The sequence below is a fragment of the Hydrogenobaculum sp. Y04AAS1 genome (assembly GCF_000020785.1).
GTDB lineage: Bacteria > Aquificota > Aquificia > Aquificales > Aquificaceae > Hydrogenobaculum.
Genome location: NC_011126.1, coordinates 337,338 through 392,673, shown reverse-complemented (window position 1 = coordinate 392,673; position 55,336 = coordinate 337,338). Strand labels below are relative to the sequence as shown.

Below are 55,336 nucleotides of genomic sequence, written 5' to 3'. Positions count from 1 at the left end.
TAGAAGACGATGATGACGTACCATTTTAAAAACTTTGAAAAAGGAGTGTGAAGTATGATGGAAACCAAGATGAAAAAAGCTAAAGTTTGCAAGTTTTGCATGGAAAAAAGAGACCCAAACTACAAAAACTATAACGAACTAAGAGAGTTTATGTCTGAGCATGGCAAAATTCTTCCAAGAAGAATGACTTTCGTATGTGCCAAACATCAAAGAAAGTTAGCCAATGAAATAAAAAGGGCTAGACAGCTAGCTTTACTGCCTTACGTAGTAGTATAAGGAGGATATCATGAAGGTAATTCTTTTAGAAGAATTGGAAGGACGTGGAAGTTTTGGAGATATTATAACGGTAAAAGATGGTTTTGCCAACAACTATCTAATACCAAGGAAATTGGCATTACCAGCCACAGAAGGTAATATAAAACATATTCAAAGCATACTTTCCCAAAAAGCCAGAAAACTTGAGAAAATAAGAACTCAAGCTCAAGAACTTGCCAAAAAGCTTGACGGTGCAGAAATCACCATTAAAAAACCTGTGGGTCAAAATGGTAAACTCTTTGGTGCTATAACCACTTCAGACATCGCCAAAGCTCTCAACGAAAAAGGCTTCAACGTAGACAAAAAACAAATAATAATAAGTTCACCCATTAAAAACTTAGGTTTATATACCATCAAAGTTAGACTACACAACGACATATACGCTAGTATAAAAGTAAATGTAGAAGAACAAAAGTAAACATCTTATATAGCTGGCTTTACGCCAGCTTCTTACAATATACAATATCATAGATTTTCACAAATACATAAGTTATCATTTACTTATGAATATATTGGTGCTCTTCATACATATAACATCCGCTTGCTTATGGGTAGGTGGTATGCTATTTATGGTGTTTGTATCTTCTCCTTATATAAGAAGAACACCCTTTAAAGATGAAGCTTTTCAAAACATAGGAAAAAGATTTAGCAACATAGGTACTCTAATAGGTCTTCCGACGCTTTTTATAACGGGACTTCTAAACATGCATTTTTTATCAATACCTTATAATTCATTACTCCATCCGGAGTCACTGTATCAGAAAACGCTTCAAATTAAAATTCATACTTTCTTCTTGGTAGTATTTATATCAGTTCTTCATGATTTTTATTTTAGTCCAAAAGCCAAAAACTCTAAAAAATATGCAAAAATAACAAGAATACTAGGTATATTAAACTTAATTTTAAGTCTTGGTATAGTTTTTCTAGCAAGCGCTTTGAGATATAACATGTGATAAAATTGTTTTATGGAAAAAAATCATTCAATAGTATCTTTGGCCTTTGGCATACTTTTAGTATATTGGCTTTTAGTAACAACAATAAACGCCATAAAAGTAAAAGTAGGAAACAAAGAAAAGCTTATCCAAAAATACCTAACCGAGGATGAACATATAATAGTAGAAGGAGAGATGGTATACATAAAGGAAATCATCACAGCCACGTTGACAGGTATAATCGGTCTCATAATAAGCGTATTGGTATTACTGGCCAAAAAAGATATAAGCCTATTCTTCTTGGTATTTTTATACGCAGCAAGCTTTAGCTTATCTATATTGGTAAAGCCTTATGTTTTAAAGAAAACCACAAAACTTTTTATTACAAACAAAAGGCTTATCTTAGCTTATGGGACTTGGAGTAACAACGTAATTGATTATAGCCTTGACAAAATATCAAACATAGTGTTAAAACAAAGCCCTTTAGGTAGAATCTTTGGTTTTTCAAAAATTGCTATAATAAGTACATCGGGAGCAGAATTAAAAATCTGGAATAGAGAACTCGAATTAAAAAACGCTGAAGAGTTTATAAAAGCTTTTGTATCAATGAGAACGTAGTTTTATAAGATAAAAACTTTTTTATAGCACCCCTAACCTATTTTATTTGTAAATTATATTCTAACATGAACGTTATTTTCTTTCAAATAAGCTTTTAACGCTGGTATAGATATCTTTTTAAAGTGAAATATAGAAGCCGCTAAACAAGCGCTTGCTTCTGTTAGCTTAAAAGCTTCTAAAAAATGCTCTTTTCTACCAGCCCCACCAGAGGCTATAACTGGTATATTTACAGCTTTCGATATAAGATCTGTTAGTTTTATATCGTAACCTGATTTTGTACCATCTTTATCTATAGATGTTAGAAGAATCTCACCAGCTCCAAGAGATTCCACTTGTTTAGCCCATTCTACAGCATCTAGGTTTGTATTTAATCTTCCGCCGTTTATATAAACATGCCAAGTATCATCTTCCACGTGTTTTGCATCTATTGCCACAACTATACACTGAGAACCAAATTTCCTTGCACTCTCATAGATAAGTTGAGGATTTTTAACAGCAGCTGAGTTTATAGATACTTTATCAGCTCCAGCTTCTAGAAGTTTTCTTATATCATCTAAGGTTCTTATGCCGCCCCCTATGGTAAAAGGGGTGAAGATATTTTGAGCTACTCTTTTTGCCAAATCTATCACCGTATTTCTTTTTTCATAAGAAGCTGTTATATCTAGAAACACTATTTCATCAGCTTTTTGCTCTTCATAAACAATTGCATTTTCCACTGGGTCCCCAGCGTCTTTCAAATCTACAAAGTTTATACCTTTTACTACCCTACCATCTTTTATATCAAGACATGGTATAATCCTCTTAGCGAGCATTGTTTAACTCCTTATTTATATTTTTCGTTTCATTATCTATTTGATAAGTTTCTTTGTTTATCTCTTGTATTATTTTAGGTAATACGCCATTTGGATTTTTTGAATTAGGGTTTGCGGGAGGCTTGGTAGGTGATATAGTGCCTTGAGACGACTGTTGTTGAGATGATGAGGGAGTGTTGTTTAAAGGCTGCAAAGGACTTCCGGGGCTTTGCGGTTGATTTGGGTTTAAACTTTGAAGAACCGGCAAGGAAACGTTTTGACAAGTTGTTTTTGGTGCTGTACCTTTTACAAAAAGTATAGGTTCTCCAGGACAAGAAGGGGTAGCCCTTAAGTAGGTTTTTGGGTCTATATCCACATACTCTACCCCATCTGGCAAAGGAAACGGCTTTTCCGGATATATGCTTAGTGCTTCTTTCATATAGTTTATCCAAGTAGGAAGCGATGCTGCAGCACCAGCCATATTGTAGCCTATTCTTTTTCTTATATCAAACCCAGTCCAAACACCAGTCACCACATCAGAGGAAAAGCCCTCAAACCAAGCATCGTCGTAATGGTTTGTAGTACCTGTCTTACCAGCTATATAAGGTCCCAACACATGGGCAGCATAGCCAGTCCCAACTTTTACCACATATTCTAACATAGATATCAAGACTCTATCGTAAGGAGCTGGGAATACGTTGTAGCAAACTGGATGACCTGTATATACCACTTGGTTTTGAGAGTTTACTATCTTTGTTATAAAATACGGTTCACAGTAAGTCCCTAAGTTGGCGAAAGCTTGAAACATGTTTGTAAGTTGAAGCGGAGTAACGCTTGTACTACCAAGCACCATAGAATAATATGGAGGAAGTTTTATACCCACCCTTGCTGCTAAAGATATTGGTAGATCAAAACCCACCTGAGCCAAAAGATTTACGCTCGCAGTATTAACGCTGTAAGCCAAAGCTTTTCTTAAGGTAATTGTAGTAAAACTCTCTCCCTCATAATTTCTAGGTGTCCAAAATCCACCCGGGGCAGATGGATCTTTATAAGCATGAGGCGTAGCGTCTATCTCGGTTATCTGAGTATAGCCTTTCATCAAGGCTGATAGGTAAACTATAGGTTTTATAGCAGAACCAGTCTGTCTTAAAGCATAAACTGCTCTATTGTAAGAAGAAAGCTGATAAGAGTATCCACCCACCAAAGCCAATATAGCACCATTATGTACGTTCATGCTAACCAAAGCCGATTGAAGCTGCGGTATTATCTTTGCATTAAATCCGTTATTGGGGCGTGGCATACTTGTAGATCGTGGCATACTTGTAGATCGTGGCATACTTGTAGATCGTGGCATACTTGTAGATCGTGGCATACTTGTAGATCGTGGCATACTTGTAGATCGTGGCATACTTGTGGGGCGTGAAAGTTCTACCATTACGTACTCGCCAGCGTTTATACCGGGGAAAATTTTAGCGGTGACCTCTGTGCCGTTTATATCTATATTTGCCTGATTATTTTTTATGCTTTTAACAAAACCTATATAATACCTGGATTTCTTAAGATCTATTTTTTGAGCCTTAAATTTTGCTATAGTATCGGTAATAGACCAAGGTAGAACTGGATAATGTTCTAGTTTAGATATATACAATATTTGGTTTCTAACAGCATTTTCCGCTGCTTGCTGAAGCGTTTCATTTAAAGTGGTATAAATTTTTAATCCACCTTGATAAATAAGATCGGGAAAATTTCTATACATATAATCTTTTAAAAAACTAACGAAATAATCGCTATTGGTGATGGGGTTTGTATGTTTGTTTAAAACAATAGGTTTCTGAGAGGCTTTAAGGTACTCTTCTTTCGTAATATAGCCATCTTTATACATTCTATACAAAACGTAGTTTCTTCTCTGAAGAGCCAAGTTTGGATTTATATATGGATCATACTTTGTAGGAGCCCTAGGAAGCCCAGCCAAAAGAGCAGCTTCGTCAAGGCCCAGTTGCCAAACGTGTTTACCAAAGTAAGTTTCCGATGCAGCTTCTACACCAAAGGCACCATGCCCCAAATATATCTGGTTGAGATACATTTCAAGTATTTTGCTTTTGGGAAAAGTATGGGTTATCTCTATGGCAAGGATTGCTTCTTTTATCTTCCTAGATATTGTCTTCTTAGGGGTAAGGAAAAGGTTTTTCGCCAGTTGCTGGGTTATAGTGCTTCCGCCTTCTACAGCCTTTCCCTTTTCTAAATCTACTATTAAAGCCCTTATTATACTTGTTGGGTCTATTCCTATGTTGTGATAAAAAGTCTTATCTTCAGCAGAAACAAAAGCATCTTGAACTATTTTAGGTATTTTGTCTATTGTTACATAAATCCTATTCTGAGCTCCTATCGTACCTATAAGTTTACCGTTTGAGTCGTACACCATTGACGCTTCTGGTGGATGCCAATTCTCTAAGGCTCTCACGTCCGGAAGCCCAATACTTACGCTATAAACATATACTCCTAAAAGCACAAATACAACAACTATAAAAAAACCTAAAAAAGAAAGTATGTTTTTCATTTTGTCTTATTATAATCCTTTAATATGAAATAAGTAAAAAATTCTTCGTTTCCTTTGGTACCTTTTGGTCTTGCTTTTGTATATGCTAAAAGCTCAAAACCTATAGATTCAAAATGAGATATGACACTTTCTAAAGCAAGCATTTTAGCACTATCATCTTTTACTATTCCTTTTTTTAGATATTTTGGAGAAAGCTCAAATTGAGGTTTTACAAGCATAAGAAGTTTTGTATAATAAGAGCAAAGATTTTTAATATACTCTCCTATCTTCTTAAGAGAGATAAAAGACACATCTACAGTAACAATATCAAAATCGATATCATCTGGCTTTTTAAAAACTCTTATGTCTGTATCTTCAAACAACATTACCCTTGGATCTTTTCTTAGCTTTTCATGCATTTGAAGATGCCCTACGTCTACAGCATAAACCAATTTTGCACCGTATTGAAGAAGACAATCCGTAAACCCACCCGTAGAAGATCCTATATCAAGGCATATTTTCTCAGACACATCCACATCAAACTCTTTTATGGCGTTTTCAAGCTTATAACCTGCTCTTGATACAAATTTTTCTTCTCCTAAAAGCTCAATACCATCTTCTTCTTGCACAAGGGTGCCAGCTTTTAAAACAGCTTTACCATTTACAAAAACCCTTCCCTCCATTATAAAAGCTTGAGCTTTCTCACGAGAAGAAACCAAGCCCTTTTCCACCAACAATAGATCTAGTCTTTTTTTCACAAAAGCTCAAATAATTTAAACACAGAATAAAATTTAAAACCTTCCTTTTCTATATTTTCTTTGGCGCCTTCTTCTCTATCTACGATGGTAAATATACCTACCACGTTCAAAGAAGCGTTTTTGCAAACGTTTGCAGCTTTTAAAGAAGACCCACCTGTAGTAGATACATCTTCTAATATAGCCACATTTTTAACGTTTTCTAGCTTACCTTCTATTTGCTTACCCATGCCGTGATCTTTTGGCTCTTTTCTTACTACAAAAGGTTTTATAGGGTTACCTTTTTCAAAGGATATAATTGAAACCGCATATGCCATAGGATCGGCTCCTAGCGTAAGCCCACCTGCAGCATCAACGTCAAAAGGTTTTAACATATCATACAAAACGTTGCCAAGTATGTATATGCCTTCTGGATCAAAGGTAACTTGTTTTAAATCTATATAGTACCTGCTAAGTTTACCAGAAACTAGTTTAAACTTAGGTTCATCTGCTACCAAAAGAGAATATTTTTTTATAAGTTCTTTTAACTTAAGAAGATAATCTTGATTTTGCATATTCCATCAACCCACCAGCTCTTAGTATAGCCATAAGCTCTTCTGGAAATTTAGTAGAAGAATAGGTTTTGTTTTTTGTAACATTTTTTACTATACCATTTTCAAGGTCTATTTCAAAAATATCTCCATCTTCAGCTTCATCCACAGCTTCTTTGCACTCTACTATCGGAAGACCTATGTTTATTGCATTTCTAAAAAATATCCTTGCAAAGCTTTTAGCCACCACCACTGGTACACCAGCATACTTTATAGCTATAGGAGCATGTTCCCTAGAAGAGCCAGAACCAAAATTTTTACCAGCTACTATGATATCACCTTCTTGATGCTCTTTCGCAAAGTTTGGTTTTTCAGAGTCTTCCATTACGTGAGAAGCAAGTTCCAAAGGGTCTGACGTGTTTAAATATCTTGCAGGTATAATCTGATCTGTATCTATATTATCTTTAAACTTCCATATTTTACCTTTTATAATCATGCTACTTCTCCATGCTTTTTCATATATTCTACAACAATTAACTCCATTTCGTCTTTTAACTTAAGCCTTTCTTTTTTGATAGCCTCTATCTGAAGTTCCAAATCAGAAGTCATAGGACGGTGCTTTTCCATTTTCATTATTTCTTTGTCCAATTCATCATGTTTGTCCTTCAAATGCCTATAATGGCGATCTTCTTTGTATAACTTTTCTTCAACAGCTTTTCTATCCATATTAAAAACCTCCAGCTTGATGTTAGTATATTATATCACCTTTTTTGGGCTTTTGATAAAAAATAAGAAAAAAGCTTATAAAAAACCCTACGCTTAAACTTATTAAATCAGCCACCAAAAGATAAAATATCCCAGCGAACAAAAAAGGAGCAGAAGCTATCGCATAAGGCCAAAAATAACCTTTTATAGCTTTATAACTCCAATAAGGCTCATGAATCGATACAGGTATGTATTGCTTTTTAACAAAATAAGATAAGAAAAACACTATGATACCCAAAAATACCTCCCCTCCAATCAAATAAAACCTAATTTCAAAAGGAAGTTTTATAGGCAGTCTTATTATAAAGTAAGACAACAAAAGCGCTATATAAGATATTATTATTAAACCTAAAAAACTTTTCCAAAACATTATAGCTCTCTTATAAAAAATATCCACAAGTTCCATAAAAACATTGTAAACTATTTTCTATGAAAATACTAGTGGATTTAGATGGTGTATTGGTAAAAGATAAAGAGTTCAACCTTTTTGAAGATTCAAAAGCATTTTTAAGCTTTTTAAAAACCAAAAACTTCAAAATATTATCAAACAACTCCACAAAACCACCAGAAGAACTAGTGAAAATATTAAACGAAAAAGGATTAAACGTTGAAGATAAAGATATTCTAACACCTTTAAAAATACTACCAGATTATCTTAAAGAAAAAGGCATATCTTCTTGTTTTGTAATAGGTACAGACCACTTAAAAGCTTATTTATCAAAATTTGTAGAGGTAAAAAACGATATAGATGTAGAAAGTGTAATCATAGGTCAAGACAAACAGCTAAGCTTTGAAAAGTTAAAAAAAGCAATATCAGCAGTATTTTTAAACAAAGCAAAAATAATACCTATAAATCATAGCAAAATCGTAAAGGACTCTGACGGGCTTTATTTTCAAGGTTCTGGTTCTTTGGCTTTTATGATAGCAAATGCCACAGATTACAAGGAAGATATACCAAACTTAGGAAAACCGTCAGAACTATTTTTATCAAAAGCTTTAAACAACGATGAATACAAAGATAGTGTAATAATAAGCGATGATTTTTATACAGACTTGATAGGAGCTAAAGCTCTTGGCATAAAAACTATATTTATTACCACTGGTAAATATAAAAAAGAAGATTTAGAAAAAACCGATTTTAGACCAGACTTCATAGTAAGCTCTCTAAAAGAAACGGAGGAGATATTATTAAGTTTAGAATCTTAGTTTTTTTGTTTTTAATAGTAGCTTTATCATACGGAACTGAGCCTGTAAAGATACTATCGGATATTTTGATAAAAGAACCAAACAACCAAGTGATAGCAAAAAAAGATGTGGTGATATACTACGAAGATTATACGATATACTGTGATAAAGCCATATACGATAAAAACTCAAAAACTATAACTTTGATTGGGCATGTGCATCTTATCAACGTTGTAAATCAGGAAAACGTTTACGGTAAAATGGGAGAACTAAACCTGTCAACAAAGCAAGGATACTTTTTAGACGCTTACGGAAAATTTCACAACATATACTTTGTAGCTGATAAAATAATAAAAGATGATAAAGTATATTTTATAAAAAAAGGAGTGGTAAGCACTTGTAAAATAGATAAAAAATTAAAGGATAAAAAGTTGCGTCTTTGCGTTTTCAGTGCAAAAGTAACCAACAAATACGTATATGCAAATTCAAACATTTTAGCTTACAAAAAACTACCTATTCTTTATATACCTTACGCCATATTCCCTGTGGGTAAAAGAAGGAGCGGCTTGCTTCCACCTCTTATAGGCTCAAACACCTACAATGCATTTATATATCAACAGCCCATATATTTTGCACTATCCCAAGATAAAGACATGACAATAACCCCGGAATACAGAAACAACGAAGGTGAAGGACTCTCTTTCCAATATCGACAGGCTTTTACAAAAAAAGATTATATAAATTTCAACACATACTACTTTAAAGAGCCTTCTACACCGGGAGAATGGTGGTATGGTAGAAATTTATCAACATTTAGGTCCAACAGATACAGGTTAGACATCTTTGGAAGATACGACGGTATTGATTTCAAGCTAGATACTATATCAGATCCTTACTTTATGCAGGACATGTATTTTAGAACCAATCAAAGGACCATACCATACCTTAGTTCTTATGTAAACTACAGCAAAAATACGAAAGACTTTTTTGCAGATGTAAGTTTTCACTTTTTTTACGATACTACATCAAACACAAATGCCTATACACTCCAAAGGCTTCCAGAAATAGATTTTTTATGGAAAAACCATCCTCTTTTTGATAACATCTACTACAACATAAGTGCTCAAAACACGTATTTTTACAGAGAAGATGGACTAAAAGGAGATAGGCTTATTGTAAATCCAAACCTAACAAAAACCCTTAGCTTTGGACCTTTTACCAACAGTACCAATATAAACTTCTTAGGTACAAAGTATATAGCCTTAAATCAAAGTGGCTACAAATCCTCAGCATATCAAGTTCTATTTCAAAACAAAACGTTTTTTAGCAAAAATTTTCATATTAAAAGCCTAAATATAAACAACTTTTACGAGTTATCTTACAACTATCAACCCTTCAACAATACCAACAACCCAATATTTGATTACAAAGATTACCAGTCAAACCAAAATTATTTAGATTTTAAAATAAACAACGCTTTTACTTACAACGGTTATAACTTTGCAAACGTATATTTAGAAGATGGCTATACATTTTTAAAAGAGTATGCTTTTCCCACATATCTTAGTTCACTTAACTCCTTTGTTACATCCGCTAGTTATCAAACTTCAAACCTCATAGTGCATAAACCGCTATTACCTCTTAGGACCACAATAACATTTAGACCTTTTCAAAATTTGTCTTATACCATAGATAGTTTTTATGATTTTAACAAAAATGAATTTCCAGAAGAAAACCAATATATAAACATAAATTTTAAAAAGTTCAACTTTTACCTTGGTGACAGCACGGCAAAAGATATAAACAGAAAATATACACTAAATCAGCAAAGCTACGGCGCATCTTATACTTACAAAACTTTTAACGTAAACGGTGGCATAATCCATGATGATATAAGTGGACACGATGTATCTAGGTATCTAAACCTAACCTACAACGGAGAATGTTATTCTTTATCGTTATCTTTTCAAGAGTACTTTGATGGTACAAGAAATCAATATATAAATTATGTTCTTTTGACTTTTAACGTATTTAACTTAGAGCATCTAACCGTACCAATATCTAGGTAATTATATTTTCTCCAATATGGAAGAAAGATATATAGCACCACCGCAAGCTTTTATGTCTAAATTATAAACGTTTTTTAAAATCTGATATTCACCACCAGAGGCTATTGCAAAAGGATGGTTTGGCGAATAGAAAGAAAACGTTATACCATCGTAGTAAGGGATAGATTTTAACTCTGATATATCAAGCCTTACGTTTAAAGACTTATTTTTTAAAATATAAAAAACATTCCGGAGCCTAACACCATCAATGTTCAAAGCATTGAGTTTTTCAAAAAGTACATTTTCATCTTCCAAAAGCATCCAATCAAGGTCATATTTATAAAGTGTATTTAGATTTTTTGATGTAAGAGCGTATTTTACATCTTCTTTATGTTTATCATCAAACTTTGACAGAAGCTCCTTTAGTATAGCTTCATCGTTTATATAAATGAAAATATCGTTGTTAAAAAATGCTAAAAGCTTATATATAATATCAATTACTTCAAATATCCCATCGTCTTTATCGTATCCTATGTATTCTAAACCAAGCTGATAATCGGATTTTATTTCATTTTCCCAAGAAAACACTTCACCTTCATAATATATCCTTATAGGTAAAGCTCTTTCTTTCAAAGAGGCTATATAGCTTGCCACTTGATAAGTCATGTCTTTTCTTAAAACAAACACCTCTTTTGAAGACCTTATGGTGATAAGTTCATTGTAGTTGGTGGTGGTTCTCATTTGATTATAAAAGCTATCAAACATTGGAAGCTTTATAAAACTATATCCTTTTTCACTTAATATCTCTTCTGCAAACACTATAAATTGTTTAAACACTTTTGAAGCTTTTAAATCTAAAAAACCATTCACAGCAACTATTTTATCATAAAATATTAACATGAAAGTAAACGTCATAGGAGCAGGGCTTGCTGGTTCAGAAGCGGCTTATTTTTTAGCAAACAAAGGTATAAAAGTTAGAATGTTTGAAATGAGACCAATAACATCGCATTTTACTTCTCGGCAAGATGAAAAAACAGGAACACACGATGTAAGAAATGCTACGCAAACTAGACCAATAACTACTACAGAGGCTCACAAAACGGATAAATTTGGAGAGCTTGTTTGTAGCAACACCCTTGGAAGTTTTGAAATAACCACTGGGGCAGGCCTTCTAAAAAAAGAGATGGAACTTTTAAACTCCCTTGTTATAAAAGCTGCAAAACACTCTTATGTCAAAGCCGGAAGCGCTTTGGCGGTAGATAGAAACGAGTTTTCAGATTTTATAACAAAAACGATATTGTCTCATCCAAATATAGAAGTTGTAAGAGAAGAAGTAGAAAGCCTAAATGAAAACGAGCTAAACATAGTAGCCACAGGGCCTCTTACTTCAGAAAAGTTTTCAAAATACTTAAAGAATCTTATAACAGATGATTATCTTTACTTTTACGATGCGATAGCTCCAATCGTAGAAGCTTCAAGCGTTGACTTTTCAAAGGGATTTTGGGGTTCTAGATATGACAAAGGAGATGATTATTTTAACTGTACGATGACCAAAGAAGAGTACGATATATTTTATAATGAGCTTTTAAAAGCAGAAAAAGTACCAACCAAAGATTTTGAAAGAGTGGTGCACTTTGAAGGATGTCTTCCCATAGAAGAGATAGCATCAAGGGGTTATGAAACACTTGTTTTTGGACCAATGAGCCCAAAAGGTCTAAAACACCACATATCAAAAGACGTATATGCAATAGTACAGCTAAGAAAAGAAACAAAAGAAGGAGAAGCCCTTTCTTTGGTGGGATTTCAAACAAAACTTACCTATAAAGAACAAGTAAGAGTGTTCAGGCTTATACCTTGCCTTAGAAATGCTGTTTTCTCAAGGCTTGGCTCGATGCATAGAAACACATTCTTACAATCCAACAAACTTTTAAAACCAACTCTTGAATTAAGAAAAAATCCAAACATACTTTTTGCAGGACAAATAACCGGTGTTGAAGGCTACTCAGCTTCCGCTGCCACTGGTATTATAGCAGGTATAAACGCATGGTTAAAATTAGAAGGCAAAGAACCTACAACACCACCAAAAACCACCATGTTAGGAGCACTCTTAGACTACATAAGCTCCAAAGAAGGAGAGCTTCAACCTATGAATCCAGTTTTTGGGCTTTTACCAGATATAGAGGTTCACAAAAAGCATAAAAAATTATTAAAAGCTTACAGAGCACTTTTTGATATGAAAAAGTTTATAGAGCATCACAAGATATATGATTGACTTTTGGTCAGTTTTTTCTTTTATAAACTTGGTTGGTATAGTAGCCTTTTCGATATCTGGTGCTTTAAAAGCCATAAAAGAGGATTTAGATCTTCTTGGTATAACGGTTTTAGCTATAACCACAGCCCTTGGGGGTGGTATACTAAGAGATGTCATAATAAATACTATTCCAATAGCTTTTAAATCTAAAGAAAATATGATATTTGCCATTTTAGGGCTTTTGATAGGGATATCTCTTTACAAGTTCGAAGGTATTGAAAGCTCGATGCTCATACTGATACCAGATGCTGTAGGATTATCGGCTTTCAGCACTACAGGCGCCATGATAGCTTATAAGGCAGGCGTAAACGTATTTGGAATTGTCATACTGGCTACTCTGACGGGAGTAGGTGGTGGAGTCATAAGCGATATACTTCTTGGAAAGATACCATCTGTTTTAAAAGATGACTTTTACGCTAGTTGTAGCATCATAGGTGCCGTTATTTTTTATATTACAACGATGTTTTTCAAAAACATAACGCTTGCGGCATCTTTTTGTGTAATATCGGTTTTTTCAATAAGGATGTTGGCTATAATGTTAAAATGGAAACTTCCTAAATTCAAGTAGGTTTATTGTAGGCAAGTTCTTTGATGTGCTCCATTATGGTGTTTGCCACAAGTTTGTAGCTTTGAATGTTATCTTCTAAATCTCCAAAATGAATGGGCTTTCCAAAGTATACGTTTATAGGCTCTTTTGGCACTGGATACTTTGCTCCTATAGGAAAATTTACATCCGTATTTTCAATGTATATTGGTATCACTGGTTTTTTGGTTTTTACAACCATTATACCAACACCAGTTTTTGGTTTTAAAAACTCCCCAGCTGGCGCTCTTCTTCCCTCTGGAAATATGCAAACATTACAACCGATATTTAAAAGCTCTATAGCCTTTTCAATAGCTCCAAAATCTCCAGAACCTCTTTGGACTGGTATAGCCCTCATATGGTTGTATAAAAATCCTATGACAGGTGCTTCAAAAAGCTCCTTCTTGGCGATAAAATAAAGAGGTTCTTTTACCAAAGCGTTTAACACTGGTGGATCTAAATGAGATCTGTGGTTTGATGCAAAAATAACCCCTTCAAGCCCTTCTATATTTTCTATGTTAAAAGCCCTAATCTTAAATACACTTCTAAAAATACCTCTTATACCAAACCAAAGAGGTTTTATCACATATTTCCCAAGCGTTGTATCTGGGCATTCCATCTTAGAGTATTATAGCATAGTAATGATATTTTTATATTTCCCGCAAAAATAAGATTTGGAATAAGATTGTGAAAACAAAAAGGCATTTTGAGATAAGCCATCTCTTAAATTCTTATCTTGGTAAATTTTTATAAGGGCTTTTGAAAGAGCTTCTTCATCTTCTTTTGGCACCACCAAAGCGTTAAAACCATCTTTGGCAAAGGGCACCACATCTGTACATATAACTGCTTTACCAAGACCCATTGCTTCTAACACCACCATGGAAAAAGACTCTCTTTTTGAAGAACTAACAAACACATCACAAGCTCTTACATATGGAAATGGGTTTTTCTTAAAACCCAAAAACTTAACCTTATCTTCTATTTTTAAGCTTTTAGAAAGATTTAAAAGCTCTTGTTTTTTAGAACCCTCTCCTATTATAAAAAGATGTGCATCTACATTTGCTATTTTAAAAGCCTTTAAAAGTGTGGAATAATCTTTATCCTCGCTTAGCCTACCAACGCTTAAAAAACTAAATTTATCAAAGGTTATATCTTCTTCTAAAGATAGCGTTTTTATCTTATCGTGATCTATCGCGTTTTCTATAAGAACTGTCTTTTTAACTCCGTATTCTTCCAAATCCTTAACAACCTTTTCTGATACACCCACTCCTATATCTGCATATTTATAAAGACTTTTTATATACTTTATCTCTTTTTTAGAGTAAAGCTCTTTTGGTACATGCTCTACTATTATAAGCTTTGCTTTTATAAGATTTTTACTCTTAAGAAGGCAAAGCCTTGTATTCATATCCCTTAGATGGGATATTATCACATCAAAATCTTTTAAAGCCTTGGATAGCTTATTAAGAAGGATTTTCTCATATATAAAAGCTGGTATATAAAAGGGCTTCTTTTTAATATTAAACAATATCTTAGGTCTAAAATCTATTTCATAATCTATGATGTTTTTAGCCACTATAAACTCTTGATCATATCCTTTTAAACAATCAAAAACATCTAAAGCGACCCTTTCAGCGCCTGCACCTGCTAAAGTATTTATAACATGAGCTATTTTCATCATATATATGATTATATATCATAAGCTATTGTTTTTGAATTATTATATTTATGATATGCTAAATGTTTTGGAAGGTTTAGGCAAGTTAATAAGCAAAATAGATATACCAATTCCAAAAACACCAGAAGATACAACGCAAAACAATACAGTGCGCTGTAAGCTGTTATCAGATCTAATAAGTGCCTCTAGCTCTTCCTTAACTCAGAAACAAGCTAATAGCGTTCTGCCTCAGTCTTCAGATTTTAAAGATATATTGGATAGCCTTGCCAACAAAAAGCATTTGAACAAAGATAATCTTGACAAAGATAAAGTCTTAAAAGATTTAAGTGACATATTCCAAGATATTTTTAATTTCTTTAAAAATATAACCAATACATTATCTAACAATACATCTCTAAACAAAAACCAAGGTACCGAAGATATTCTAATAAAATTATATGATAATGCCGAAAATTTTGCAGTAAATTTGTTAAAAGACATAGAAAAACTCTCAAAAGATATAAACCCAAATTTTGATACAAACTCGATAGAAAATATCATAAAAAATATACAAAATCATAAATCAAACGAAACATTTCTCCTATCCATATCAATACGCGAAGAAATTATCACAACTTCAAAAAACGCCTCAAACTTCTTAGATTCTATATTATCAAACCTTGACAAACACATACTCTCACAAAAAGATATATCATCTCATATATCCTCTTTATCTTTTAGCTTAATACTAGAAAAAGAAAACACATCAGAAACGTTAATCTCTCTAAAAGCCCAAAAACCAAACTTAAATAACCTATCGCTCCAAACCAAACCACTTGAAGATATCAAAATAAATGTATATGTACCCAACAATATAAAAACTTTAGAAGAAAGCGATATACCATCAGATAAAATCATATCCAAAGACACACAGGTAAACACTGACAAACAATTAGAAAATCAACAAACCAAAACAGAACAATTAGATGATACTAAAAATATAACTTACAAATTTGAAAATGTTGAGATAAATATAGAAATAAATAACAATACAAACCAACCCCACCAAGCCATAAAAGAATATGAACAATTAGAAACTTATGCTGAAAATACAAAAAACCAGGTGCAAGAAATTAATACCAACCAAACAAACAATGAGTTTTCTACAATTAATAAGTCTACCACGCCATACAGCTCTGATATAGCTAACGAGTCTACCACTATTAAAAACGATATCACATCTTATAAGGATACCACAGACAACAACAAAAACACCCCAACTGATAAAGATATGTCGGTTAGCAAAGACGATCTATTAAAAAACAACCAAATAGACATAGCTTCTATTAAAGACAACAACCTTACTACACTTAACGAAGAAACTAAGACTTCCGATAATAAAAGCTATTATAAAAACGTAGAAGAACAAGAACTCTTTACAAAAAAAGATGAAATTCAACCACCTAAAGAAACCAACGTAGCATATTATAAAGAAAATGAAAAAAACATAAAAGATTACATAGCAAAAAATGTCAGCGCTTTAAATTTAGATAAAGAGCTACTTCCGAAAACAAGCTTAAACAATCTTCACGATTTTACAAGCCCTATAAAAGATATTATGAAAGAAAGTCTTGATTTTCAGGCTTTTAATACAAACGATAAACAAAAAGACAACAAAGACAACAATGAAGGGTTTAGCACGAACTACCAGCAAAATATACAAACAAATCAACAGAATACAACAAACAGTATAAACACTGAGAAAATTTTCAAAGAAGTAGAAAAAACTGTATTGAAAGAAACCAAAAATCCAGTTTTGATGAAAAATGTATCTATCCAACTTGACGATGGGACGGATCTTCAGATAAAATTTAACGCCAACAATTTATCTATAGCAATAAATACAAACACAGAGCTTGTATACAAAGATTCTCAAATAAAAGATTTGCTTAAAAATCTACAAAACCTTGGTTTTAGCGTAGAAAATATAACCATCAATGGCACCACCATAGAATCTCAAATGGGATTTTCGCAAGACAAAGAACAAGGCAAAGACGATAAAGAAGATTACAAAAAACAAAGCTCTGAAGAAAGCGACTTTGAATTTATAAATGCAATTTGACCTCAAAGAGTGCATAGTCTTAGAAAGACTAAACAGGTTTGTAGCAAAAGTTATCGTTGACAACAAAGAAATTCTTGTTCATATTAGAAACACTGGAAGACTTCCAGAGCTTTTGGTAAAAGGAGCAAAGGGTCTTTTGGAGAAAAAAGAAGGTGGCAAATACAACTGGCATTTAAAGGCTGTGAACAAACACGGACATTGGGTTTATATCGACTCTTTGCTGGCTCCTAAATTGTTTTTGGATTTTATAAAAAAAGAGAATTTGTTTGATATTAAAAGCCTAAAACTAGAACCAAAATATGGTGATAATCATAAGTTTGATATACTAATAAACAACGAGGTTCTCATAGAAACAAAGTCTGTAAACCTTGTAAAAGATGAAATAGCCATGTTTCCAGATGCGCCATCAGAGCGTGGCACAAAACATATTGAGCTTTTAAAAAATATACACATCACAAAAGAATATAAACCTATGATAGTGTTTGTGGTACAAAGACCAGATGCAAAAGCCTTCAAACCAAACGAAGAAACAGATCCAAACTTCTCAGAAGCTCTAAAACAAGCCAAAGAAATGGGTTTAGACATACTTTGTTTTGATTGTTATACCTCAGAGAATGAAATTTTTATAAAAGGCCAGATGCCAAAGGTTTTTTGATTTATAATATTTCTATGCTTGCAGATAGAGTTGAAACATTAAAACCGTCGCCCACTTTGGCAGTTAGCGCTAAAGCTAACGAGCTAAAAGCAAAAGGTATAGATATAATAAGCTTTGGAGCAGGTGAACCAGATATAGATACACCTGATTTTGTCAAAGAAGCTTGCATAAAAGCTCTAAAAGAAGGTAAAACCAAATATACACCATCCTCTGGTATTCCGCTTTTAAGAGAAGCACTATCACAAAAACTAAAAAACGAAAACAACGTGGCGTATAGCCCTTCTGAGATAGTGGTATCCACTGGAGCTAAGATGGTTTTATTTCTTATATTTATGGCTATATTAAACGAAGGAGATGAGGTTATCGTACCTTCACCTTATTGGGTAACATATCCAGAACAGATAAGGCTATTCGGTGGAATACCTGTGTTTGCAGAGCTTCAAGAGGATAACAATTTTGAACTAACGCTTGACATACTAAAAAGATACGTAAGTCCAAGAACCAAAGCCGTTATAATAAACTCACCCTCAAACCCCACAGGTGCTGTTATATCAGAAGAAAACCTTCAAAAGATTGTGGAATTTTGCATAGAAAGGAATATATTTATTATATCCGATGAATGTTATGAACACTTTGTATACGACGGGGCTTATATGGTAAGTCCAGCGTCTTTTAGCAAAGAAGCAAGACAAATAACGTTTACAGTAAACGCTTTTTCCAAAACCTTTTCCATGACAGGCTGGAGAGTAGGATATGTAGCTTGCCCTTCTTCTTATGCAAAAATCATAGCTGATTTAAACAGTCAAAGTGTATCAAACGTCACAAGCTTTGCCCAATGGGGTGCTTTAGAAGCTTTGAAAAACGACAATTCAAAAGCTTTTATAGAAAATATGAAAAATACGTTTTCAAAAAGAAGAGCACATCTTATAAGTATTTTAGAAAACTATCATATACCTTATTCAAAACCAAAGGGCGCTTTTTATATGTTTATAGATTTAACAAAGTATAAAAACAATTTCAAAGACGATATAGAAATGAGCTCTTATATTTTAGAAAAAGGTAACGTAGCTTTAGTGCCTGGTTCTTCCTTTGGAAAAGACTTTTGGGCAAGGCTATCTTACTGCGTATCAGAAGACACCTTATCAGAAGGTGTAAAACGTATAAACGAGGCTTTAAGAAGTTTATGAGAAAGTTTTTAAAAACATCTCTTTTTATCATAGGTATAGGGCTTTTAATAAATTCTTGCTCTAAGCAAAACGGCGTAAATGAATATCTAAAATCAAACTCCAGCAAAAATGTACCAATAGTGAGTTTGATACCTTCAAAAGACTATGAGATGCTTATAATAGAAAGTAGCGATTGTCCATACTGTCATAAACTCCAACACGATATCACCACAAACCAAGAGCTTATAAAAGCTTTAAAAAACGTTGAAGTAGCATCAGTTTTGGCAGATGATACTTCAAAACTTTACAAACTAGTTATAAACAACCATAAACTTATTGGCACTGGAGAAGATATAACCGCTGACCTTGGAGTAAACGCTTATCCAAATATATTTTTCTTAAACAAAGAAGGTAAGGTTATATTAAATGTACCTGGCTATGTAAAACCAAAGACAATGGCCTGTGTTATAAACTTTATCACTACTAAAAGCTATAAAAAAGAAGATATAAACTCATACATAAAAGCCAACCACTGTTTATCTTAAAATATATGAAATTTGATGTGGTAGTTGTAGGGGCAGGACATGCCGGTATAGAAGCAGCTATAGCCGCTTCAAAGCTATGCGATAGTGTTGGGCTTTTTACAATAAACATAGATAACATAGGACAGATGTCTTGCAACCCAGCCATAGGTGGTATAGCAAAAAGCATCGTAGTAAGAGAGATAGATATACTAGGCGGTGAAATGGCAAAAGCCATAGACGCTACAGGTATACAATTTAAGATGCTAAACAGAAGAAAAGGTGAAGCTGTATGGGCACCAAGAGCTCAAGCAGACAAGCTAAAATACAAAGAATATATGAAAAAAGCCCTTATGAACATACCAAACTTATACCTTGTACAAGATGAAGTAATAGATATACTTGTAAAAGATAATGAAGTAATTGGAGTAAAAACAAAACTTGGCATAGAATATCAGTGTAAAGCTGTAGTGGTAACCACAGGCACATTTTTAAACGGAAAGATATTTATAGGTGATAAAGTTTTCCCAGGCGGTAGAGCTTGGGAACCACCATCTACGACGCTTGATGAGTTTTATAAAAGATTTGGATTTACGCTAAAAAGGTTTAAAACAGGGACACCTGCAAGACTTGATAAAAGAACAATAAATTTTGATGAGCTAGAACCGGCGCCAGGAGATGAACCAGCACCCAAATTTTCATTGTTTTCAGACCCAAGAGGAAGCTATTGGTTTGAGCCAAATAAAAAGCAAATAAATTGCTATATTACCTATACAAACCCAAAAACCCATGAGATAATAAGAAAAAATCTACACAGAACGGCTCTTTACGGTGGTCTTATAAAAGGTGTTGGTCCTAGATATTGCCCATCTATAGAAGATAAGGTTGTAAAGTTTGAATCAAAAGCCCAACATCAGATATTTTTAGAACCAGAAGGAGAAGATACAATAGAAATATACCCAAACGGGCTTTCTACATCCTTACCAGAAGACATACAGCAAGAGATGTATAGGACTATAAAAGGGCTTGAAAACGTAGTGCTTATAAGACCAGCTTACGCCATAGAATACGATATAGTGGATCCTTTGGAGCTATATCCAACGCTTGAAACTAAGAAGATTAATGGACTGTTCCACGCTGGAAACTTCAACGGCACCACAGGCTATGAAGAAGCCGCAGGACAAGGAATATTAGCAGGTATAAACGCCGGCTTAAGGGCAAACAACAAAGAACCTATAATATTACCAAGGTCTATCAGCTATATAGGACTTATGGCAGAGGACTTGGCTACAAAGGAAATAGTAGAACCTTATAGGCTTTTTACATCAAGATCCGAATATAGATTATCGGTAAGACAAGACAATGCACCAGAGAGACTTTTAGAGCTATCTCACAACCTTGGGCTTTTAAATGAAGAAGATTACAAACTTGCCAAAGAGCTTTTAAACGGAATAAACTATTATGTTGATTATTATAAAAGCCAAAAAACCGTTATAAATTTGGGTGAAAACCCAAAACCCTATACTTTATCTCAAATAATAGCGATAGAAGGCATTGATAAATTAAAAGAATTTGGCTTTGATGTACCTCAAAACCCTTATATAAAAGATGAAACAGAAATAATATTAAAATACGAATATTACATAGAAAAAGAAAAGAAATTAAACGAAAAACTTAAAATGTTTGAACATATAAAATTACCACCAGATATGGATTATGAAAACGTAAAAGGTCTTACCAAAGAAGCTATAGAAAAACTAAAAAAACTTAAACCAGCCACCATAGCCCAAGCAAAAAATATAGATGGTATCACACCAGCCTCCATAAGCGCAATACTAATACATATGGGCATTTTAGGCTAACAAACGGCATACAAAAAATATAAAATTAGTTTATAATACATAAGATGAAAACCAAAGGCTTTAATATATCGCTTATAGTACAAAGCTTTATAAACCTTGAAAAAGCCTATAAAGATATATTAAAAAATCTAAAACTCCCAAAAGAATCTTTTGTACAAAATAAACTTGTAATAGACAAAGTAAGAACAGATTTCAACATAGCCTTTGAATCTGCAATGAGACCATGTAGACACATATCCCAAGTGTTAAATATAAAAACTACAAAACACTGTCTTTACGAGCTTTCTGAAAGCTTAGGATTTCCTTTTGCCAAAGATATGAAAGATCTATCAGAATTCTACGTAAATTATAGAGATTTAAAAAAGGATATAGATCCGTCTTGCCTATACGATTTCCTTAATACCCACATAAAACTTTTTAGAGATTTTGCAGAACAAATTATAAACTACATAAAAAATACCACAAAAAATTACCTTCTTATAGATTACGATTTTCTAAATGAAAAAGCAAAACATATAAAAGATGCCGTTGAAAAACTAAGGTTTGTACTATCAAAAGACGAAGCAGAGTTTTTATCAAAACCAATGTATTTTGATAGGGCAAAATACTTCTATCAAGTAGCCTACGATGCTTTGTTTGATATATGTAGGCACTTAGCACCTAAGTTTAAACTAAAAAATCCCTCTGACGATTGTCTTGTGGTGATGGCTCAGGCAAACCTCATCGAAAATCCCAATGCAGCTTACGATATGATGAGACTCAAAAATAAGCTTATCACCACGTGGGATGTTGATCACAAAGAGTTTTATGAAACTTTAAAAAAGCTGTTACCTTATTTTGAAACATATATAAAAGAACTATCAGCCTCTGTAAAAGAGCTTGTAAAAAATGCCTAAGCTAGCGCTAGCCATAGACGACAAAAGCTCTTTGAGCATCTTGAAAGAATTAGAGAGCCTTCCAGTAGTTGTAAAAATAGGTCCCATAGTATTTTTAGAAGAGGGCTTTTCTTTATTAAAAGCCCTAAAACAAGATAATTTTGAGGTGTTTTTGGATCTAAAGTTTCACGATATACCAAATACTGTTTTAAAATCAGTTGAAGTTTGTGCTAAAAACAACATAGATTATCTTACCGTACATACGCTTGGTGGAAAAGAAATGCTTAGTCCTTTGAAAGATATAAAAGGAAATACAAATATAATAGGGGTTACAATACTAACATCTCATGATTCATCTTATTTGGAGTTCTTAGGTTCTAGGTATAGTTTAGAAGAGATGGTTTTAAATCTTGCTGGTGTTGCTAATGAGTGCGGTTTAGATGGTGTTGTATGTTCTGGTTTTGAGGCTTTTAGTATAAAAAATAAATTTCCAAACTTAAAAACCATTATACCAGGAGTAAGGCTTGATAAAGACAAAAAAGACGATCAAAAAAGGGTAGTAAGCTTACAAGAAGTCGTTGGGATAGCGGATATAATTGTTATGGGAAGGAGTATATTTAATAGCCCCAATCCAAAAGAAACAATTTTTAGTATATTAAATATGTTAGGAGGTAATTATGGAAACAGTTAGCATATTTATAGACGGCAAAGAATATAAAGCTCCAAAAGGAGAAAATTTATTAAAATACATGCTTTCTGTGGGTATAGAAGTTCCTTATTTTTGCTATCTTGATAGATTACCAGCGCTTGGTTCTTGTAGGCTTTGTATAGTGCTTGTAGAAAATCAAAACCGCGTTATACCATCTTGCACGCTTCAAATACAAGAAGGCCTTAGAGTCAGCACCCAAGCAAAAGCTGTAAAAGAAAATCAGGCCTACTTGTTGCAAGCTTATATGACAAGACATCCTCTTGACTGTCCAATATGCGATAAAGCCGGTGAATGCGATCTACAAAATTACGGAGCTCTTTATGGACCACAAACTCAGATAGTACCAGTATCAGCTTTAGAAAAGCACAGAGAAGAACACGATTGGCAAAGTGATTACTTGGAGTACTATTCAAATAGATGCGTTGTGTGCTACAGATGTACAAGGGTGTGTGATTATATAAACAAAGCAAAAGCCCTTTATGTAGAAGAAAGAGGGTTTGATTCAAACATAGTCCCAACAGTAAGACCCATTGATACATCATCTTGTGATATGTGTGGTATGTGCGTGGATGTATGCCCAGTGGGTGCTATCATATCAAAACCTTTTAAGTTTTGGTCAAGAAGCTGGCTTTTAAAAAATGAAGAGACCATATGTCTCAATTGCCCCACCGGATGCAATGTAGAGCTTGAGTTTGGTGTAGGAGATTGGAAGTCAAAAGCTCAAGTTTATAGGACAAAACCAGGAAAAGAACTTGATAGCTGCGCAAAGATATTTTTTGGATACGACATGTTAAACGACAACAGAATAAAAGAACCCATCGCTAATCAAAACAGATTTCCCTTCTCAGAGCCAATAGAGATAATAAACAAAAACTTCAAAGAAAAACCTATGGCAGTCATAATATCTCCTTTTATGACCAACGAAGAGATAAGTTTAGCTTTAGAGATAGCTAAAAAAGCAAGCTCTTACGTATCTTCTGTAATTAGTGTTGATTTAATTCCATTTTTAAAAGCCTACAAAAAACCAATAGCTCATCTTGATGATATTACATCAAAAACCAAATTTGTATTTATAGGAGATGATATAAGTTCAGTTGCCACTGTGGTAAGTTATAGGATAAACGGCAAAGTCTATAAGACATCCAATAAAAAATCAAGGGATAACAAATTTAAACCAACTTACATAGACATAGAAAAAATCCATGATGTAATAGACAAGGATACAGCTATATTAGTAGATGTTTATAGCTTCAGATATGAAGAAGCATCAAAACTTGGGAATATGCTTAACAAAATAGATGCCCCAGTTATGCCAATACCTTTACAAACAAACGCACTTGGTCTTTACGAAGCTTTAAAAGATATACCGATAACAGATATAGGCCTCATATTAGAAATGATTAAACAAGGTGAGATAAAATCAGTGCTGCTGTTTGGTGAAGATTTATTTGATTATTTTGATAAAGATGTTGTATTTGAGGCTTTTAAAAACACAAAACTAACCCTTGTAACACCTTTCAAGAGCGATCTTTCTCTTTTAGCAGATACCTGTATACCGATGAAGCTCACCGGTGAAAAAGATGGTACTATCCATACGTTGAGAGGCTTAAAAAAAGTTTCAAAAGTCTTACCTTTCCCAATAGACGACGACATACTAAAAGAGCTTCCAAAGTTAGCAGGCATAGGAAATTCCTTCTCTTACAAAGAAGGGATGTTTAAAACCGATTACAAAAAAGATATATCAGTTTACAACAGCTCTTGGATATTAGAATACAGCAAACTATTGCAAGATCTTGATGCTAAAAATAAAGAACTGAAGGCGGAGATAAATGTCTGATTTGATTTATCATCTAAGAGAAAACCTAAGAGGAGAGCTTGTTCAGACTCATAGCTCTTTTGTCATCATCACAGATGAGTTTGTTTATAAAATAAAAAAACCTGTGAACTTTGGATTTTTGGACTATTCAACCTTAGAAAAAAGGCTGTTTTACTCTTACAAAGAGCTTGAGATAAACAAAAGATTCTGCGAAGATGTCTATCTTGGTGTGATACCTATAATAAAAATAAACAACACTTACGAGCTTTCCCAAGAAGACCAAGACGAGGCTTTGGTGGTAGAGTACGCCGTTAAGATGAAAAGGGTAAAAGATGAACTTTTCATGATAAACAAACTAAACTCTTTAAAAGAAGAGGATATAAAAAATGTGGCTAAAAAAATAGCCTATTTTCACTCTCAAAGTAAAAAGATGTATGATTTTGACGTATACAATCAAATGAAGTTTAACACCGATGAGAATTTTGAGCAAACTAAAGAATTTATAGGTAAAACCATAGAACAAGAAGATTACGAGTTTATAAAAGACAAAGTAAATAGCTTTTACGAAAAGCATAAAGACCTTTTTTATAAAAGGCAAAAAGAAGGCTATGTTATAGATGGACACGGAGATATAAGGTTAGAGCATGTGGTAATAGATAAAGACAACATATGTATAATGGATGCTATAGAGTTTAACGATAGGTTTAGGATACAAGATCAGATAAACGATATGTGTTTTTTATCTATGGAGCTTGATCTTAAAGGTTATAGAGATTTTTCAAAAATATATGAAGATACCTATAAAAGCGCTACAAAAGACGAAGATTTTGATATATTTTTAAACTTTTACAAATCTTACAGAGCTTACGTTAGGGGTAAAGTTACATCGTTTTTACTAAAAGACCCACATATAGAAAACAAAGACAGCGCTATCCAAAACGCAAAAAAGCTTTTTAAACTATCAAAAGAGTATGCAGATCTCATTGTATAAGATAAGGTATACACTCCTTTGGTGTTTAGCTTTTACATTTTTTATATCTATAACAATCTTTGAAGCTTTTGTTGTGATATATCTTTTGGTGCTTTTATACGACGAGATTAAAAATAAAAATCTAAAAGGTATTTTGACGGCTCCTATATTTACTTATATAACCCCTGGACTCATATCAAGCATTTTGTTTAATATATCAAAGATAAACCACGCTATAGAAGAGCTTGTTTTTATGCTTTTATATCTAGCAAAAAATTATCTTGATATAGATTATTTAGCTTTTGCTAAAAAGATAAATCTTTACTTTTGTCTTATCGGGATCCCGCTTACAGTTGTGGGTTTTTACAATATAAAATCAAAAGGCTATGAGATGCTTTTTTTTGGCGGAGCTTTTGATTCTGGGTTTATATTTTCTATGTTAGCTTTTTCTAGCATTGGTATTTTTTTATATAAAAAAGATTGGAAAAGGTTTTTGTTTTTAGGGCTTTTTTTGGTTTATACTTTGATGGTGGTACTTAGTACAAAAAGATCTGATTTGCTTGGGTTTTTGGCAGGGCTAAGCGTTTTTTTAAGTGCATCTTTGGGTAGTTATTCTAAAAAACTTGTGCTTTCAATATTAACCGCTTCGGTGCTTGTGCTTTCGGTAGGCGGGTTTTACGTTTTTAGAAAAGATCCTAGGTTTGATGTAATTGTTAAAATCCTAAAACACGAGCAGGTTACCACAAAAGAGTTAAACACAGTTTCAAGCCTAAGATATAAAATTATGATACACGCTTTTAGAGTAATAGATAAGGATATTCAGGATAAAAATATACCAGCCATTCTAATAGGACATGGGATTAGAAGTGGATTAAAATTAGATCCAAAGCTTGGTCTTGAAAAGTTTGAATCTTTTGAAGCTATATCAGAATACATAGAAAAGGGTCTTATTGGGCTTATAGGACTTGTTTGGTTTTATTGGAGGGTGTTAAAATTTAGTTTTAGTTTAAAAGCTTTTAAACAAGAGGATTTTTTATTTATACCTTTTGTGGCTACAATGGTGTATCAGCTTTTTGGATCTTTGTTTACTTTTTTTTGGAGCCTTTATCTTCCTTTGATTTTGCTTTTATTTGGTATTGCTGAAAATTGGTTTTTAAAACAGCCACTACTTGAATATGAAATGCGTCGGACCGCTCTATGAAGAATGCTAATATACACATCGGCATAAGTGGATATTATTATAAAGATGCCATAGGAAGATTTTACCCTAACGGCATAAGACCATCTGAGTTTATACTTTATTACCAAAGATTTTTTGATAGCGTTGAGTTAAATTTCACATTTTATAGATATCCACAAAAGCATCATATAAAATCTATACTTAAAAAAGCGCCAAATTTAAGGTATTCAATAAAACTCCATAGAAGCTTTACACATTTTAAAAATTACGATAAAAAAAGCTTGGAGAAGTTTATAGAAGACATAGAACCAATAGTATCTTCTGGGCGTTTTATAGCACTTTTAATGCAGTTTCCACCATCTATGCACTACAAAGAAGAGTCTTTAGAACATATCGAAGATCTTATAAAAAGCTTAAAACCAATACCTTTGGCCATAGAGTTTAGAAGCAAGTCTTTTAATAGAAAAGATGTTTTTGAGCTTTTAAAAGAAAACAACGTTAGCATAGTAAATGTAGATGCTCCCAAAAAAGAAGATGCTTTGGTAGGACCTTGGATTAGCACAGCAGACTTTAACTATATTAGGATACATGGTCGTGACGAAGAAAATCCTTACAAATACATATACAGTATAGACGAGCTTAAAAAACTAAAAACCAAGATAAGAAAAATAGAAGAGTATAAACCCACTTACATATTTTTTAATAACACCTTTGGAGCAGGAGCTTTTTTGAACGCTTTAGAACTTAAAAAGCTTTACGGATTTGATGTGGAAATACCAGACAAGCTTGAAGCTATAAGAAATCAAGGTATATGGGTATAGCGTTTTTTGGTGGTAGCTTTGACCCGATACATATAGGGCATATACTTGTGGCAAGGGATGTATGCGAGCTTTGTGATGTTGATAAAATATATTTTATGCCAGCTTTTATATCTCCTTTTAAACCAAAACCTATAGCAAGTCCCAAACAGCGGTTTGAAATGTTAAAGCTTGCCTTGGAGGATGAACCTTGGGCTTTTATAGAGGATATAGAACTAAAAAAAGAAGAAATATCTTATACTTATAAAAGTGCTCTAATACTAAAAGAAAAATATCAACAGCCCCCAACCTTCATAATAGGCTACGATGCTTATCTAACGCTTGACAAATGGTATAGGTATGAAGATCTTGTAAAAATTGCAAATTTTATAGTGGTAAAAAGAGGGAAAGAAGATATTTTTATAAACAACGATATAGATGCAATTTTTTGCAACACAAGAACTATAGATATATCCTCTACTGAAATAAGAGAGCGTATAAAGCATGGTAAGAGTGTAAAATATATGATACCAGATAAAGTATTAGAATTTATATTGAAAGAGGGTATTTATGCCAAAAGCTGAAAACTATGTAAGTTTGGACATTTTTTCTTCAAACATACCGGCTTTTAACTATGAAGATAGTGTTGATATGGTTTATAAGTTTTTCAAAGAAAAGCCCTTTTACAAATACGTTGTTATACTAAAAAATCAAACACCTATAGGTATTGTCAAAAAAGACGACATAGCTTTTGCAAATAAAAATTTAAATGTAGGAGAACTATCAAAACCTCTTCCAAAAGTCAAAAACACCAATATAAACCCACAAAGACTTTCAGATGTTATTGAGGTCCTTAGACTCCAAGTGTCTGATATATTTTTGGTAAACAACAAAAATCAATACATAGGAGTAATAAATTACGACACAGTAATCCATTATCTAAGCAAATTCCCAGTCTCTTCTCAAGACAAAATATCTAACATGTTAGGAAAAGATTACTATGCAGTGATTATAGGTTTTCAGGATTTTAAAGAACTAAAAGAAGAGCTTAGTTATAAAATAGACTCGCTGTTTAAGCTAATAAGAGATCTATTAAAAAATATGTCTAACGAATGTTGTACTTATATAGAAAAATCCGATAACGAAATATACAGTGTACACAAAACAAAAATCACAAAAGATGTTATAAATAAATTCTTTGATGAATTTTACAAAGAATACAACGTACTGTTTCAAACCCATAAAACACCTGTTATGTACGCCATCGTACTAAATTTAAACAACATAAAATCTTACGATGCCTTCCTAAAACGAATAGATATATTGAAAGTATATATAAAAGATATGAAAAATACCGTAGCGATAATTGATGGATTACAGCCTCTTCTGATAACGCACTTATCAAAGCAAGATTATCCAACAGTCCAGCTTATAAAAGAAAAAATATCATCCTCTATACAAGATATTGCCAACAATCTAGTGAAAACTGAAAAAAATCTGTGGGAATTTGTGGTCTACGATATGTTTAAAAAGTATCCTTTTTACGACCTTATCTATATAATGAACGAGTCTGGAATCCAGATATCCAACAATATAATAAATCCAGATATATCTAAAAGCATAGCCACAGGAAAAAAGGGGGCAGATAGATCAAAAGAAGCTTATTTTAAAAATGCATCGGAAACCCCTTATATAACAGGAGTTTATCTTTCTAAAGCCACGGATGATTTTTGTATAACCGTTTCACTGGCTTTTAAATATCAAAATAAATCTTATGTAATAGCCGGAGATATAGCATATTCTGATATAGGTAAAATTAGCCTACAAAGCTAATTGCTTTTGAGGTAAAATGATAAGTAGGAGGTATTATGAAATTTTACAAAAGCAAAATACTAACGAGTGCTATATCTATGCTAACCCTAATAAATATTACATTCGCCAACGCCAAGACTGATAAAAACGTTGATAAAAGCCATAAAACTATAAACCGACAAAGCGCTACCAACAGAAGCTTTGAAGAGCTTTTACATAGCACGCCGGGAGTTTTAGTAAATAGAGTTGTAGCTTCCATAAACGGTGAACCAATTTTAGAAAGCGATTTGAAAATAGCAATGGTTTATTTTGGTACAAAAGATGCAAAATTAGCTTTAAAAAGGCTTATAGATATATACCTCATATACCAATATTTGAGCGAAAACCATATGGCCACACCAGAGAGCTTTTTAGACCAAACTATAAAAGACTTGGCCTCTCAAAACAACCTTACCGTTGAACAACTTTACGAAGAGCTAAAAAAACAAGGTATATCGCCAAAAGAGTTTAGAGACTTTTTAAGAAAAGAGATCTTGGCAACAGCTGGCTTTGGAGAATACTTAAGAAAAGCTGTTAAAATTACACCTTCTGATATTGAGCTTTTAAAATTAAAATACGGCAAACCTAAAATAGAAAGAGATATTGAACTTCTTATAGTGCCCAAAAAAGACAAAGATAAACTAAGTAAACTTTTAAATGGCACCACAAGCTTAAAAACGATAGCCAGCAAACTAAACCTAACTCCTCAAGAATTAGAAGTAGCAAAAGGAGACTTGAAAAAGAATTTAGACGAACAGGTTTGGAAAGCATCGAAAGGTGATATAGTCTTTGCAGAAGGTAAAAACAACATATACATTGCTAAGGTTAAAAACATAAAACTTGTATATCAAAACATAGACCTAGACAAGCTAAAGAAAAAGCTTTTAGAAGAAAAGATGAAGAAAAAATACGATGAGATTTTACACAAACTCAAAAAAGAAAGCTACATAAAGGTATTTCTTCAGTAATGCATGTGAAATTATGTATTTCAGTGAATCTTTTGAGAATGACATATACGTAGTTTTAGATATAGAAACCACCGGCCTTAATCCAGATGAGCATGAAATAATAGAGATTTTTGCCTTTTTGGTAGAAAAAGAAAGAATCACAAAACAATTTCACAGACTCATAAACCCAGGATTTTTTATTCCAAGAAGGATAACAGAAATAACAGGAATAACAAATGCTATGCTGGTGGGCCAACCCAAGGTTGAAGGGATTATATACGATTTTGATAACTTTGTAAAAGACTATATCATAGTAGGTCACAACGTAAAATTTGATTTATCGTTTTTAAGCAAAGCTTACAGCATATATCTTCACAAAAAACTAAACTCTCCAAATATCTGCACCCTTGAACTTTCCAAAAAACTCATCCCTAACCTAAAATCCTACAAACTTTCTGCAGTAGCAGATTACTTTAACATAAAATACGAAAGACTTCACAGAGCTAAAGACGATGCTCTTTTAACTTACAATATATTCAATAAGTTAATGGATATAATAAGGCGTCAATACAAAAAAGAATTAAGCTATTTTTATCTTAAAAGCCTCATAAACTCAAGGATATAGTGTTAAAAATTTTTAAAGCTTATAGCATAGATAGTTTCCTCTTTAACTCTTCTATCTCCCGCTCTTTCTCAAGTATCTCTTTTTCTTTATCAAGGATTATTTTTTTCATATCTATGTCTGCTCTTTGATATTTGTTGTCTAGATCTTTGTACTCTTTTTTACAATCTTCTAACTCTTTGCTTAGGTTTTTTAGCTTTTCAGATAACGATAAGTTTTCTTCTTTAAGCTCTTCTATTTTGCTTTTATAACGGTCTAAATCCTTTGATAAAAACTCTATCTCTTTCTCTTTTACAGCCAGCAAAGCATACAAGCTAGAAAGCTCTTGCATAAGCTCTTGCTTTTGAAACTCGGCATATCTTTGAATATTGATATACGTGGCTATAAGAGCGCCATCTGGAAGGGCTTTCAATTTTTCTATAGAGTCTGAGATAGCCTGTTCTCTTTCTTGAGATTTTTCTTTGCTGTTTTGCAGATTTTCATATTCGTCTGATGTCAAATATACATACCATATACCATCTTCTTCTTTGGCACCATTTAGTATTCCAGCTTTTATCCTATTTTTGACAGTATTTAATGACACTGACATCATTGCCGCATACTCGCTTGCCTTCATTTTGATATCACCCATTTGACTTACCTCCAATATTTTGATAATATTAATATATCATTTTATATCATTGATGTCAAATTTTCTTGATATCAAGATATGAAAGCTTTCATTTGTTAACATAATGGTAATTATATTAACATAAATATGAGGAAAATTATTTTTAAATAAAAAATGGTGACAATTTATACACTTCAACACTTATATAGTAAAAATCAAGGTAAAAATAAGATTAACTGAAGATAAAAGCTATCAAGGAAACAGGCATAAAATATTTGGAAGCAGAGCTACTCTGGGAGAAACATAGCTAAGATAACCATGCCCCAAGGTATAAGTTAAATGTGAAGGATTTTTTCTAAAAATTTTAAAAGACCACCTTTACCTGTATCATACCCAGCTTAGCACCTAGATATAGAAGTCCCACATTTACTATAGCACCTATTGTACACTTGCTAAAATTGAGTTAACTTTTCCTCTAATAACTCCAATCAAAATATTTAAAAGCTTGCTTTGCCTCGATTACATAATTGTAAAATTCTTTAGCACAAGGGTTTTTATCGCCTTTGTAGGTAAGGGATGTATCCATATCTCTATATATCACATGGCGCTTTGGTATATAGTAATCTTTTATATGATTGGCTATAGCCCATATGTTGTATATGATAAAAGCGTTTACATTTTTGTGGGTATTCCAATATTCCAACGCATCTTTGGAGTTGTAAGATATGTGAGATATATTTTTTTCTATAGCTTTTAAAAGCTCAAAATTTCCATACTTCATCGCCATATCCTCCCAAAGCCCCACTTGACCAGCACCGTTTACCACAAGTATTTTTACACCAGGTTTAGCCAAATCTTTAAAGCTTTTTATCGTTATATCTCTATATATGATAGCAGAAGGCCTATAGTAAACTGGTTTTATACTAGATTTATCTATATTGGGTAATTTTCTTAGAAAATCTTCCATCATATCTTCTGAACCACTGTAAATAATATCTCCATTTTTCAAAGCCTCTTTTTCCCAAACCGGTAAGGGGCCAGCTTTTACTACGGCCCTGCACTTATTTTGATATTTGTTAAACTCTTTGGCTACATAATTCATTGCTGGATATGGTCCCTCTGGACCGTATATGTGCATTAGCATAGCTAAACCCTCCAATCTCTTTACTACAAAAAATAATATATATGCAACTTGGCTGTAAGACAAATGGATTCTGTACTAGTCAACGAAAACAATGGTACTAATTTGGTAGGCAAAGGGCTTTACGACCTTTTGTTTTTACATCATCTCTGGGGCTTTTATGCTTAAAATATCAAATATAATATCAAATATCTTTTGAGTGGCATAAACTAAGGATATACGTTTTTTTGTGGTGATTTCATCTGAAGTGATTACTTTATGGGTGTTGTAAAATTTGTGAAAGCTTTTAGCTATATCAAGGGATAACTTTACCACGAGGCTTGGGTCTTTTTTGATAACTCCTTCAAAAAGCACGTCCTTTGAAGAAAGAATTCGTTTTATAAGATCTAATTCCTCTTCTTCGTATGTATATTTATCCTTGTAAAAGCCAAATACAAAGGGCTCTTTTAGTTGTCTTTTTATACCCATTGTCCTTGCATAGGCGTATTGCACATAAAACACTGGGTTTTCAGAGTTTTGGGCTTTTACTAAATTTATATCTATATCAAGGGGTGTATCGGCTTTTTTGGTTAAGAACATAAACCTTAGATTATCTGCTCCTATGTCCTCTATTACATCTATTAGCTTTAGCATCTTGCCGGTGCGTTTTGACATCCTTACTTCTTGACCGTTTTCAAAAAGCTTTACGATTTGGAAAAGCTCCACACTAAGCCAATCTTGTGGTATATCAAGAGCTTCCAAAGCTGCTTTTAAACGTGGTATATATCCATGATGATCTGCTCCCCATAGGTCTATAGCTTTTTTGTATCCTCTTTGGTATTTGTCAAGATGATAAGCTATATCAGAAGCAAAGTATGTATAAGACCCATCGCTTTTTCTTAGCACTCTATCTTTGTCTTCATCTTTTGATTTAAACCAAATAGCCCCTTCTTTTTCTTCTATAAGATTTTTCTCTTTTAAAAGCTCTAAAACTTTTTCTACCTTATCTTTTAGGGTCTTTTCACTAAAATATATATCAAACTCTACATTTAAAAGCTTCAACGTATTCTTTATATCTTCCATCATCTTTGATATTGCAAAATCCTTGACTCTTTCTAGGTTTATTTCGAGGTTTATATTGCTTTTGTTATGCTCTTTTAAAAACGCCTCTGCTATATCTTTTATATAATCTCCTTTGTAGCCATCTTCTGGAAATGGGTATAAATCCTGGTTTATATAATGCATTACACTTTTTGCCAGTAAGTTTACCTGATTGCCTGCATCGTTTATGTAGTATTCTCTATCAACTTTTATATCAAAAAATCTAAACAGCCTATAAAGCACATCTCCTATTACGGCTCCTCTTCCGTGTCCAAGATGAAGGGGTCCTGTGGGATTTGCACTCACATACTCTAAATTTATCTTATCTTCTTTTTTTATACCAAAAGCCTCAAAAATGGCATCATCTTTTATATAGTTTATAGGATTTTCTAAAAACTCAAACAAAAGTCCCTCGTAAAAAACGCTTGATAGTTTCATATTTACAAAGCCATTTAGCGCTTCTACTTTTTCAAAATGAGGGAGATTTTTTAGGTTATCTGCGATAGTTATTGCTATATCCTGAGGTTTTTGTTTTAGGGCTTTTGAGAGTATAAAAGCTATATTTGAGGCAAAATTTCCGTAAGATTCTTCTTTTGGAAGCTGTATCTGGGGTTCTATCTCAACATCGTACAAATTTTTGATGGTTTTTTGAACAATTTCTTTTATTAGTTGTTTCATATATACTCCTCAAGAGGGTCTTATAACTGCCAGAAGTATCACACATATACCAGCTATTATCAAGAACGGGCTTACTATCTTTATAAACTTTCCGTAGGTTTTTATATCGTTTTTTACATGTATAAAATATACGTTTAGGGCTTCCATTGGTAAGAAAAAACCAAAAACTATGGGAAGTTTCATCATAAGCCAAGGGATTGGTTTAAATCCAAGCATAGAATACATACCTATGCCAAAAAATATCACCAAAAAAAAGGCAAAAAGCTCTAAGTTTACAAGCTTTTTATAAAATCTCCACATATAATCGTAATCGCAGTTTATACCTTTTTCGTAAGCCACTATTGTAAAAAGTCCCAAAGACGAAGAAGCACCAACCCATAAAATTATAGACATAATGTGAAACGCTTTTAAAAGAAGAAACATCATATAAGCTCCTTTAGAAATGGTTCTAGATAAGTTTGTTTTAATATATACTCATCGCCAAATCTAATAGCAAAAGATTTTAGCATGTAAAGAGGTACAAAAATATCTATTTTATCTTCTTTAAAAAGTTTAAGCACTTCCATAAAATGCCTTCTTTCGGCGTTGTTTAGCTTTCTTGAAAAATAACCAAAGATATGTTCCATAACATTTATATGGTTTAATCTTTTTCTTTTGGAGTTTAGGGCTTTTAAAAACTGCTTTTTATATGTATCTTTTACGCTGTTAAAATCTTCATTTTTAGAAGACGCCACAAATCTACCTAAAAATCTCATAATATTTTGATTGTAATACATCAGCATAAACTTATACCTTGTATGAAATTCTATAAGCTCAGAATAATCTTTCATATGTTCAAAGTTTTCTCTTAAGTCTGCTATAGCAAATATTTTTGTAAGAAAATCATACCTTATACCATCATCCAAAAGCCTTTTTTCTTCTTCTATAGGATAATCTTCAAAAGCATCAAGAAGTTCTTTTGCAAAAAACCCTGGGCCTTTGCCAAGGCTTTGAGCGTTCTTATGAAAATACTTTGCACTGTAAACCCCGCAAGAGGGAGATTTTGATTTTAGTATAGCCCCGTCTATGTTTAGGTTTTTAACAAAGTTTTTTGAAAAGTTTGTCATCTTTTCGGTTAAATCAAGCCCTGTGGAAGGCTGGATAAGTTTTAGATGATCATCTTCTTTTTGTATTAAAATAGGGTCTCTTGGTATGCCAAGCCCTATCTCCACTTCTGGGCATACTTTGACTGTGTTTACAAAGTTTGATAGGCTTTTAACAAAAGCATCGGATATATAAGCGCCGTTGTATCTACAAGCCTCAAAAAAACAAGCGCTTACAAGAACATTAGGCTTTGCCAAGGGCTTCATCCAAAGCGCTTAAAAATATATCTATACGATTTTCTACCTTGTCTTTTTCCTTTTCTTCCTTAAAATACTCTAAGGCTTTTTGTTTTAAGGCATTTTTGTCTATAGATGTTTTACCTTTTAGCTCTTCGCATAAGAAATCTGAGACCGCTAAGAGTTTTTTACAGCGTTTTGTAGCTTTAAACTTACAATCTACTATAGCATCGTTTTCTTTTTTTATGAAAAGCTCAAGACGATGACAACCCTCTTTACAAAGCCCAGACATCAAACCTTCTAAACTTTCTGAAACTTCATTTTTAAGACCAGCCTTTAAATATTCATCTACTTTCATAAAGCACCTCCGCTATTTGGATTGCATTTGTGGCAGCACCTTTTCTTATGTTGTCTGCCACTACCCACATAGATAAACCGTTGTCAAAAGCCCTATCTTTTCTTATCCTTCCTACAAATACCTCATCTCTTCCTTCTACCACTATTGGTATTGGATACACACCATCCTTCGGCTCATCCATGAGGATTACACCTGGGGCTTTTCTTAAAAGCTCTCTTACTCTTTGAATATCAAGTTCTTTTTTTAGTTCTAAGCTTATGGCTTCTGAGTGTCCATAAAACACAGGTACTCTCACGGTGGTGGCAGATACTCTTATATCGTTGTCGTGAAGCATCTTTCTTGTTTCGTTTAACATCTTTGTTTCTTCTTTGGTGTATCCGTCCTCTAAAAATACATCTATCTGAGGTATCACGTTAAAAGCTATTCGCTTTGGCAAAACATGATTTGGTTCTATCCTTTTTTTCTGGCACCAATTTTCTGCCTGGATTTTTAGCTCTTCTATAGCTTTAGCCCCAGCTCCTGATACCGCTTGATAAGTAGATACTATAATCTTTGATATACCAAACTCATCGTATATGGGTTTTATAGCCACAAGCATTTGAATGGTAGAGCAGTTTGGATTTGCTATTATACCTTTATGTTTTTTTATATCTTCTTTATTTACCTCTGGCACTACCAATGGCACATCATCGTCCATTCTCCAAGCTGAAGAATTATCTATCACCACAACACCATCTTGAGCAAACTTAGGAGCCCATTCTTTGCTAACCGAGGAACCAGCAGAAAAAAGCGCTATATCTATACCTTTAAAAGACGTTTGTTTTTCGAGAGCCTCCATCTTATACTCGTGGCCCTTAAAAGTCATTGTTCTGCCTTCTGACTTTGAAGATGCAAAAAGCCTAAGTTCTTTGACGGGAAAGTTCCTTTCTTCCAAAACCTTTAAAAACGTTCTTCCTACTTCGCCAGTAGCACCAACAATAGCAACATTTACCATAGATAAGTATTATAATAAATTAAGAGCCGTTCTGCAACAAAATTTCTGTATAATATACTATATGGAAACAAAAGACGTATTGAAATATCTATGGAAAGGTTTATCTTATATCATTGTAGCCTATGGGTACTATCTTTTTTACGTATTTTGCCTTGACACGTTTTATAGGTTTTACAGCTATACAAAATCTCAATACTTTGCAATGTTTGTAACCTTAATAGCCATAAGCATAGGCTTTGGGATTTGGTTTTTAGGAAAAAAGAAAGAACAATGAGATTTTTTGTAGGGATTTTTACCACAAAAAAATTAGAAGAGCACGTAAATAGGCTAAAAACCGAAATTTCCAATGAAATATTAGGTAAATGGGTAGAACCTCAAAATCTCCATATTACTTTGCAGTTTATAGGTAATGTGGAAGAGTCAAAAAGGATAAATCTTCTTTATAATTTAGAAGAAATATCAAAAAACTTTTCACCTTTCACAGTAGCTTATACTGGTGTTGGGGCTTTCCCAAACACTAGCAAGCCACGTATTCTTTGGATAGGTATATCCAAAGGAGCAAATAGTTTAAAGATTTTGGCAAACAAAATAATAAAAGCAAATGCTAAAAGCGGTATAGAACTAGAATCAAAACCTTTTTATCCGCACGTAAGCATATGTAGAATAAGCGAAATAATTTCAAACAAAATATATCCATTTATGAGAAAACACAAAGATATGTTCTTTTTAGAAGAAGAAATTACAAAAATAGCTCTTGTTAAAAGCTCACTAACAAGCGTAGGGCCTATATACACAATCATAGAAGAATTTTATCTAAAAGGGAGCGATGTGAAAGTATGAGCACTTACAAAGAAGCAGGTGTTGATATAGAAAAAGCAGATCGTTTTGTAGGCTTTTTAAAAGAAAGACTTAACAATCTTAACAAAAACCTAAAACAAGCATTACCCTTTGGGGCTTTTGCGGCAGGTTTTTTGGTAGAAGATTGCGATTTGGTAATTACATCCACCACAGACGGGGTTGGCACAAAGCTAAAAATAGCCCAAAACGTAAATATACACAACACAGTAGGCATAGACTTAGTAGCAATGAACGTAAACGATATAATTACCACTGGCTCAAAGCCAATAGCATTTTTAGATTATATAGCCATAGGCATGATTGAAGGGTCTACAATAAACCCGCTGATAGAAGGCATTATAACAGGTTGCGAAGAAGCAAATACACCTCTTGTGGGTGGAGAAACTGCGGAAATGCCTTCTTTCTACAAAGACGGTGAATACGATTTAGCTGGTTTTTGCATAGGTATTTGTAAAAAAGATGAGATTGTTACAGGGCAAGATGTAAAAGAGAATGATATTATAATTGCTATACCATCTTCTGGATTTCACAGCAACGGTTTTTCCCTTGTAAGATATATATTAGAAAAGCACAATATTAAATACAATGATTATATAAAAGAGTTTGGAAAAGAACTTTGGGAAATATTACTAACACCTACAAGGATATACGTAAAAGATGTTTTGGAGCTTAAAAACAAAATAAAGATAAAAGCTATGGCTCATATAACAGGCGGTGGAATACCGGGAAACATAACGAGGGTTATACCATATGGTTTAAGAGCCGTGATATCAGCTTATCCGGTACCGGATTTATTTTTATGGTTTCAAAAGCTTGGAAACATAAAAAAAGAAGAAATGTACAAAACTTTTAATATGGGAGTAGGGTTTATGATTATTATCGAAGAAAAAGATAAAGAGGTTGCTTTGAACACTATAAAAGATTCTTTTGTTGTAGGGTATATAGAACAATCAAAAGATAATAGCAAAATTGTTTTAAATGACATATAGTCATAAAAAGTTGAGCGCAGTCATAACTAATTTAAAATTTACTCATACATTCAATATTATCAGCTTAAAGGAGGTTGCATTTATGTTTGAATATAGTGATATAGTTTTGGATCACTTCCTTAACCCAAGAAACGTAGGAGTTTTGGAAGATGCCAACGGCGTAGGCCAATGTGGAAACCCAGCTTGCGGAGACGCAATGCTTTTTACCATAAAGGTAAATCCACAAAACAATGTTATAGAAGATGTGAGGTTTAAAACCTTTGGATGCGGTTCTGCCATAGCTGTTTCTTCTATGCTTACCGAAATGATAAAAGGAAAAGACATAAACTATGCTCTAAATCTTACATACAAAGATATATTTGACCAACTTGGTGGGTTGCCACCCCAAAAAATACACTGTACAAATTTAGGTCTTGAAACACTTCACGTAGCTATAAGAGATTATCTTACAAAACAAGGAAGATTAGAAGAGGCAAACGCTATACCGACATGTTTTGAAGAGTCAGAGGAAGAAGAAAGTCAAGAGTTTGGTTTCTTAACCACATAAGATGAGTCATAAACCAAAAGCGCTTGTTCTATTTTCTGGTGGGCTGGACAGTCAGCTCGCCGCAGTGAATATTAGTAAAATTCAAGGTATAGAAGTAAAGCTTATTCATTTCTACACTGGTTTTTGTATAACAGAGCATAAAAGAAGATTGGGTATTCCCAACAAAGATGGCAAAATACCTCAAAACCCAGCTTTAAAAGCGGCTGCAGATTTAGAATTACCTATAGAAATAATAGATATCTCTCAAGAGTATATAAATGTAATTTTAAACCCAAAATTTGGCTACGGCAAAAATATTAATCCATGTCTTGATTGTAGAATTTTTATGCTTTTAAAATTAAAAGAAATAATGGAAAAAGAAAATTATGATTTTATAGCCACCGGCGAAGTACTGGGACAAAGACCAATGTCTCAAACAAAAGATAAACTTTTTATAATAGAAAAAGAATCAGGTCTTAAAGGCCTAATAGTAAGACCCTTGTCTGCTAAGCTTTTGCCAGAAACAATACCAGAAGAAAAAGGTCTAATAAAAAGAGAACTAATGTGGGATATATCAGGACGCTCAAGAACAAAGCAGATAAATTTAGCAAAAACCTACAACATAGATTACGAGCAACCATCTGGAGGATGCTGCTACCTTACCGATGAGCACTTTGCAATAAAGTTTAAAGAAGAGTTAAGCTTTAAAAAATCTCTAAATTGGGACGATTTAAGTCTTATGACAGTAGGAAGACACCTAAGATTACCAAATGGGACTAAGATGATCATTTCAAGAAACGAAGGCGAGACGAGGTTTCTAAGTGGTTTTAAAAATAGGTTTGACTGGGCTTATGTAGAAAATAAAGCTATTGCCATATTAAAAGATTTAAACGAAGAAGATATAGATTATATAGCAAGGATAATGGCAAGATACTGTGGCAACAAACCTACATATGTAAACATATCAATAGATAAAAATATGATAAAAAAAATTGCAGAGCCTTTAGAAGATGATATAATAAATTCCCTTAAGATAGGAGCGGAAAGCTATGCTAGATGATATTAAGGCAGATGTAGAGCATAACGTTTGCGGTACTTATTGTCCTATACCTATATCAGAGTTAAGCAATCAAATGAAACAGATGCGGATAGGACAAGTAATTGAGCTTATAGCAGATGATCCTGGCGTAGTAGAAGATGTACCAACGTGGTGCAAAGCCACTGGTCAAGAGTTTTTAGGAATTTATGAAGAAGACGGCGAGTTTCACGCTTTTGTAAAAAAAGTTAAAGACTGAGGAGGCCTTATGAACAACGCAAGGTTAAGTATGGATATGGTTTTGATGGAGCTGTTTGAAGTGGTACCAGAAAGTAGAAATTTACTGATGGATTATGGTCTTAAAAAGCTCATAGAAGAGGATGTTTTAGATGTGTTGGGAGACAAGCTTTCGGTTCATGGTCTATTTAGAATATCACGGGTGCCAGAAGAAGAAAAATATGAAGTCTGGAACAAGATAGTTTCTTTAGCTTCTTAAAGGAGTGTGTTTATGGAAGACAAACTTCAAGAAGTAGAAAGAATTTTACAGATGATAAGGCCAGCTTTAGATACTCATCATGGTAATTTGAAATTGGTGGACGTAAAAGACAACGTAGTTTATCTCCAATTTGAAGGTGGATGCTCTGATTGTCCTGTAGTTGACATGTCGGTAAAAAATGTTATAGATACATCTATCAAAGGTAATCTTAGATGGGTTAAAAAGGTAGAGATTTTATATCCTAAGATCAACATAAACCATTAATAATAGCCGTTTATTAAGAAATACACAGGTAAATTAATTGTTATCTTCTTTGGCGGTTTTCTAAAAGGAGAAAGTTCGTATATAATTTTTGGTGCACTTTCGTCCAAAATCTTGTAACCGCTTGATTGCACAACTCTTAAAGAAGACATATCTATTGTCCCATTTTTGTTTATAGTAACCCGTACCACCACCTCACCCTTTATACCAAGTTTTTTAGCTTCTTTAGGATACAAATCTCTTTCTCTAGCCTGTTTATTAAGATACCTAATAAGCCAGCTAAGATATTGATAAACGCTTTCTTCTTTCTTTACAAATTGTTTTATGTTTAAATTTAGATTCGCCTTTGCATTGTAGTGTTTTTGTCCTTCTTTTGCTATGGGAGTAGAAGGTAAAGATGTCTTTGTGTTTGGTTTGGAAGATGGTACTGGTGAAGAAGCTGTTGACTTTGATTCAGATTCAATATAGGGTTTGTAGCTACTTTTTGGCAAAGAGTTTAAAATACGAGAAGGAAGCGCTTCGTACTTTTGAGTAGAGGGTCTATTAACATGGTTACGAGTTGATGGTTTTATTGATGGTTTTGAAACGCGATGAGGCTTTGAGGGTTTACGTGTGGGGAATGGCGGCATTGGTATAGCAGGCGGGACTATAGCTTTGTTTGGTACACCTTTTTGTACTAGTGTTATCTCTATTGGCTTATTTTTCTTTGGTTTTTTGGTTTTCATATGGATAAAAGCTATTAAAAGCCAAATATGAAGTAGTAAAGAAATCAAAATACCTAAAATAAAATACTCTTTTTGGCGACTTTTAAGACGTGGTGTCATTCTTTCTTTGTTTCTATCATATACTTATTTATACCAAGCTCTCTGCAAGCATCTATTACACTTACTACATTTTGAAAAGGTGTATCCTTAGAAGCCTGTAACACTATGGTAGAATCTTTATTAGCCACTTTTGATAAAGCACTTTCTAAATTATCGCTTATAACTTTATTATCTATTAGTATTGTACCGTCTTTTTTTATAGCCACAACTACAGGTTTTGTAGATACGGTGGTTCGTTCTGAAGTTTTAGCTTTTGGAAGATTTACTGGAATTTTACCTTCCACCATAAAAGTGGCGGTAGCCATAAATATTATAAGTATCACAAGCACAATATCCACAAAAGGGGTCATGTTTATTTCGGATATCTCTTTATCTTGGTCAAATTCTTTCATGGATTTTCCCTTTGCTTTCATGTAGCAAGACTAAGTATTTCATCTTTCTTACAAAATAATTATAAGCAACAACAGAAGGAATAGCCACAAAAAGCCCCATTGCAGTAGACACCAAAGCCTGAGAAATACCTTCCATTACCACTTTTACACCAAATTGAGAAGAATTTCCCAAATCGTTAAAAGCTTTTATAACCCCTAAAACTGTGCCGAAAAGCCCTATAAACGGGGCGTTGTTGCCGAATGTGGCCAATATTCCAAGTCTTCTGTCAAGGGCTATTCTTAGTTCTAATTCTTTGAAAAGCTCAAGCCTCTTACTTATGTACCTGTAAGTTAAAAACCTCTCTATCATAACAGCCACAGAGAAAATACTCATAACTATGAGAAGATAAAGCACTGGGTCTCCGCCTATTAGGGCCAATTTTAGTAAAAACTTTGTAACCATAGCATTTATTATAAATTAAAATTGGCTTTTCATGTTATAATATCTGTATGAACTTTGTAAGGTTAAGGCTTATATATCCAGAAAGCGTGGCTAAAGAACCTATTATATGCAACATATGCAAAAACTTTAACATCATAGTAAACATAAAGATGGCAAAGGTCACCCAAGATAGCGCTATACTAAATATAGAAATAGATGGAGATATAGAAGAAATAGAAAAAGCTATGAAGTTTATGCAAGAAAAAGGTATAGATGTACAACCTATAGAAGGTCAAATATTCACAGAGTAATCTCTGATATAATTATTTTGTGCAACTTATAATATCTTTAATTGTTGTTTTATTTTTAAGTATAGGGGCTTTTTTTATATACGAAAAAGAACATACAAACAATCATTTTATAAATTCTCCACAGGTGTTAAAAAAAATAGACATTCACATATACTCAAATGACCACGATCAATGGAATGTTGAGGGCGATATATTGATAATAAAAGGACAAAATATAACGTTAAAGAACATAAAAGCTACAAACTATCCTTATACAATTACGGCAAAAGAAGGTGTTATAAACAAAACATCTGGCGTTGGATATTTAAAAAAAGATGTAGTATTTTCAAAATCTGATAAAACTGCCCAAGACAAAATATATACCCAATATACAAACATAGATTTGAGAAATTCACACTTTTGGGCCAACGATGATATAATAATTTCAGAAGGTAAATTTAGCTCCTACGGGAAATCTTTTGATATAAATCTAAAGCCATCTCTTCATATTGTAGTTTATAATATTAAAAGCTATGAAAAATAAAGTAAATAAAAAAGTAGTTTTTGTGATATCAAGTTTGACGTTGTCGTTTTTGGCTTTTAGTAAAGTAGAAAAACCAACACAAAATACACCAGTAAAAAATACGTCAAACAACAACAAACCTATATATATAGAAGCAAACAAAATGGATTACAACAACAATGTAATCACATACACCGGCAACGTAGTGGCCACAAGGGGCAATGGAAAACTAACTTGCCAAGAGTTAAAAATATTTTTAGACAAAAACAAAAAAATAGAAAAAATAATAGCCACAGGAAACCCTGTTTATACTGAACCTAACAAGCTTATAAAAGGCGATGTTATAGAATACGACGCTCTCCAAGATGAGATTATAGTAACTGGTAATGCTTACTTGGAAAACAAAGGCGATGTAGTACAAGGAGATAGAGTTATATATTATAAAAAATTGGATAAAGCTATAGTAACTGGCAAAAGAGTACAATCTATATTTATACCAAACGGCAAAGGAGCAAAACCTTGACCATCATACACGCTATTATACTTGGCATAGTAGAAGGGGCTTTGGAATTTTTACCAGTATCGGCGGCTGGCCATCTTACACTGGTGGGAAAGCTTCTTGGTATAAACACAGAAAACCCTGCCTTTAAAATATATGAAATATTTATGCAAATAGGAGCAGTAATAGCAGTAATAATACTTTATTCAAAAAGGCTTATAATAGATAAAGAAATATGGCTTAAGATAATAGCTGGATTCGTGCCAACAGGTGCCATAGGATTTTTATTTTACAAACCAATCAAACACTATCTTCTTGGTAATCCACTCATTACCGCAAGCATGGTATTTATTGGTGGTGTTATTATCATAATAGTAGAATCTTTATCCAAAAAGCCAAAAATCGCAAGTTTAAAAGATGTTACCATAAAAGATGCAATAACCGTAGGTTTTATTCAAGCTCTTGCCTTGATCCCTGGTGTTTCTCGTTCTGGAGCTACCATCATAGGCGCTATGCTTATAGGCTTTGAGAGAAAAACCGCCGCTGATTTTTCTTTTCTAATAGCAATACCAACGATACTTAGCGCTGGTTTCTATTCACTTCTTAAAGACCATAGCCAAATTCATCACCAAGATATATTACCAATGAGTATTAGCTTTATAACAGCCCTTATTTTTGCAATTGTTTCTGTAAAAACTTTCTTAAACTTCATATCTTTCAACAATCTTAAAATTTTTGGATATTATAGAATAATTACTGGATTAGCTTATTTAGCTTATCTTTTGAGGTGATTGATATGGCAAACATACTTATAGTAGACGATTCGTTTTTTATAAGGGCGGCGATAAGGAAAATATTGGAGTCTTCAAATCTTGTAGAAAACATCTATGAAGCTAGTAATGGCATAGAAGCTTTAGAGATTTTAAAAAATCAAAACATAGACCTTGTGACTTTAGATGTAGAAATGCCAAAAATGAACGGTTTGGAAACCTTAGAAAGAATAAAAAAAGAAAATATATCAACTCAAATAATAATGGTAAGCGCTTACACTACCCAAGGAGCGAAGGAAACTATAAAAGCTCTAGAACTTGGAGCTTTAGATTTTATAGCAAAGCCAAAAAATTACGCAGATTTTTACAAGGTAAAAGATGAGCTTTTAAGAAAAATAGAAAATGCAATTTTAAAGAAAAAAAGCATAGCAGATAAGTTGAAAGCTCTAAAAGAAGAAAAAAAGATAGAAACACCGCCGCCCCAGATACCAAGTCCACCTATAAGAAAATTGGGAAGCAAAGGTGTGGTAGCAATAGGTATATCTACAGGCGGCCCACAAACACTTGGGGAAATATTGCCAAAATTGCCTTCAGACTATCCTTATCCGATAACTATAGCAATACATATGCCTGATACGTTTACAAAAAGTTTCGCAGAGCATCTAAATTCAAAGTGTAAACTAAACGTTAAAGAAGCAGAAGAAAATGAAGTATTAAAACCAGGCACCGTATATATATCAAGGGGTAGGATAAATATGAAAATCACTGGAAACGATAGTATGCCTATAGTAAACTACGTAAAAGATGATTCTATAATATATATACCATCTGCCAATTCACTTTTGTCTTCTTGTGCCAAGGTTTTTAAGGAAAACACCTGCGGTATAGTAATGACCGGCATGGGCGACGACGGATCTAGGGGTATAGTAGATGTTAAGAAAAATGGCGGTATCACGGTAGCGGAAGATCCAAAAACAGCTATACTATGGGCTATGCCAGAAAATGCGATAAAAACCGGTTGTGTAGATTTTGTGCTTAAAAAAGATGAGATTCCAAATTTTCTTCTTAAAATAGCAAAACAATAATCATTTTAAAAGCATATACAACAAAATATATTATAAGTATGGATGTTAAAGAAAAACTCAAAATCTTAGCTGATGGTGCTAAATACGACGTATCTTGTGCAAGCTCTGGAGGAGTTAGAGAAACTATAGAAGGTGGTATAGGAAACTCCTACGCTCCAGGAGTATGCCATACGTTTACATCCGATGGCAGATGCGTCTCCCTTCTAAAGGTGCTTTTTACAAACGTATGTATATTTGACTGCGAATATTGTATAAATAGAGCGTCCAACAATATAAAAAGAGCTTCTTTTACACCAAGAGAACTAGCAGATATCACTATAAACTTTTACAAAAGAAACTATATAGAAGGCTTATTTTTAAGCTCTGGTATAGCAAAATCCCCAGATCATACAATGGAACTCATGTTAAAAACCGTAAAAATTTTAAGAGAAGAATATAAATTTAACGGATATATACATCTAAAACTAATCCCAGGAGCTTCCAAAGAGCTCATAGAAGAAGCTTCTAAACTAGCCGATAGGGTTAGCTCAAATATAGAGCTTCCTACAGAAAAGAGTTTAAAGCTTTTAGCACCAGAAAAAAACAAAGACAATGTCTTAAAACCTCTGATGTTTGTAAAAAATCTAAGAGATAACAGCGAAAAGCCAGTAGCAAGCACTTCAACACAGCTTATAGTGGGAGCTACCAACGAGCCAGATTATCAAATTTTAAGGCTTGCCTCTTATTTTTATGAAAAGAAGATACTAAAAAGAATGTATTACTCAGCATATATACCTATTCCAAACACAAAACATATAAAAGTAGATAAAACACCTCTTTTAAGAGAACATAGACTTTACCAGGCTGATTGGCTTCTTAGATTTTACGATTTTAAGTATGAAGAGATTGTTGAAAAAGATTCAAACTTAGACTTAGAGCTAGACCCAAAAACCGCTTACGCCATTAAAAATATACATCTATACCCAATAGATGTAAACAAGGCCTCTTACGAAGAGCTCATAAGAGTGCCTGGCATCGGTAGAAAAAATGCCATGAAAATAATACAAGCAAGAGCATTCAAAACCTTAGAATATATGGACCTTATAAAGCTTGGAATATCTATTAAAAAGGCAAAGCACTTTATAGTAGCAAAAAAATACTTAGGTTATAGTTTATCTCCAGATTATATAAGAAAAGCCATCATAAAAGAAAGTTCCCCAAAACCTTCTTACACTCAGCTAAGGTTATGGTAAATATAATATTCGAAGATAGTTTTGAAGGTTTTTTAAGTGCCTTGTATTGGGCTTTTAAAAACGATATAAAAAATCCTATATTCTTAAAAGCCGAAAAACCATCTCTTTTTAAAATTGTAAAAGTAGAAATAGAAGACGATATACTAAAAAAATTCAAACAAATATTAGACGAAGAGACGATAGAACTCTTTTACGATTGTTTTTGTTTTGATGAAGAAAAAGCGTTTTCTGATATATACAGGAGTTTTTTATTCTACTTAGAGCATAAGCACCTAAAGGATGTAAATCAAGATTTTATAAGAAATCTCATTTATTATAGAAAATCGGTAAATAGAGAAAGGCACAAATACATAGGTTTTTTAAGGTTTCATCAGGTAGATAATATTTTATACGCAAAGTTTGAGCCAAAGCACTTTGTATTAGATTACTTAGGAGAGTTTTTCAAAAGAAGATATAAAGAGGAGAACTTTGTAATACACGACGTAAAAAGGAAAAAAGCAGCTGTTTACCACAAAAAACATCTTAGTATAGAAGCTTTTGGCAAAGAGATAAATATAGAAAAAGATACATACCAAAAACTATGGAAGACATTTTTTGAAGCGGTTGCAATAAGAGAAAGGTCCAACGCAAGGTTGCAAAATCACTACGCTCCAAAGTACTTTAGAAAATATATGATTGAATTTGATAATTAACCGATAATTAATCATTGATTTTTGTCTTCTGATATATTACAATAAATAAAAATTATACATTTTAGGAGGTAAAAATGCTTACAAATGAGAATGTATCTATAGTGGATGGGGCAGTTTTGTATGATGACGGAGACCACAAGTTTATATGGCTTGGATGGGAAGAAGAGGAAGAAGAAGGGTTTGTTCAGGTAAATCAATACATTATAATAAATAGAGGAAAAGGATTTTTGCTGGATCCAGGGGGTGTGTACGTATTTCCAAGAGTTATAGCAAACACATCAACCTATATAGACATAAACGATATACAGATGATATTTTACTCTCACCAAGATCCCGATGTATCTTCTGGTATAGCTCTATGGCTTGCCAATACACCAGCAGAAGTATACATATCAAACCTATGGACGAGATTTGTGCCTCATTTTGGTGTTACAGATATAAGAAGAATAAAAGGTATACCAGATAGAGGTATGACTTACACTCTACCAACTGGAGATATTTTAGAGTTTATACCAGCTCACTATCTTCACAGCGTAGGAAACTTTACTGTTTACGATAGAAGATCAAAGATACTTTTTAGCGGTGATATAGGAGCAGCGGTATTTCCAAGGGGTGGGAGAAAAGTATTTGTAGAAGATTTTCAAAAACACATTCCACTCATGGAAGGATTTCACAAACGTTATATGAATGGAAACGTAGCTTGCAGAAAATGGGTTAGCGAGGTAAAGAAAAGAGATATAGATATGATAGCACCTCAACATGGGTCTATATTTAAAAAAGAAGATGCCAACAAATTTTTAGACTGGCTTTCATCCTTAAGATGTGGACTCGATATAATAAACGAGATATATTGACGGAGGGTATTATGAACATCGTCTTTGATAAAAACAAAGCTTTAAGAAAGACCGTAAACAACCTCTCTAAAAAGATTTACAAAAACATATTAATGGAATCTTTTGTAAAAAATACAAAAAAAATTGTAGAAGAACGCGTAAAAGACAGCAAAGAAAAATCAATAGGTATTAAAAACGCTATAGAAGAACTAAGCCAAACTATACAAAGCATGAGCCAAAATGCCAACGATGTAACATTTTCCATGGAGTTGTTGGTAGATAAATCCATGTCTTTAAAAGAAGAAATAGATACAAAACAAAAAAATGCTATATCTTATACAAAAGATGTTAAAAACTTAGCAAAAGAAGCAGAAAACCTAGCAAAATTCTCTGAGCAGATAGTAAAAGTTACAAGAAATATAAATTCTATAGCAGAACAAACTACTATATTAGCGTTAAATGCATCCATAGAGGCGGCACGTGCTGGAGAAGCTGGTAGAGGATTTTCCGTAGTAGCAGATGAAGTAAGAAAGCTAGCTAAAAAAACAGAAGATTTTTCAAAAGATATAAACTCTACGACAATGATGTTGAAAAACGCTATAATAGAGCTATCCAACAAGATATACAATTTAGAAAACATATTTAAGAATTTAGTAGAGTATTTCGAAGATATAAAAAATGCATCAGCACAAAATATAGACTATGCAGAGAGCACAAAAGCGTTGATGAGCTCAATAGCCAATGCTTTAGAAGAGCAAAGCGCTGTATCGAGCACGATTTTACAATCGGTAGAACAATTAAAAGATAGTATATCCAAAATATATACTATATTTAGCAATATCATACAATCCCAGGACAACTTAGATAAATTAATAAAATGATGATTAACACACATTTAAAGATTAATCAAGGTCTTTGTGGCACCCCTATTGAGCTTGGAGAAGGCTACGCTGTAGTGAGCTTAGAAGCCAAAGAAAACATGGTAGCAGATGAAAAAGGGCTTATACACGGTGGGTTTATATTTGGGTTAGCAGATTATACATCTATGCTTGCGGTAAACCATCCAAACGTTGTACTTGCAAAGGCAGAGGTTAAATTTTTAAAACCAGTAAAATTGGGAGATGTTATGACCTCGCATGCCAAAATCCAAAAAATAGATAACCATAAATATACTGTGGAGGCTTTTGTAAACGTTAACGATATAAAAGTTTTTGAAGGTGTTTTTCTTTGTGTTGTTACTCCTAAGCACGTTTTAGAGTAAACATACAATTATCATTGATAAAATGTAAAAAATACTGTAAATTATAAAAATGTTTATAGAAGCTTCATATTGGAAAACCACAGAAGATGGTAGAGTAATATGTGAGCTTTGTCCTGATTATTGTAAATTAAAAGAAGGCCAAGTAGGCGTATGCGGTGTTAGATTGAACAAAGGCGGTAAGCTTTTAAGCGCTACATATGGATCTTTGGTATCTATAGCGTTAGATCCTGTTGAGAAAAAACCGTTGTTTCATTTTTTACCAGGTCACAAAACCCTAACGATAGCAACGCCAGGATGCAATCTACATTGTCTTGGTTGTCAAAATTATGAAATATCTCAAGTAAAAATAGATGATTCAAACAAAGCTTTTTTTGAAAATTCCTATATATCTCCAGAACAAATAGTACAAAGGGCGATAGAAACAGGCTCTAAGAGTATATCTTACTCATACTCTGACCCTATTATATTTTATGAGTACATGTTTGATATAGCAAAGTTGGCTAAAGAAAAAGGCTTGAAAAACATCATGGTAACCGCCGGATACATCACAGAAAAGCCTGCTCTAAAGCTTATGGATGTTATAGATGCTTTTAGTATAGATTTAAAGTTTTTCTCAGAAAAAGCCTATTCAAAATATTCCAAAGGAAAACTTGAACCTATTTTAAACTTCATAAAACTGTGTTTAAAGCACGAAAAATGGATTGAGCTTACCACTCTTTTGGTGCCAAAATACCTTGACGAAGAACAACTAAGGTTAATAGCTAAATTTATAAGCAAAGAGCTGGGTCCTCATATACCCTGGCATATATCAAGGTTTTTCCCGTATTACAAAGCCCTAGACTTACATCCTACGCCAGAGTCCATGATAAAAACTGCATATGAGATTGGAAAAGAAGAGGGTATATACTATGTATATACTGGCAACATAAAATCAGAGCACGAACATACTGTATGTCCAAATTGCAACAACATAGTTATAGAAAGAGATAGATTTGTTATTAAAAGCCTAAAATTAGAAAAAGGAAAATGTAGTTTTTGCGGTTATAAAATAGAAGGTGTATTTGAATAACCTTATCTGATATAATATTAGATTACACCTATGGATAAAGATAGTTTAAAGAGTCTTATTTTATTACAGGAAAAAGAAGAAAGATCTTTTAGGCTTTTAAAAGAAAAAGAAAAAATCTTAAGGGAAATACAACACTTTGAACAAGAGCTAAACAACGTATTAAAAGCGATAGAAAACATACACCAAGAAAAAGAAAATACTAAAAAACTAATAGAAGAACTACTAAAAACCATAGAAAAACACGAAAAAAATCTCAAAAAGATAACAGAATCCCTAAGAACCATCAAAAGCAAAGAGCTGTATAAAAATGTGTTGAGAGAAAAATCAAAAACAGAAAACGCTATTATAAATACAAAAAATAGGTTAAAACAAGCATATATACAACTTAGCAATATAGAAAACTCAAACGAATTAAAAGATTTACTTTTAAAACAAAAACGCTTACAAGAAGAGATAAGAAATTTAAAAGAAGATTTAGAAAACATAGAACAATCTATACTCAAAGCGGAAAAAGATATAAAAGATCACAAAGATACTTTAGAGAAAAGCCTTATAGATTTTTATGAAGATATCAAAAAAAGGGTAAAACCTGTTTTTGTACCAATAGATAACAAAGCCTGCTCTTACTGTGGAACTATATTGCCAATAGACTTTTACAACAGGCTAATTCAAAATAACATACCTAGCTTCATGTGTCCTAACTGTCAGCGCATTATATATAAACAATCTGATATAATAAAATAATGAACTTTGAACAAATAGTAATTACTATACCGGCTTTAATGATGGCTGTTATATTTCATGAAATAGCTCATGGGGCAGCGGCCTATTGGATGGGAGATAAAAGCGCCAAGGAAGCCGGAAGGCTGACAATAAACCCAATTCCTCATATAGATTTGCTTGGCACTATCATATTGCCTGGGATTTTGATGCTCGTGGGTTCTCCTATACTTTTTGGTTGGGCAAAACCAGTACCTATAAACCCATACAGATTTAGAAACTTAAGAATGGGTATGCTTATTGTATCATCAGCAGGTGCTTTAGCAAATATAGCGATGGCAATCTTAGGTGCTGTTTCTTTTAGGCTTTTAGAAAGTACTATAGCATCTGATATAAATCCATTTTTTTTCGCAAGCGTTGTAGAACCTCTTTTGTGGTTTTCTAGAGAGCTTGTTATAATAAACTTAGTGTTGGCGTTTTTTAATCTTTTGCCTATACCTCCTTTGGATGGAAGCCGTATTGTTATGAGTTTCTTTTCTGTAAAGTATTGGGAAGAGTTTTATAAGTTTGAACCTTACGGGTTTTTGATACTTACCGTACTTATTTTTACTGGTGTAATAGGTAAAATTATATATCCTTTTATAGCTATTGCTTATAGAATACTATTGGGTGGATTCGGTATATGAGAATAGTAAGTGGCATGAGACCCACTGGAAAACTTCATATAGGGCACTTTTTTGGAGCTGTTAAAAACTGGGTAGACTTACAAAAAGAGCACGAGACTTTATTTTTTGTGGCAGATTGGCATGCTCTTACCACTTCTTATAAAGATATATCAAAAATAAAAGAAAATACGCTTGAGATGGTGGCAGATTGGATTGCAATGGGTCTTGACCCAAATAAATCTACGCTGTTTGTTCAATCAAAAGTAAAATATCATGCGGAGTTAAATCTTATACTTAGTATGATAACCCCAAAAAGCTGGTTAGAACTAAATCCCACTTATAAAGATACAAAATACAACCTACTAAAGATAAACCATGTAGAAAAAGAGTACTCTGAAAAATTGATACCTCTTGTAGATATTTTAGTTAATCATGCCCCTGCAATCATAGAAGATGAAGCGATGTTTAAAAAAGTTTTGTTGGATGGACTAACGGATATTTTTATAAAGCTTTTAATAGAAGGGGCAATAGATAAAGAAAAACTTGGAGAGCTAAACATATCAAAAAGAGATTTCTACGAAACCGATACCTTTGGATTTTTTGGATATCCTGTTTTGATGGCTTCAGACATATTAATTTACAACGCTGATGGGGTACCAGTAGGAGAAGATCAGCTTCCACACATAGAAATAACAAGGGAGATAGCCAGAAGGTTTAACTATCTTTACAAAGAATTTTTCAAAGAACCAAAAGCCATACTTACAGAAACTCCAAAACTTCTTGGCACAGATGGACGGAAGATGAGCAAATCTTACAACAACACAATTATGATAGATGAAACTGAAGAAGAAACCACATCAAAGATTATGAAGATGTTTACAGATCCAGAAAAACTTAGAAAAAACGACCCTGGTCATCCTGAGAAATGCAACGTGTTTAGCTATCATAAGATTTTTACAAACTTAGCTGAAACCTCAAATATAGAGCTTGATTGTAAAAGCGGTAAACTTGGCTGTGTAGAATGCAAGAAAATACTTGCTAAAAATCTAAATAACTTTTTAGCATCTATAAGAGAAAAAAGAAAAGATATAGACAAAGATATGGTAAAAAACATATTGGAAGAGGGCAACAAAAAGGCAAACCACATAGCAAAATCAAATATGGACACCATAAACGACATATTGGGTCTATGAAATTCAAAGGTTCCTATGTAAAAGATTTTCCAAAAGACAAACCTTGTATACTACTAACCGGACGCTCAAACGTAGGTAAATCATCTTTAATAAACGCCATTGCCAACACAAAAATAGCAAGAGTAAGCAAAGACCCTGGCCTCACCGCTACGTTAAACTTTTATATAGAAGAAAATATTTATATAGTAGATACACCTGGCTATGGATATGCTAAAAGATCAAAAGAAGAAAGAAATAGATGGGCAAACATAATAAACGATTTTATAGAAAACCATGGCGAAAATATACTGTGTGTTTTTGCTTTGATAGACTCTGTGGTAGGTCCTACGGAACTTGATACTATGCTTATTGATTATCTTGATAGTAAAAGCCTAAACACAATGTTAGTCTTAACAAAAATAGACAAAGCCACTCAAAAAGAACTTGCCAATACACTAAATCGTTTAAAAGCTTTTGATAAAAACATCATACAAACCTCTTCAAAAGATGGTATAGGCATAAAACAGCTAAAAGCCATAATGAAAGAACTAAGCCATGCTAAAAAAAGATAAGACGATAAATATAGGTTTTACAGTATTTTTAATAATACTTATAATCCTTGCAATATACACAATAGCTCCTTTTTTTACACCTATCGTTTGGTCTATGATAGCTATAATAGTATTTTATCCGCTTCACAAAAAACTTTCTCATATACTAAAATCTGAAAACTTAAGTTCTTTAATTATCACAATCCTTATATTGCTCATAGTAGTGATACCATTTTCTGTGTTTGGAGTACTCATAATAGAGCAAGGTATTTACCTTGTGCAAAACGCTAGTGCTTTCATAATGAGCCTTGACCAACAAAAAGTGTATCTTATATCCAAAAAATTGCCAATCATTGGCAAACATATTACCTACTACAAATTTTTGAGGTTTTTGCATCTTAATGCCCCTACTATAAACCAAGCTGCTAACTCTATACTTACCTACGCTGCCTCTTTTTTGGGTGATCAACTAAAAAACATGGTGCTTTTTTTGGGTAGTTTTATGTTAAAAGCTCTTATATTTCTTATGTCAACATTTTTTATGTTAAGAGATTGGGATAAGTTTATAGACTTTGTAAAAGATATAACCCCAATGAACACAAAAGATTTTGATACAATACTAAAAACTGTATATTCCACAGTACTTAGCGTAGTATATGGTTTCGTTGGTACTGCGCTGATACAGGCTATATTTGGATTTTTTATGTATTATTACTTTACTCCAAACTATGCTCTGGTGCTTGCTTTTATTACATTTATGTCTTCTTTTATACCACCTCTTGGTACGGCTTTAGTATGGATACCGTATGGATTTTACGTAGCTTATCAAAATGGTTTGTTAGCATCGTTAGAAGCATTTGCCTATTCAATCT

68 protein-coding genes (2 of these 68 only partly in view) are annotated in these 55,336 nt (G+C 33.1%); 48 read left to right on the top strand and 20 right to left on the bottom strand.

All coding sequences use genetic code 11. The features are described from left to right. The 5 genes from ssb to HY04AAS1_RS02255 all read left to right on the top strand — a co-directional run. Positions 1-29, top strand: partial view of a single-stranded DNA-binding protein gene (ssb, locus tag HY04AAS1_RS02275; protein ID WP_012513496.1) — the 3' portion only. The gene continues 430 nt to the left of window position 1, outside the view; only the last 29 of its 459 coding nucleotides appear in the window; its start codon lies beyond the left edge, outside the window; the stop codon is at positions 27-29. Positions 30-54: 25 nt separating this feature from the next. Next, a complete protein-coding gene (gene rpsR, locus HY04AAS1_RS02270; RefSeq protein WP_012513495.1) occupies positions 55-276 on the top strand; it encodes a 30S ribosomal protein S18 in 222 nt (73 codons plus the stop codon). 10 nt (positions 277-286) lie between these two features. Continuing rightward, entirely contained in the window at positions 287-733 is a 447-nt protein-coding gene (gene rplI, locus HY04AAS1_RS02265; protein ID WP_012513494.1) for a 50S ribosomal protein L9, read from the top strand. Between the two features lie 85 nt (positions 734-818). After that, positions 819-1,268, top strand: coding sequence for a CopD family protein (locus tag HY04AAS1_RS02260; protein ID WP_012513493.1), 450 nt, complete (start codon positions 819-821; stop codon positions 1,266-1,268). Between the two features lie 12 nt (positions 1,269-1,280). After that, on the top strand, positions 1,281-1,865 hold the full coding sequence (locus HY04AAS1_RS02255; RefSeq protein WP_012513492.1) for a PH domain-containing protein: 585 nt from the start codon (positions 1,281-1,283) through the stop codon (positions 1,863-1,865). Between the two features lie 53 nt (positions 1,866-1,918). Here the strand turns inward: HY04AAS1_RS02255 and hisF are convergent, their stop codons facing one another. The 7 genes from hisF to HY04AAS1_RS02220 are packed head-to-tail and all read right to left on the bottom strand — an operon-like array spanning position 1,919 to position 7,648. Further along, complete coding sequence (hisF, locus tag HY04AAS1_RS02250; RefSeq protein ID WP_012513491.1) at positions 1,919-2,677, bottom strand: imidazole glycerol phosphate synthase subunit HisF; 759 nt, start codon at positions 2,675-2,677, stop codon at positions 1,919-1,921. Beyond that, positions 2,667-5,213 (bottom strand): PBP1A family penicillin-binding protein, encoded by a 2,547-nt coding sequence (locus HY04AAS1_RS02245; protein ID WP_012513490.1) that lies wholly within the window; start codon positions 5,211-5,213, stop codon positions 2,667-2,669. Before HY04AAS1_RS02245 ends, hisF begins: the two co-directional genes overlap by 11 nt. Further along, entirely contained in the window at positions 5,210-5,950 is a 741-nt protein-coding gene (locus tag HY04AAS1_RS02240; protein WP_012513489.1) for a TlyA family RNA methyltransferase, read from the bottom strand. The genes HY04AAS1_RS02245 and HY04AAS1_RS02240 overlap by 4 nt, the downstream gene beginning before the upstream one ends. Then, positions 5,947-6,501 (bottom strand): orotate phosphoribosyltransferase, encoded by a 555-nt coding sequence (gene pyrE / locus HY04AAS1_RS02235; protein ID WP_012513488.1) that lies wholly within the window; start codon positions 6,499-6,501, stop codon positions 5,947-5,949. The genes HY04AAS1_RS02240 and pyrE overlap by 4 nt, the downstream gene beginning before the upstream one ends. Then, entirely contained in the window at positions 6,476-6,973 is a 498-nt protein-coding gene (leuD, locus tag HY04AAS1_RS02230) for a 3-isopropylmalate dehydratase small subunit (RefSeq protein ID WP_012513487.1), read from the bottom strand. The genes pyrE and leuD overlap by 26 nt, the downstream gene beginning before the upstream one ends. Beyond that, positions 6,970-7,203, bottom strand: a complete 234-nt coding sequence (locus HY04AAS1_RS02225; RefSeq protein ID WP_012513486.1) for a YdcH family protein — start codon at positions 7,201-7,203, stop codon at positions 6,970-6,972. Before HY04AAS1_RS02225 ends, leuD begins: the two co-directional genes overlap by 4 nt. Positions 7,204-7,225: 22 nt before the next feature. After that, the gene (locus tag HY04AAS1_RS02220) at positions 7,226-7,648 is read right to left on the bottom strand and encodes a hypothetical protein (RefSeq protein ID WP_012513485.1); all 423 of its coding nucleotides are present in this window, start codon (positions 7,646-7,648) and stop codon (positions 7,226-7,228) included. Between the two features lie 23 nt (positions 7,649-7,671). Here HY04AAS1_RS02220 and HY04AAS1_RS02215 point away from each other — a divergent pair, with 23 nt between their 5' ends. Continuing rightward, positions 7,672-8,448: an HAD-IIA family hydrolase gene (locus HY04AAS1_RS02215; RefSeq protein ID WP_012513484.1), complete on the top strand. Its 777-nt coding sequence runs from the start codon at positions 7,672-7,674 to the stop codon at positions 8,446-8,448. A 5-nt stretch (positions 8,449-8,453) separates the two neighbouring features. Beyond that, positions 8,454-10,496, top strand: a complete 2,043-nt coding sequence (locus HY04AAS1_RS02210; protein ID WP_012513483.1) for an LPS-assembly protein LptD — start codon at positions 8,454-8,456, stop codon at positions 10,494-10,496. Here HY04AAS1_RS02210 and HY04AAS1_RS02205 read toward each other — a convergent pair whose 3' ends face one another. After that, positions 10,497-11,345, bottom strand: a complete 849-nt coding sequence (locus tag HY04AAS1_RS02205; protein ID WP_012513482.1) for an ATP phosphoribosyltransferase regulatory subunit — start codon at positions 11,343-11,345, stop codon at positions 10,497-10,499. Positions 11,346-11,373: 28 nt separating this feature from the next. On the opposite strand from HY04AAS1_RS02205, the gene trmFO reads away from it, so the two are divergent. Together trmFO and HY04AAS1_RS02195 are read left to right on the top strand one after the other, a co-directional pair. After that, a complete protein-coding gene (gene trmFO / locus HY04AAS1_RS02200) occupies positions 11,374-12,747 on the top strand; it encodes a methylenetetrahydrofolate--tRNA-(uracil(54)-C(5))-methyltransferase (FADH(2)-oxidizing) TrmFO (protein ID WP_012513481.1) in 1,374 nt (457 codons plus the stop codon). Beyond that, positions 12,740-13,354, top strand: coding sequence for a trimeric intracellular cation channel family protein (locus tag HY04AAS1_RS02195; RefSeq protein ID WP_012513480.1), 615 nt, complete (start codon positions 12,740-12,742; stop codon positions 13,352-13,354). Before trmFO ends, HY04AAS1_RS02195 begins: the two co-directional genes overlap by 8 nt. Here HY04AAS1_RS02195 and HY04AAS1_RS02190 read toward each other — a convergent pair. Together HY04AAS1_RS02190 and HY04AAS1_RS02185 are read right to left on the bottom strand one after the other, a co-directional pair. After that, positions 13,347-13,988, bottom strand: coding sequence for a lysophospholipid acyltransferase family protein (locus HY04AAS1_RS02190; protein WP_012513479.1), 642 nt, complete (start codon positions 13,986-13,988; stop codon positions 13,347-13,349). The two genes, HY04AAS1_RS02195 and HY04AAS1_RS02190, sit on opposite strands and share 8 nt — an antisense overlap. 9 nt (positions 13,989-13,997) lie before the next feature. Beyond that, complete coding sequence (locus tag HY04AAS1_RS02185) at positions 13,998-15,050, bottom strand: glycosyltransferase (RefSeq protein ID WP_012513478.1); 1,053 nt, start codon at positions 15,048-15,050, stop codon at positions 13,998-14,000. A gap of 52 nt (positions 15,051-15,102) precedes the next feature. Here HY04AAS1_RS02185 and HY04AAS1_RS02180 point away from each other — a divergent pair, with 52 nt between their 5' ends. Genes HY04AAS1_RS02180 through HY04AAS1_RS02110 form a run of 15 tightly spaced genes read left to right on the top strand, consistent with a single transcriptional unit; the run spans position 15,103 to position 31,122 of the window. Further along, entirely contained in the window at positions 15,103-17,148 is a 2,046-nt protein-coding gene (locus tag HY04AAS1_RS02180) for a hypothetical protein (protein WP_012513477.1), read from the top strand. Beyond that, positions 17,138-17,803, top strand: a complete 666-nt coding sequence (gene sfsA / locus HY04AAS1_RS02175) for a DNA/RNA nuclease SfsA (RefSeq protein ID WP_012513476.1) — start codon at positions 17,138-17,140, stop codon at positions 17,801-17,803. The genes HY04AAS1_RS02180 and sfsA overlap by 11 nt, the downstream gene beginning before the upstream one ends. Before the next feature lie 14 nt (positions 17,804-17,817). After that, complete coding sequence (locus HY04AAS1_RS02170) at positions 17,818-18,990, top strand: pyridoxal phosphate-dependent aminotransferase (protein ID WP_012513475.1); 1,173 nt, start codon at positions 17,818-17,820, stop codon at positions 18,988-18,990. Then, complete coding sequence (locus HY04AAS1_RS02165) at positions 18,987-19,514, top strand: thioredoxin fold domain-containing protein (protein ID WP_012513474.1); 528 nt, start codon at positions 18,987-18,989, stop codon at positions 19,512-19,514. The genes HY04AAS1_RS02170 and HY04AAS1_RS02165 overlap by 4 nt, the downstream gene beginning before the upstream one ends. A gap of 5 nt (positions 19,515-19,519) precedes the next feature. Beyond that, the gene (mnmG, locus tag HY04AAS1_RS02160) at positions 19,520-21,352 is read left to right on the top strand and encodes a tRNA uridine-5-carboxymethylaminomethyl(34) synthesis enzyme MnmG (protein ID WP_012513473.1); all 1,833 of its coding nucleotides are present in this window, start codon (positions 19,520-19,522) and stop codon (positions 21,350-21,352) included. Between the two features lie 44 nt (positions 21,353-21,396). Continuing rightward, positions 21,397-22,248 carry a DUF86 domain-containing protein gene (locus HY04AAS1_RS02155; RefSeq protein ID WP_012513472.1) on the top strand — a complete coding sequence of 284 codons (852 nt, stop codon included), beginning with the start codon at positions 21,397-21,399 and terminating at the stop codon, positions 22,246-22,248. After that, entirely contained in the window at positions 22,241-22,918 is a 678-nt protein-coding gene (gene pyrF / locus HY04AAS1_RS02150; RefSeq protein ID WP_012513471.1) for an orotidine-5'-phosphate decarboxylase, read from the top strand. The genes HY04AAS1_RS02155 and pyrF overlap by 8 nt, the downstream gene beginning before the upstream one ends. Continuing rightward, the gene (locus HY04AAS1_RS02145; protein WP_012513470.1) at positions 22,905-24,773 is read left to right on the top strand and encodes a 2Fe-2S iron-sulfur cluster-binding protein; all 1,869 of its coding nucleotides are present in this window, start codon (positions 22,905-22,907) and stop codon (positions 24,771-24,773) included. Before pyrF ends, HY04AAS1_RS02145 begins: the two co-directional genes overlap by 14 nt. Then, a complete protein-coding gene (locus tag HY04AAS1_RS02140) occupies positions 24,766-25,743 on the top strand; it encodes a gluconokinase (RefSeq protein WP_012513469.1) in 978 nt (325 codons plus the stop codon). Before HY04AAS1_RS02145 ends, HY04AAS1_RS02140 begins: the two co-directional genes overlap by 8 nt. Then, complete coding sequence (locus tag HY04AAS1_RS02135) at positions 25,724-26,923, top strand: hypothetical protein (protein WP_012513468.1); 1,200 nt, start codon at positions 25,724-25,726, stop codon at positions 26,921-26,923. Before HY04AAS1_RS02140 ends, HY04AAS1_RS02135 begins: the two co-directional genes overlap by 20 nt. Next, on the top strand, positions 26,920-27,723 hold the full coding sequence (locus HY04AAS1_RS02130) for a DUF72 domain-containing protein (protein WP_012513467.1): 804 nt from the start codon (positions 26,920-26,922) through the stop codon (positions 27,721-27,723). The genes HY04AAS1_RS02135 and HY04AAS1_RS02130 overlap by 4 nt, the downstream gene beginning before the upstream one ends. Beyond that, entirely contained in the window at positions 27,714-28,283 is a 570-nt protein-coding gene (gene nadD, locus HY04AAS1_RS02125) for a nicotinate (nicotinamide) nucleotide adenylyltransferase (RefSeq protein WP_012513466.1), read from the top strand. Before HY04AAS1_RS02130 ends, nadD begins: the two co-directional genes overlap by 10 nt. Then, positions 28,270-29,532, top strand: coding sequence for a PDC sensor domain-containing protein (locus HY04AAS1_RS02120; RefSeq protein WP_012513465.1), 1,263 nt, complete (start codon positions 28,270-28,272; stop codon positions 29,530-29,532). Before nadD ends, HY04AAS1_RS02120 begins: the two co-directional genes overlap by 14 nt. A 35-nt stretch (positions 29,533-29,567) precedes the next feature. Beyond that, on the top strand, positions 29,568-30,518 hold the full coding sequence (locus tag HY04AAS1_RS02115) for a SurA domain (protein ID WP_012513464.1): 951 nt from the start codon (positions 29,568-29,570) through the stop codon (positions 30,516-30,518). A 13-nt stretch (positions 30,519-30,531) separates the two neighbouring features. After that, entirely contained in the window at positions 30,532-31,122 is a 591-nt protein-coding gene (locus HY04AAS1_RS02110; protein WP_012513463.1) for a 3'-5' exonuclease, read from the top strand. Between the two features lie 19 nt (positions 31,123-31,141). On the opposite strand, the gene HY04AAS1_RS02105 is transcribed toward HY04AAS1_RS02110, so the two are convergent. From HY04AAS1_RS02105 to asd, 7 genes are all read right to left on the bottom strand, one after another. Continuing rightward, positions 31,142-31,750, bottom strand: coding sequence for a hypothetical protein (locus tag HY04AAS1_RS02105; RefSeq protein WP_012513462.1), 609 nt, complete (start codon positions 31,748-31,750; stop codon positions 31,142-31,144). Positions 31,751-32,204: 454 nt separating this feature from the next. After that, a complete protein-coding gene (locus HY04AAS1_RS02100) occupies positions 32,205-32,873 on the bottom strand; it encodes a substrate-binding domain-containing protein (protein WP_337954083.1) in 669 nt (222 codons plus the stop codon). Positions 32,874-33,008: 135 nt separating this feature from the next. Beyond that, positions 33,009-34,628: an arginine--tRNA ligase gene (gene argS / locus HY04AAS1_RS02095; protein ID WP_012513460.1), complete on the bottom strand. Its 1,620-nt coding sequence runs from the start codon at positions 34,626-34,628 to the stop codon at positions 33,009-33,011. Positions 34,629-34,637: 9 nt separating this feature from the next. Continuing rightward, positions 34,638-35,054: a hypothetical protein gene (locus HY04AAS1_RS02090; protein WP_012513459.1), complete on the bottom strand. Its 417-nt coding sequence runs from the start codon at positions 35,052-35,054 to the stop codon at positions 34,638-34,640. After that, the gene (locus HY04AAS1_RS02085; RefSeq protein ID WP_012513458.1) at positions 35,051-35,977 is read right to left on the bottom strand and encodes a DUF523 and DUF1722 domain-containing protein; all 927 of its coding nucleotides are present in this window, start codon (positions 35,975-35,977) and stop codon (positions 35,051-35,053) included. Before HY04AAS1_RS02085 ends, HY04AAS1_RS02090 begins: the two co-directional genes overlap by 4 nt. Then, the gene (locus HY04AAS1_RS02080; RefSeq protein ID WP_012513457.1) at positions 35,955-36,305 is read right to left on the bottom strand and encodes an iron-sulfur cluster assembly scaffold protein; all 351 of its coding nucleotides are present in this window, start codon (positions 36,303-36,305) and stop codon (positions 35,955-35,957) included. The genes HY04AAS1_RS02085 and HY04AAS1_RS02080 overlap by 23 nt, the downstream gene beginning before the upstream one ends. Continuing rightward, positions 36,292-37,299, bottom strand: coding sequence for an aspartate-semialdehyde dehydrogenase (gene asd, locus HY04AAS1_RS02075; protein ID WP_012513456.1), 1,008 nt, complete (start codon positions 37,297-37,299; stop codon positions 36,292-36,294). The genes HY04AAS1_RS02080 and asd overlap by 14 nt, the downstream gene beginning before the upstream one ends. A gap of 61 nt (positions 37,300-37,360) precedes the next feature. Here asd and HY04AAS1_RS02070 point away from each other — a divergent pair, with 61 nt between their 5' ends. From HY04AAS1_RS02070 to HY04AAS1_RS02035, 8 genes are all read left to right on the top strand, one after another. Further along, a complete protein-coding gene (locus HY04AAS1_RS02070; protein WP_012513455.1) occupies positions 37,361-37,573 on the top strand; it encodes a hypothetical protein in 213 nt (70 codons plus the stop codon). Continuing rightward, positions 37,570-38,139 carry an RNA 2',3'-cyclic phosphodiesterase gene (gene thpR / locus HY04AAS1_RS02065; protein ID WP_012513454.1) on the top strand — a complete coding sequence of 190 codons (570 nt, stop codon included), beginning with the start codon at positions 37,570-37,572 and terminating at the stop codon, positions 38,137-38,139. The genes HY04AAS1_RS02070 and thpR overlap by 4 nt, the downstream gene beginning before the upstream one ends. Next, positions 38,136-39,146, top strand: a complete 1,011-nt coding sequence (gene purM / locus HY04AAS1_RS02060; protein WP_012513453.1) for a phosphoribosylformylglycinamidine cyclo-ligase — start codon at positions 38,136-38,138, stop codon at positions 39,144-39,146. Before thpR ends, purM begins: the two co-directional genes overlap by 4 nt. 82 nt (positions 39,147-39,228) lie before the next feature. Next, complete coding sequence (locus tag HY04AAS1_RS02055) at positions 39,229-39,693, top strand: iron-sulfur cluster assembly scaffold protein (RefSeq protein WP_012513452.1); 465 nt, start codon at positions 39,229-39,231, stop codon at positions 39,691-39,693. Position 39,694: 1 nt separating this feature from the next. Next, positions 39,695-40,732: a hypothetical protein gene (locus HY04AAS1_RS02050; protein ID WP_012513451.1), complete on the top strand. Its 1,038-nt coding sequence runs from the start codon at positions 39,695-39,697 to the stop codon at positions 40,730-40,732. Continuing rightward, the gene (locus HY04AAS1_RS02045) at positions 40,722-40,967 is read left to right on the top strand and encodes a sulfurtransferase TusA family protein (RefSeq protein ID WP_012513450.1); all 246 of its coding nucleotides are present in this window, start codon (positions 40,722-40,724) and stop codon (positions 40,965-40,967) included. The genes HY04AAS1_RS02050 and HY04AAS1_RS02045 overlap by 11 nt, the downstream gene beginning before the upstream one ends. Positions 40,968-40,976: 9 nt before the next feature. Continuing rightward, entirely contained in the window at positions 40,977-41,204 is a 228-nt protein-coding gene (locus HY04AAS1_RS02040; RefSeq protein WP_012513449.1) for a hypothetical protein, read from the top strand. 12 nt (positions 41,205-41,216) lie between these two features. Continuing rightward, positions 41,217-41,468, top strand: a complete 252-nt coding sequence (locus tag HY04AAS1_RS02035) for a NifU family protein (RefSeq protein ID WP_012513448.1) — start codon at positions 41,217-41,219, stop codon at positions 41,466-41,468. Here HY04AAS1_RS02035 and HY04AAS1_RS02030 read toward each other — a convergent pair. The 3 genes from HY04AAS1_RS02030 to HY04AAS1_RS02020 form a co-directional block, all read right to left on the bottom strand. Continuing rightward, positions 41,465-42,190, bottom strand: coding sequence for a TonB family protein (locus tag HY04AAS1_RS02030; RefSeq protein WP_337954082.1), 726 nt, complete (start codon positions 42,188-42,190; stop codon positions 41,465-41,467). The two genes, HY04AAS1_RS02035 and HY04AAS1_RS02030, sit on opposite strands and share 4 nt — an antisense overlap. Before the next feature lie 95 nt (positions 42,191-42,285). Next, complete coding sequence (locus tag HY04AAS1_RS02025; protein WP_012513446.1) at positions 42,286-42,681, bottom strand: biopolymer transporter ExbD; 396 nt, start codon at positions 42,679-42,681, stop codon at positions 42,286-42,288. Then, complete coding sequence (locus HY04AAS1_RS02020; RefSeq protein ID WP_012513445.1) at positions 42,668-43,123, bottom strand: MotA/TolQ/ExbB proton channel family protein; 456 nt, start codon at positions 43,121-43,123, stop codon at positions 42,668-42,670. Before HY04AAS1_RS02020 ends, HY04AAS1_RS02025 begins: the two co-directional genes overlap by 14 nt. Positions 43,124-43,170: 47 nt before the next feature. Between HY04AAS1_RS02020 and HY04AAS1_RS02015 the strand changes: the two genes are divergently transcribed. From HY04AAS1_RS02015 to HY04AAS1_RS01940, 16 genes are all read left to right on the top strand, one after another. Continuing rightward, positions 43,171-43,413: an NIL domain-containing protein gene (locus HY04AAS1_RS02015; RefSeq protein ID WP_012513444.1), complete on the top strand. Its 243-nt coding sequence runs from the start codon at positions 43,171-43,173 to the stop codon at positions 43,411-43,413. A gap of 19 nt (positions 43,414-43,432) precedes the next feature. Continuing rightward, entirely contained in the window at positions 43,433-43,936 is a 504-nt protein-coding gene (gene lptC, locus HY04AAS1_RS02010; protein WP_012513443.1) for an LPS export ABC transporter periplasmic protein LptC, read from the top strand. Beyond that, entirely contained in the window at positions 43,926-44,438 is a 513-nt protein-coding gene (lptA, locus tag HY04AAS1_RS02005; RefSeq protein WP_012513442.1) for a lipopolysaccharide transport periplasmic protein LptA, read from the top strand. The genes lptC and lptA overlap by 11 nt, the downstream gene beginning before the upstream one ends. After that, on the top strand, positions 44,435-45,205 hold the full coding sequence (gene uppP, locus HY04AAS1_RS02000; RefSeq protein WP_012513441.1) for an undecaprenyl-diphosphatase UppP: 771 nt from the start codon (positions 44,435-44,437) through the stop codon (positions 45,203-45,205). The genes lptA and uppP overlap by 4 nt, the downstream gene beginning before the upstream one ends. 5 nt (positions 45,206-45,210) lie before the next feature. Then, positions 45,211-46,269, top strand: coding sequence for a chemotaxis-specific protein-glutamate methyltransferase CheB (cheB, locus tag HY04AAS1_RS01995; protein WP_012513440.1), 1,059 nt, complete (start codon positions 45,211-45,213; stop codon positions 46,267-46,269). Between the two features lie 38 nt (positions 46,270-46,307). Then, positions 46,308-47,501 carry a putative DNA modification/repair radical SAM protein gene (locus tag HY04AAS1_RS01990; RefSeq protein ID WP_012513439.1) on the top strand — a complete coding sequence of 398 codons (1,194 nt, stop codon included), beginning with the start codon at positions 46,308-46,310 and terminating at the stop codon, positions 47,499-47,501. After that, entirely contained in the window at positions 47,495-48,193 is a 699-nt protein-coding gene (locus tag HY04AAS1_RS01985) for a TIGR03915 family putative DNA repair protein (protein ID WP_012513438.1), read from the top strand. The genes HY04AAS1_RS01990 and HY04AAS1_RS01985 overlap by 7 nt, the downstream gene beginning before the upstream one ends. A gap of 74 nt (positions 48,194-48,267) precedes the next feature. Next, entirely contained in the window at positions 48,268-49,047 is a 780-nt protein-coding gene (locus HY04AAS1_RS01980; RefSeq protein ID WP_012513437.1) for an MBL fold metallo-hydrolase, read from the top strand. Between the two features lie 11 nt (positions 49,048-49,058). Next, positions 49,059-49,907: a methyl-accepting chemotaxis protein gene (locus HY04AAS1_RS01975; RefSeq protein WP_012513436.1), complete on the top strand. Its 849-nt coding sequence runs from the start codon at positions 49,059-49,061 to the stop codon at positions 49,905-49,907. Next, positions 49,907-50,287, top strand: a complete 381-nt coding sequence (locus tag HY04AAS1_RS01970; RefSeq protein ID WP_041307982.1) for a PaaI family thioesterase — start codon at positions 49,907-49,909, stop codon at positions 50,285-50,287. Before HY04AAS1_RS01975 ends, HY04AAS1_RS01970 begins: the two co-directional genes overlap by 1 nt. A 49-nt stretch (positions 50,288-50,336) precedes the next feature. Beyond that, a complete protein-coding gene (amrS, locus tag HY04AAS1_RS01965; protein WP_012513434.1) occupies positions 50,337-51,356 on the top strand; it encodes an AmmeMemoRadiSam system radical SAM enzyme in 1,020 nt (339 codons plus the stop codon). Between the two features lie 30 nt (positions 51,357-51,386). Next, entirely contained in the window at positions 51,387-52,100 is a 714-nt protein-coding gene (locus HY04AAS1_RS01960) for a hypothetical protein (protein WP_012513433.1), read from the top strand. Next, the gene (locus HY04AAS1_RS01955) at positions 52,100-52,762 is read left to right on the top strand and encodes a site-2 protease family protein (protein ID WP_012513432.1); all 663 of its coding nucleotides are present in this window, start codon (positions 52,100-52,102) and stop codon (positions 52,760-52,762) included. Before HY04AAS1_RS01960 ends, HY04AAS1_RS01955 begins: the two co-directional genes overlap by 1 nt. Further along, entirely contained in the window at positions 52,759-53,934 is a 1,176-nt protein-coding gene (gene trpS, locus HY04AAS1_RS01950) for a tryptophan--tRNA ligase (RefSeq protein ID WP_012513431.1), read from the top strand. The genes HY04AAS1_RS01955 and trpS overlap by 4 nt, the downstream gene beginning before the upstream one ends. Continuing rightward, positions 53,931-54,485: a ribosome biogenesis GTP-binding protein YihA/YsxC gene (gene yihA, locus HY04AAS1_RS01945; protein WP_012513430.1), complete on the top strand. Its 555-nt coding sequence runs from the start codon at positions 53,931-53,933 to the stop codon at positions 54,483-54,485. The genes trpS and yihA overlap by 4 nt, the downstream gene beginning before the upstream one ends. Then, positions 54,469-55,336: the 5' portion of an AI-2E family transporter gene (locus tag HY04AAS1_RS01940; protein ID WP_012513429.1), read on the top strand. 194 nt of this gene lie beyond the right edge of the window; only the first 868 of its 1,062 coding nucleotides appear in the window; it begins with the start codon at positions 54,469-54,471; its stop codon lies beyond the right edge, outside the window. The genes yihA and HY04AAS1_RS01940 overlap by 17 nt, the downstream gene beginning before the upstream one ends.

What these genes read in the sequence shown, in the direction of transcription:
- cheB (WP_012513440.1), top strand. Translation starts at nt 45,211, where the DNA reads ATGGCAAACATACTTATAGTAGACGATTCGTTTTTTATAAGGGCGGCG.
- HY04AAS1_RS02025 (WP_012513446.1), bottom strand. Translation starts at nt 42,681, where the DNA reads ATGAAAGAATTTGACCAAGATAAAGAGATATCCGAAATAAACATGACC.
- HY04AAS1_RS02170 (WP_012513475.1), top strand. Translation starts at nt 17,818, where the DNA reads ATGCTTGCAGATAGAGTTGAAACATTAAAACCGTCGCCCACTTTGGCA.
- argS (WP_012513460.1), bottom strand. Translation starts at nt 34,628, where the DNA reads ATGAAACAACTAATAAAAGAAATTGTTCAAAAAACCATCAAAAATTTG.
- HY04AAS1_RS02225 (WP_012513486.1), bottom strand. Translation starts at nt 7,203, where the DNA reads ATGGATAGAAAAGCTGTTGAAGAAAAGTTATACAAAGAAGATCGCCAT.
- HY04AAS1_RS01960 (WP_012513433.1), top strand. Translation starts at nt 51,387, where the DNA reads ATGGATAAAGATAGTTTAAAGAGTCTTATTTTATTACAGGAAAAAGAA.
- trpS (WP_012513431.1), top strand. Translation starts at nt 52,759, where the DNA reads ATGAGAATAGTAAGTGGCATGAGACCCACTGGAAAACTTCATATAGGG.
- HY04AAS1_RS02130 (WP_012513467.1), top strand. Translation starts at nt 26,920, where the DNA reads ATGAAGAATGCTAATATACACATCGGCATAAGTGGATATTATTATAAA.
- HY04AAS1_RS01955 (WP_012513432.1), top strand. Translation starts at nt 52,100, where the DNA reads ATGAACTTTGAACAAATAGTAATTACTATACCGGCTTTAATGATGGCT.
- HY04AAS1_RS02255 (WP_012513492.1), top strand. Translation starts at nt 1,281, where the DNA reads ATGGAAAAAAATCATTCAATAGTATCTTTGGCCTTTGGCATACTTTTA.
- HY04AAS1_RS02140 (WP_012513469.1), top strand. Translation starts at nt 24,766, where the DNA reads ATGTCTGATTTGATTTATCATCTAAGAGAAAACCTAAGAGGAGAGCTT.
- amrS (WP_012513434.1), top strand. Translation starts at nt 50,337, where the DNA reads ATGTTTATAGAAGCTTCATATTGGAAAACCACAGAAGATGGTAGAGTA.
- lptA (WP_012513442.1), top strand. Translation starts at nt 43,926, where the DNA reads ATGAAAAATAAAGTAAATAAAAAAGTAGTTTTTGTGATATCAAGTTTG.
- HY04AAS1_RS02085 (WP_012513458.1), bottom strand. Translation starts at nt 35,977, where the DNA reads ATGAAGCCCTTGGCAAAGCCTAATGTTCTTGTAAGCGCTTGTTTTTTT.
- yihA (WP_012513430.1), top strand. Translation starts at nt 53,931, where the DNA reads ATGAAATTCAAAGGTTCCTATGTAAAAGATTTTCCAAAAGACAAACCT.
- purM (WP_012513453.1), top strand. Translation starts at nt 38,136, where the DNA reads ATGAGCACTTACAAAGAAGCAGGTGTTGATATAGAAAAAGCAGATCGT.
- HY04AAS1_RS02100 (WP_337954083.1), bottom strand. Translation starts at nt 32,873, where the DNA reads ATGCTAATGCACATATACGGTCCAGAGGGACCATATCCAGCAATGAAT.
- HY04AAS1_RS01985 (WP_012513438.1), top strand. Translation starts at nt 47,495, where the DNA reads ATGGTAAATATAATATTCGAAGATAGTTTTGAAGGTTTTTTAAGTGCC.
- HY04AAS1_RS02080 (WP_012513457.1), bottom strand. Translation starts at nt 36,305, where the DNA reads ATGAAAGTAGATGAATATTTAAAGGCTGGTCTTAAAAATGAAGTTTCA.
- trmFO (WP_012513481.1), top strand. Translation starts at nt 11,374, where the DNA reads ATGAAAGTAAACGTCATAGGAGCAGGGCTTGCTGGTTCAGAAGCGGCT.
- HY04AAS1_RS02015 (WP_012513444.1), top strand. Translation starts at nt 43,171, where the DNA reads ATGAACTTTGTAAGGTTAAGGCTTATATATCCAGAAAGCGTGGCTAAA.
- HY04AAS1_RS02195 (WP_012513480.1), top strand. Translation starts at nt 12,740, where the DNA reads ATGATTGACTTTTGGTCAGTTTTTTCTTTTATAAACTTGGTTGGTATA.
- HY04AAS1_RS01970 (WP_041307982.1), top strand. Translation starts at nt 49,907, where the DNA reads ATGATTAACACACATTTAAAGATTAATCAAGGTCTTTGTGGCACCCCT.
- HY04AAS1_RS02215 (WP_012513484.1), top strand. Translation starts at nt 7,672, where the DNA reads ATGAAAATACTAGTGGATTTAGATGGTGTATTGGTAAAAGATAAAGAG.
- HY04AAS1_RS02055 (WP_012513452.1), top strand. Translation starts at nt 39,229, where the DNA reads ATGTTTGAATATAGTGATATAGTTTTGGATCACTTCCTTAACCCAAGA.
- HY04AAS1_RS01975 (WP_012513436.1), top strand. Translation starts at nt 49,059, where the DNA reads ATGAACATCGTCTTTGATAAAAACAAAGCTTTAAGAAAGACCGTAAAC.
- sfsA (WP_012513476.1), top strand. Translation starts at nt 17,138, where the DNA reads ATGCAATTTGACCTCAAAGAGTGCATAGTCTTAGAAAGACTAAACAGG.
- HY04AAS1_RS01990 (WP_012513439.1), top strand. Translation starts at nt 46,308, where the DNA reads ATGGATGTTAAAGAAAAACTCAAAATCTTAGCTGATGGTGCTAAATAC.
- pyrF (WP_012513471.1), top strand. Translation starts at nt 22,241, where the DNA reads ATGCCTAAGCTAGCGCTAGCCATAGACGACAAAAGCTCTTTGAGCATC.
- HY04AAS1_RS02120 (WP_012513465.1), top strand. Translation starts at nt 28,270, where the DNA reads ATGCCAAAAGCTGAAAACTATGTAAGTTTGGACATTTTTTCTTCAAAC.
- thpR (WP_012513454.1), top strand. Translation starts at nt 37,570, where the DNA reads ATGAGATTTTTTGTAGGGATTTTTACCACAAAAAAATTAGAAGAGCAC.
- HY04AAS1_RS02030 (WP_337954082.1), bottom strand. Translation starts at nt 42,190, where the DNA reads ATGAAAACCAAAAAACCAAAGAAAAATAAGCCAATAGAGATAACACTA.
- pyrE (WP_012513488.1), bottom strand. Translation starts at nt 6,501, where the DNA reads ATGCAAAATCAAGATTATCTTCTTAAGTTAAAAGAACTTATAAAAAAA.
- HY04AAS1_RS02190 (WP_012513479.1), bottom strand. Translation starts at nt 13,988, where the DNA reads ATGGAATGCCCAGATACAACGCTTGGGAAATATGTGATAAAACCTCTT.
- HY04AAS1_RS02035 (WP_012513448.1), top strand. Translation starts at nt 41,217, where the DNA reads ATGGAAGACAAACTTCAAGAAGTAGAAAGAATTTTACAGATGATAAGG.
- HY04AAS1_RS02185 (WP_012513478.1), bottom strand. Translation starts at nt 15,050, where the DNA reads ATGATGAAAATAGCTCATGTTATAAATACTTTAGCAGGTGCAGGCGCT.
- HY04AAS1_RS02135 (WP_012513468.1), top strand. Translation starts at nt 25,724, where the DNA reads ATGCAGATCTCATTGTATAAGATAAGGTATACACTCCTTTGGTGTTTA.
- mnmG (WP_012513473.1), top strand. Translation starts at nt 19,520, where the DNA reads ATGAAATTTGATGTGGTAGTTGTAGGGGCAGGACATGCCGGTATAGAA.
- HY04AAS1_RS02110 (WP_012513463.1), top strand. Translation starts at nt 30,532, where the DNA reads ATGTATTTCAGTGAATCTTTTGAGAATGACATATACGTAGTTTTAGAT.
- HY04AAS1_RS02245 (WP_012513490.1), bottom strand. Translation starts at nt 5,213, where the DNA reads ATGAAAAACATACTTTCTTTTTTAGGTTTTTTTATAGTTGTTGTATTT.
- HY04AAS1_RS02115 (WP_012513464.1), top strand. Translation starts at nt 29,568, where the DNA reads ATGAAATTTTACAAAAGCAAAATACTAACGAGTGCTATATCTATGCTA.
- HY04AAS1_RS02045 (WP_012513450.1), top strand. Translation starts at nt 40,722, where the DNA reads ATGCTAGATGATATTAAGGCAGATGTAGAGCATAACGTTTGCGGTACT.
- HY04AAS1_RS02180 (WP_012513477.1), top strand. Translation starts at nt 15,103, where the DNA reads ATGCTAAATGTTTTGGAAGGTTTAGGCAAGTTAATAAGCAAAATAGAT.
- HY04AAS1_RS02155 (WP_012513472.1), top strand. Translation starts at nt 21,397, where the DNA reads ATGAAAACCAAAGGCTTTAATATATCGCTTATAGTACAAAGCTTTATA.
- asd (WP_012513456.1), bottom strand. Translation starts at nt 37,299, where the DNA reads ATGGTAAATGTTGCTATTGTTGGTGCTACTGGCGAAGTAGGAAGAACG.
- nadD (WP_012513466.1), top strand. Translation starts at nt 27,714, where the DNA reads ATGGGTATAGCGTTTTTTGGTGGTAGCTTTGACCCGATACATATAGGG.
- rplI (WP_012513494.1), top strand. Translation starts at nt 287, where the DNA reads ATGAAGGTAATTCTTTTAGAAGAATTGGAAGGACGTGGAAGTTTTGGA.
- HY04AAS1_RS02145 (WP_012513470.1), top strand. Translation starts at nt 22,905, where the DNA reads ATGGAAACAGTTAGCATATTTATAGACGGCAAAGAATATAAAGCTCCA.
- HY04AAS1_RS02070 (WP_012513455.1), top strand. Translation starts at nt 37,361, where the DNA reads ATGGAAACAAAAGACGTATTGAAATATCTATGGAAAGGTTTATCTTAT.
- rpsR (WP_012513495.1), top strand. Translation starts at nt 55, where the DNA reads ATGATGGAAACCAAGATGAAAAAAGCTAAAGTTTGCAAGTTTTGCATG.
- hisF (WP_012513491.1), bottom strand. Translation starts at nt 2,677, where the DNA reads ATGCTCGCTAAGAGGATTATACCATGTCTTGATATAAAAGATGGTAGG.
- HY04AAS1_RS02165 (WP_012513474.1), top strand. Translation starts at nt 18,987, where the DNA reads ATGAGAAAGTTTTTAAAAACATCTCTTTTTATCATAGGTATAGGGCTT.
- HY04AAS1_RS02040 (WP_012513449.1), top strand. Translation starts at nt 40,977, where the DNA reads ATGAACAACGCAAGGTTAAGTATGGATATGGTTTTGATGGAGCTGTTT.
- HY04AAS1_RS02090 (WP_012513459.1), bottom strand. Translation starts at nt 35,054, where the DNA reads ATGATGTTTCTTCTTTTAAAAGCGTTTCACATTATGTCTATAATTTTA.
- HY04AAS1_RS02050 (WP_012513451.1), top strand. Translation starts at nt 39,695, where the DNA reads ATGAGTCATAAACCAAAAGCGCTTGTTCTATTTTCTGGTGGGCTGGAC.
- HY04AAS1_RS01980 (WP_012513437.1), top strand. Translation starts at nt 48,268, where the DNA reads ATGCTTACAAATGAGAATGTATCTATAGTGGATGGGGCAGTTTTGTAT.
- HY04AAS1_RS02020 (WP_012513445.1), bottom strand. Translation starts at nt 43,123, where the DNA reads ATGGTTACAAAGTTTTTACTAAAATTGGCCCTAATAGGCGGAGACCCA.
- leuD (WP_012513487.1), bottom strand. Translation starts at nt 6,973, where the DNA reads ATGATTATAAAAGGTAAAATATGGAAGTTTAAAGATAATATAGATACA.
- HY04AAS1_RS02220 (WP_012513485.1), bottom strand. Translation starts at nt 7,648, where the DNA reads ATGGAACTTGTGGATATTTTTTATAAGAGAGCTATAATGTTTTGGAAA.
- HY04AAS1_RS02105 (WP_012513462.1), bottom strand. Translation starts at nt 31,750, where the DNA reads ATGGGTGATATCAAAATGAAGGCAAGCGAGTATGCGGCAATGATGTCA.
- HY04AAS1_RS02260 (WP_012513493.1), top strand. Translation starts at nt 819, where the DNA reads ATGAATATATTGGTGCTCTTCATACATATAACATCCGCTTGCTTATGG.